Origin of the sequence: Streptomyces sp. NPDC002809, from assembly GCF_040295435.1 — a bacterium.
Lineage (GTDB): Bacteria > Actinomycetota > Actinomycetes > Streptomycetales > Streptomycetaceae > Streptomyces.
In genome coordinates, this window is record NZ_JBEOVJ010000060.1 from 1 (window position 1) to 52,124 (window position 52,124).

Consider the following 52,124-nt stretch of genomic DNA (forward strand, 5'->3'; position numbering starts at 1 on the left):
AACGCCCGGTTACATTCCGAACCCGGAAGCTAAGCCTTTCAGCGCCGATGGTACTGCAGGGGGGACCCTGTGGGAGAGTAGGACGCCGCCGAACTTCTTTTGATAGTTAAGCCCCGTGCCCTTGTGGCACGGGGCTTTTCTGTGTTTACGGGGCCTTCCCGGTACCCCTGTGTATCTGCCGGCCATCGCTGAGGGTAAGGTCAGGGGGCATCATCGGCACGTTCATTCACAGGAGGCCCCCGGGTGGAGGTCCAGGAGACTCGCGTTCAGACGGACCGGGTCCTCACCATCCCCAACATCCTCAGCATGGCTCGCCTCGTTGGCGTACCCGTCTTCCTGTGGCTGATTCTCCGTCCCGAGTTCGGCGGGCCTCAGAGCGATGGCTGGGCGCTGCTGGTACTCATGTTCAGCGGCGTGAGTGACTACCTCGACGGCAAGCTCGCGCGCCGATGGAACCAGATCAGCAGCCTGGGACGGCTGCTGGACCCTGCTGCCGACCGTCTCTACATTCTTTCCACCCTTGTCGGCCTGACCTGGCGGGAGATCCTTCCGCTCTGGCTCACCGCCGCGCTTCTCGCCCGTGAACTGATGCTTCTCGTGATGGTGGGAATCCTTCGCCGTCATGGCTATCCGCCTCCTCAGGTGAACTTCCTGGGCAAGGCGGCCACGTTCAACCTGATGTACGCATTCCCCTTGTTGCTGCTCAGTGACGGAAGTGGTTGGCTGGCATCGCTGGCCACTGTTTTCGGATGGGCGTTCGCAGGATGGGGTACAACGCTCTACTGGTGGGCAGGGATCCTCTACGTGGTTCAGGTCCGCCGGCTGGTCAAGGCGGATGCAGTAGCCGATTGAGCTCGTTGATGCGGTGCCGCGCAACGTGGCCGGCCCGCGGCTGATCAGACAGATGATGCCCTGACGGGTGAAGTCGGCTAGACCGTCGTCTCTTCAAGGAGGACGTTCCGACATGAAGGCCGTCGTGATGGCAGGTGGTGAAGGCACTCGCCTTCGCCCCATGACCTCAAGCATGCCCAAGCCGCTCCTGCCCGTAGCCAATCGGCCGATCATGGAGCATGTGCTACGCCTGCTCAAGCGGCACGGGCTCAACGAGACGGTCGTGACCGTCCAGTTCCTCGCGTCGCTAGTGAAGAACTACTTCGGAGACGGCGAAGAGCTCGGGATGGAGCTCAGCTATGCAAACGAGGAGAAACCGCTCGGTACCGCCGGCAGCGTGAAGAATGCCGAAGAGGCGTTGAAGGACGACACCTTCCTCGTGATTTCCGGTGATGCGCTCACCGACTTCGACCTCACCGATCTCATCGCCTTCCACAAGGAAAAGGGCGGACTGGTCACGGTCTGCCTCACCCGCGTCCCGAATCCCCTGGAATTCGGGATCACCATCGTGGACGAAGCGGGTCAGGTCGAACGCTTCCTGGAGAAGCCGACCTGGGGCCAGGTCTTCTCTGACACCGTGAACACGGGCATCTATGTCATGGAGCCAGAGGTCTTCAACTACGTCGAGGCCGATGTCTCCGTGGACTGGTCCGGTGACGTGTTCCCGCAGCTCATGAAGGAAGGCAAGCCCATCTACGGCTACATCGCCGAGGGCTACTGGGAAGACGTCGGTACGCACGAGAGCTACGTGAAGGCCCAGGCCGACGTGCTGGAACGCAAGGTCGACGTCGAGATCGACGGTTTCGAGATCTCGCCCGGTGTATGGGTGGCCGAAGGCGCGGACGTGCACCCCGACGCGGTGCTGCGCGGGCCGTTGTACATCGGTGACTACGCCAAGGTCGAGGCCGGCGTGGAGATCCGGGAGCACACCGTCATCGGGTCGAATGTGGTCGTGAAGAGCGGCGCTTTTCTTCACAAGGCCGTGGTGCACGACAATGTGTACATCGGTGATCACAGCAATCTGCGCGGGTGCGTGATCGGCAAGAACACCGACATCATGCGCGCCGCCCGGATCGAGGACGGGGCGGTCATCGGCGACGAATGCCTCGTCGGCGAGGAATCGATCATCCAGGGAAATGTTCGCGTCTACCCCTTCAAGACCATCGAAGCCGGCGCGTTCGTCAACACCTCGGTGATCTGGGAGTCGCGCGGACAGGCACACCTCTTCGGCGCACGAGGAGTATCCGGGATCCTGAACGTCGAGATCACGCCGGAACTGGCGGTCAGGCTGGCCGGTGCGTATGCGACGACGCTGAAGAAGGGCTCCACGGTCACCACCGCACGTGACCACTCCCGTGGTGCCCGGGCACTCAAGCGCGCGGTCATCTCGGCCCTTCAGGCCAGCGCCATCGACGTCCGCGACCTCGAGAACGTTCCGCTGCCCGTGGCCCGTCAGCAAACCGCACGCGGCAGTGCCGGCGGCATCATGATCCGTACCTCGCCGGGTGTTCCCGACTCCGTCGACATCATGTTCTTCGACGAACGGGGAGCGGACCTCTCCCAGGCACGGCAGCGCAAGCTGGACCGGGTCTATGCCCGGCAGGAATACCGCAGGGCCTTCCCTGGTGAGATCGGCGACCTCTACTTCCCGTCCAGCGTCTTCGACTCGTACACAGGATCCCTGCTGCGGAACGTGGACACCGCGGGAATCTCCGACGCCGGACTCAAGGTGGTCGTCGACGCGTCCAACGGCAGCGCGGGGCTTGTGCTCCCCAGTCTGCTGGGACGGCTCGGTGTGGATGCGCTGACCATCAACCCCGGCCTCGACGAATCCCGGCCGACCGAGTCGGCCGAGACCCGCCGGTCCGGGCTGGTCCGGCTCGGGGAGATCGTCTCGTCGGCGAGGGCTGCGTTCGGTGTCCGGTTCGACCCGGTCGGTGAACGGCTTTCACTGGTCGACGAGCGAGGCCGGATCGTGGAGGACGACCGGGCCCTGCTGGTCATGCTCGACCTCGTCGCCGCGGAGCGTCGCAGCGGCAGGGTGGCGCTGCCTGTCACCACTACCCGCGTGGCCGAGCAGGTGGCCGCGTACCACGGGACCCAGGTCGAGTGGACGATGACGTCGCCCGACGACCTGACGCGGGTGGGACGCGAGGAAGGCACCATTTTCGGTGGGGACGGACGCGGCGGGTTCATCGTTCCCGAGTTCAGCAGCGTCTTCGACGGCTCCGCCGCATTCGTGCGGCTCATCGGACTGGTCGCAAGAACGCAGCTCACACTCAGCCAGATCGACGCGCGCATCCCGCGTGCGCACGTGCTGCGGCGTGATCTCGCGACCCCGTGGGCCGTCAAGGGCCTGGTGATGCGGCGTGTGGTCGAGGCGGCGGGAGACCGCAACGTGGACACGACGGACGGTGTACGTGTCGTGGAGGCGGACGGCCGCTGGGTGATGGTGCTGCCGGACCGTGCCGAAGCGGTCACGCATCTGTGGGCCGAAGGGCCCGACGACGCCTCGGCCCAGGCGCTCTTGGACGAATGGTCCGCGATCGTCGACAGCGCAGGTCAATGATGTGACCGGATTGCCGGGGCGGGTGAGCTGTGCCGCCCCGGCATCCGGACCCGGCCCGGATGCCGCGGTGCGGCCGCGGGAGTCGCGCGCCTGCATCCAGGACATCGGTGGGGCCATTCGGCGGTAGCCGCTGCGACATGCGACGATGTGCGGCATGTCGCAGCAGCCCCCCGATCGGAGTACCGCCTCGCCGCCCTCGCGCCCCGACGCGTCCATGTCGCTGCTGACCAATGTGATGGACCACAGCCTGGACGACGGATATGCCGAGGCTTCGGCGCGTCGCAAGGCCGACGGGCGCGCGGGGATGCCCCGGACCCTCAAGGCGAAGCTCGGCTTCGCGGCGTGTCTGGTGCTGGCAGCGCTTGTCGTGACGCTCGGTGCCGCTCAGGCGCGGGTTGCCGCGCCGGTTCTGGCCAAGGAGCGCGAAGAGCTCATCGACCGGATCGACGCGGAGACGTCTGCGGCCGACACGCTTGAAGCTCAGGTGGAGGAGATCCGCGACGACGTGGGCAGGCGCCAGCGCAAGGCGCTGGAGAAGCACGGCGGTGACCAGGCCGAACTGGTGGCCCTGCTGTCCGGGGCGACGCCTGTGCACGGTCCCGGGGTGAAGCTCGTCGTCGACGACGCGAAGGACACCGAGCAGGGCGGAGGCGGACCGCGGGAGAGCAGCGGGTTCTCCGACACCGGCAGGGTCCGCGACCGGGACATGCAGAGGGTCGTGAACGGCCTGTGGCAGTCCGGCGCCGAGGCGATCGCCATCAACGGACAGCGTCTGACCGCCCTGTCGGCGATCCGCGCCGCGGGCGACGCCATACTGGTCGACAACAAACCGCTCGTGCCGCCGTACACGGTGCTCGCGGTGGGGGACGGGAAGAAGCTGGGCGCCGACTTCCAGGACAGTGCCGATGGCCAGTACCTGCAGGCGCTCAAGGACACGTTCGACATCCGGACCAGCATCTCCGTCCAGGAGAATGTGAGCCTCCCGGCGGCCCCGAGCCTGATCGTACGGACAGCAGAGCCTTATAAGGCCGCAGACACCGGCAGTGGTGCGGCAGAAACAGGGAAGGGCACATCGTGATCGCCGTACTGGGCCTCGTCGTGGGAGTCGTGGTCGGACTGTTGGTCCGGCCCGAAGTTCCGGCGGTGGTCGAGCCCTACCTTCCGATCGCGGTCGTGGCGGCTCTCGACGCCGTCTTCGGCGGTCTGCGGGCCATGCTCGACGGCATCTTCGTCGACAAGGTCTTCGTGGTCTCGTTCCTCTCGAACGTGGTCGTGGCCGCGCTGATCGTCTTCCTGGGCGACAAACTGGGCGTCGGAGCGCAGCTCTCCACCGGCGTGGTCGTCGTTCTCGGTATCCGCATCTTCTCCAACGCCGCCGCGATCCGCCGGCACGTCTTCCGGGCCTGACGCCGATGAGCAACGACGCATTCAACGGCGACCGCGAAGAACCCGGCGAGCAGGCCGAGGAGACTCCCGGGGAACTGACCGGGCGCCAGCGGCTGATGGCCGGAATCTGGCCGCCCCGGATCACCCGCGCCCAACTCATCGTCGCAGTGCTGTTGTTCGTCCTCGGCCTGGGGCTTGCCATCCAGGTGCGGTCGAACAGCGACAACAGCGCGTTGCGCGGCGCCCGCCAGGAGGACCTCGTCCGCATCCTCGACGAGGTGGACGACCGCACGCAGCGGCTGGAGGACGAGAAGCAGCGCCTCGTCGACCAGCGCACGGAGCTGGAGAACAGTTCCGACCAGGCGGAGGAGGCGCGGAAGCAGACAGTGGAGAAGGAGCGCCAACTCGGCATCCTCGCGGGTACCGTGGCGGTGCACGGCCCCGGCATCACCCTCGCGGTGAACGACCCCGGGGACGCAGTGCAGGCCGACATGCTGCTGGATGCCCTTCAGGAGCTCCGGGCGGCCGGTGCCGAGGCGATCGAGGTCAACGGCGTGCGCGTGGTGGCCAATACGTACTTCTCCGGTGACGGGGGAGCCGTCAAGGTCGACGGCCGCAAGATCTCCGCTCCCTATGTCTTCAAGGTCATCGGCAAGCCGCAGGACCTGGAACCGGCGCTGAACATCCCCGGCGGTGTGGTGCAGACATTGGAGAAGGAGCAGGCCACGGTGCACGTGGCGCAGTCCGACGACATCGTCGTCGACGCCTTGCGACCGGCTGAGCGGCCTGACTACTCTCGGTCGTCGGGCCAGTGAACCCGGGACGCGTGGGTGTCGGGGGACATGAGCAGGAGGTTGCGGGGGGTCGGCGCATCGTAATGGTGGTGCGTGGTGGAAACTGTCGAGTGGATACGGACGTTGTGAAGATGTCCGGGTCGGCAGGTGTGTTCATTCAGGGTTCGTCCTGCCCCACGGGCGGGTCTGTTTCGGTCAAGGGGAATCGCCCGTGAAGTTGTTTGGGAAGTTGTTCGGCAAGAGCGCTCGCGATGAAGCCGCACGCCATCGCGCACCGCGCCATGGTCAGAGTGAGGAGCAGGGCGGCGAGCGCCCCCTCTTCCGTGACCAGGTGGCAGGTCCGGGAGGTGACAATTCGGGTGGTTCCGGCGCGTCGTCCGTTGACCCTGCCGGTCCCGGCCGCATAGGTTTCGGAGAACCCTCAACCTCAAGTACGGGTGGAGGGTTCACCCCGAGGCAGGAGGCTTCGTCCATGCCGGTCTGTACGAGGTGCGGGCACCGCAACGCCGAGGCCAGCCGTTTCTGCTCCAACTGTGGGGCGCCGCTCAGGGGCGGGATTCCGGAGCGGGCGTCGGAGACGACGTCGACCATCTCCATCTCGGGCCTGGAGGCCTACGAGGCGGAGGCGACCGGGCAGACGTCCGTGCCGTCGCTCTCGCCCGAGGCCCAGGCCGCCGTGGACGCGCTGCCGCTCGGCTCGGCGCTCCTGGTGGTGCGACGGGGGCCCAACTCGGGCAGTCGCTTCCTCCTGGACAGCGAGCTGACCACGGCCGGCCGCCACCCGCAGGGTGACATCTTCCTCGACGACGTGACGGTGTCGCGGCGTCACGTGGAGTTCCGTCGGAGCCCCGACGGCAGCTTCACCGTGGGGGATGTGGGCAGCCTCAACGGCACCTATGTCAATCGTGAGCGCATCGACTCCGTCGCGCTGTCCAATGGCGACGAAGTGCAGATCGGCAAGTACCGGCTGGTCTTCTACGCGAGCCAGCGCGGCATCTGACCGTCCCCCCGACTCCGTCGGGGGGACCCGAGGAAGGTCCATGCTGAGAACACCGACGGGCGGTGCCGGACACGGCACCGCCACCGCCGACGACCGTCCGATGAGCATCGGCACGGTGCTCCTGCAATTGCGGGACGAGTTCCCCGAAGTCACCATCTCCAAGATCCGCTTCCTGGAGGCCGAGGGGCTCGTCGAGCCACAGCGGACACCTTCCGGATACCGGAAGTTCCGTTCCGGCGACGTTGAGCGGCTGGCTCAGGTGCTGCGGATGCAGCGGGACCACTATCTTCCGCTGAAGGTCATCCGGGAGCACCTGGACGCCCTCGCGCGGGGTGAGCAGGTCGCTCTGCCCGCCCCGGGCGGCGAGCCCGAGCTGACCGACGGCGGCTGGACCGGTGGGCCGGGGCGGGCCACCGCGGCCCGCATCGGCCGCGCCGAGCTCCTCGCCGCCGCCGAGGTGACCGAGAGTGACCTGGACGCTTGGGAGTCGTACGGTCTCGTCGCGCCGTCGGCGCAGGGAGGCTATGACGCCGAGACGGTCACCATCGCCAGGCTTGTGGCGGATCTGGGGCGATTCGGTCTGGAACCTCGTCATCTGCGCGCGATGCGAGCAGCCGCGGACCGGGAGGCCGGGCTGATCGAGCAAGTCGTCGCGCCGCTGCGCCGGCACCGGAATCCGCAGACCAGAGCGCATGCCGAGGCCACCGCGAAGGAGCTCGCCGAGCTCTCCGTACGGCTGCACTCGGCCCTCGTACAGACCGCTCTGCAGATCCGTCTTCACTGATCCCGGCGGGGCCCGACTACCCAAACCTGCCGAGCACGTCCTAGGGTTGCTGTGTGAACGAGCTCGACGTTGTGGGTGTCCGGGTGGAAATGCCCTCCAATCAACCGATCGTGCTCCTGCGTGAAGTGGGAGGCGATCGGTACCTCCCCATTTGGATCGGTCCTGGTGAGGCGACCGCGATCGCCTTCGCTCAGCAGGGCATGGCTCCGGCCAGGCCGCTGACCCATGATCTCTTCAAGGATGTGCTCGAGGCCGTCGGCCAGGAGCTCACCGAGGTCCGGATCACGGATCTGCGAGAAGGGGTCTTCTACGCGGAGCTGGTCTTCGCCAGCGGAGTCGAGGTGAGCGCGCGGCCTTCCGACGCGATAGCGCTCGCCCTGCGCACCGGTACGCCGATCTACGGCAGTGACGGGGTGCTCGACGATGCGGGAATCGCGATTCCCGACGAGCAGGAGGACGAGGTGGAGAAGTTCCGCGAGTTCCTCGACCAGATCTCGCCGGAGGACTTCGGTACGAACAGTCAGTGACGTCCCAAGGGGCGCGCCAGCGCATCCGACAAGCCTTTCCCGATCGTGAGTCACGGGAAACCACCCTCAGGGTGATTATCACTCGGCGTGCCGAGTGTGGCGATCGTTGACGCACCCCGGGTGACTGCCTACCTTCGAGTGGGCAGGTCAAGGACGGAGGTCGGCGTGAGAAGCAGCGGCGACGGTACGGCAGCAGGTGGGCCGTATCCGCAGCAGGGGAGTACAGCCGGCCACACCATCAGGCAACCGGCTGCGCCGGACGCGATGGCGGGGGACGGCGTGACATCGGCCAACGAGATCGGCTATCGGGGCCCGACGGCGTGCGCAGCCGCGGGTATCACCTACAGGCAGCTCGACTACTGGGCCCGCACGGGGCTGGTGGAACCGAGCGTCCGCCCGGCCTACGGGTCGGGCACACAGCGGCTCTACAGCTTCCGGGACGTCGTCCTGTTGAAGATCGTGAAACGATTCCTCGATACCGGGGTGGCGCTTCAGAACATCCGCACCACCGTGCAGCACCTGCGGGCCCGGGGCTTCCAGGATCTCGAGCGCATGACGCTGATGAGTGACGGAGCGACCGTCTACGAGTGCTCCTCGCCCACCGAGGTCGTCGAGCTGCTCCAAGGGGGCCAGGGAATCTTCGGCATCGCCGTCGGGGTGGTGTGGCGGGACGTGGACGCCGCGCTGTCCCAGTTGCACGGGGAGCGCGTGGACACCGGCGAGACACTGATCGGCAACAACCCCACCGACGAACTCGCCCGTCGGCGCAACCGGGCGGGCTGACCGGGTGGCAGCGCGGCCGCACCCCGGAATTCCGGGGTGTGCCCGCCGTCGTCACAGGGCGGCTGTCAGTGCCGTAGGGCACCATCGGTTGATGTGAGAGCCGCGCCCACCATCCTGCATCTGGACATGGATGCCTTCTACGCGTCCGCGGAGCAGGCGGCGAAGCCGAGCCTGCGCGGCAAGCCGGTCGTGGTGGGCGGACTGGGCCCCCGCGGAGTCGTCGCCACCGCCTCGTACGAGGCGCGGCGTTTCGGGGTGCACTCGGCGATGCCGATGGCGCAGGCCAGGAGGCTGGCGCCGAACGCGGCCTATCTCGTGCCGCGCTTCACGCTCTACCGGACGGTGAGCGACCAGGTCATGGAGCTGCTGGGGCGCCTCTCGCCCCTGGTCGAGCCCCTCAGCCTCGATGAGGCCTTCGTCGACCTGGAGGCGGGCGGCACGGCGGACGACGCGGCCTCGGCCCTGGAGATCGGCGAGCAGCTGCGCGGGGCGATCGAGGCGGTCACGGGGCTCAGCGGCTCCGTCGGGCTCGCAGGCTCCAAAATGCTGGCGAAGATCGCCTCCGAAGAGGCGAAACCCGACGGGATCCTGCTGATAGAGCCCGGCACGGAGCGGGAACTCCTCGCGCCCATGACGGTGCGTACCCTGCCCGGAGTCGGCCCCGCCACCGCAGACCATCTGCGCCGCGCCGGCATGACCACGGTCAACGACCTCGCCGAGGCGGGCGAGGCGGAACTCGTACGGCTGCTGGGCAAGGCGCACGGCAGCTCTCTGCACCGCATGGCGTTCGGATACGACGACCGGCCCGTGGTCGCCGAGCGGGACGCGAAGTCGGTGTCGGTCGAGGACACCTTCGACACCGATCTGCATGACCGCGTCCGGGTCAGGACCGAGGTGGAGCGGCTGGCCGACCGGTGTGTCCGGCGGCTGAGGGGTGCCGGACGGTCAGGGCGCACGGTGGTGCTGAAAGTGCGGCGCTACGACTTCTCGACCCTCACCCGCTCCGAGACGCTCCGTGGGCCCACCGACGACCCCACGGTCGTCAGAGAGGCCGCGGCTCGGCTCCTGGAGTCCGTGGACACCACCGGCGGCGTGCGGCTGCTGGGCGTCGGCGTCACAGGCCTCGCCGACTTCACCCAGGAGGACCTGTTCGCCCAGGCGGCGGACGAGCGGACGGCGGCCGAGCTCCCCGACACCACCGAAGCGGGCGCGGACGAGGGGGAGCCGACGGGTGAGGAGCCCGCGCAGGAGAGTGCTGAGCAGCTTGCGGCGCGGCGCTGGCCGGCCGGACACGACGTACACCACGACACCCACGGGCACGGCTGGGTACAGGGCAGCGGGGTCGGGCGGGTGACGGTGCGATTCGAGGAACCGGAATCGGCGCCCGGCCGGGTCCGTACGTTCCGTATCGACGATCCGGAGCTGCAGCCGGCCGATCCGCTGCCGCTCGTACGGAACCCGGTGGACTACTCGTCCTGGCCCGCCAGCCTGCCGAAGTCGCGGTCGGGGGCGCTCTCGCCCGGCGCCGAGTCCAGACCGTAGTGCCGGTAGAGCTGAAGCTCCTGTTCCGGCGAGAGGTGACGGCCGACGCCGAAGTCGGGTGCGTCCTTGATCAGGGCGCGGTCGAAGGGGATGCGCAGCGTGTCCTCGACGAATTCGCTGGGCTCCAACGGGACGAAGGCATCCCGGCTGAACAGTCCGGTGCGCACGGCCGCCCACTCGGGCACACCGGTGGCGTCGTCGAGGTACACCTCGTCCACGGTTCCGATCTTGGTGCCCTTGCGGTCGAACGCCTTGCGGCCGATCAGGCTGCGCGGATCGATGTCGGTCTGCACGTGGCCTCCCATTGGTCGCAGCTACTCCACAGGCACTACAGAAGTGCACATCCGTGGCATCGGCCACTCGAGATTTCCACCGCATACCCCGCTGGTAGGCTGGCAATGGCTGCTGACCCTGTGCGGGAGAGTCCTCCGGAGGCAATCCGGAGGCGCCGAAGGAGCAAATCCTCCCCGGAATCTCTCAGGCCCCCGTACCGCACGGACGAGGTCACTCTGGAAAGCAGGGCGGGTTCCCGCACGGCCACGGCCGGACAGGAACTCTCCCTCACCGACGGTGAAAGCCGGTGCGCCCTGCGGGCACCGGTGAAGCTCTCAGGTTGAGATGACAGAGGGGGAGGCCGTTCGGGCACCCCGCGCCGTGGTGCCCCTCGCAGGTCGTGACAGACCAGGAGGCCTCCATCATGACCCCCCGTCGCACTTCGCTCTCCCAGCTCGAACAGGGGATCCCCTTCGAGCAGCGCCACATCGGTCCCGATTCCGAGGCACAGGCGAAGATGCTCGCCCAGGTCGGTTACGGCTCGCTCGACGAGCTGACCGCCGCCGCGGTGCCCGATGTGATCAGGAGCGCCGAGGCCCTGAAGCTGCCGGCCGCCCGGACTGAGGCCGAGGTCCTCGCCGAGCTGCGCCTCCTCGCCGACCGCAACCAGGTCCTGGCCCCGATGATCGGGCTCGGCTACTACGGCACGTTCACCCCGCCGGTGATCCTCCGCAACGTCATGGAGAACCCCGCCTGGTACACGGCCTACACGCCCTACCAGCCCGAGATCTCCCAGGGCCGCCTCGAAGCCCTCCTGAACTTCCAGACGATGGTCGCCGAGCTCACCGGGCTGCCCACCTCCGGCGCCTCGCTGCTCGACGAGGGCACCGCCGCGGCCGAGGCCATGGCACTCGCCCGGCGCGTCGGCAAGGTGAAGAAGGGCGTCTTCCTGGTCGACGCCGACACCCTGCCGCAGACCGTCGCCGTCATCGAGACCCGCGCCGAGCCGACCGGGGTCGAGGTCGTCGTCGCCGACCTCACCGACGGCATCCCGGCCGAGATCGCCGAGCGCGGCGTCTTCGGCGTGCTGCTGCAGTACCCGGGCGCCTCCGGAGCCGTACGGGACATCAAGCCCGTCATCGAGCAGGCCCACGGGCTCGGCGCGATCGTCACCGTGGCCGCGGACCTGCTGGCGCTCACCCTGCTCACGTCGCCCGGCGACCTGGGCGCGGACATCGCGGTCGGCACCACGCAGCGCTTCGGTGTGCCGATGGGCTTCGGCGGTCCGCACGCCGGCTTCATGGCCGTACGCGAGAAGTTCGCCCGCAGCCTCCCGGGCCGCCTCGTGGGTGTCTCCGTGGACGCGGACGGGAACAAGGCGTACCGGCTGGCCCTGCAGACCCGCGAGCAGCACATCCGCCGCGAGAAGGCCACCAGCAACATCTGCACCGCTCAGGTGCTGCTCGCCGTGATGGCCGGCATGTACGCCGTCTACCACGGCCCCGACGGGCTGCGGACGATCGCACGGCGCACCCACCGCTACGCGGCCATCCTGGCCGAGGGCCTGCGGGCCGCCGGTGTCGACGTGGTGACCGGTACCTACTTCGACACGCTCACCGTCCGGGTCCCGGGCAAGGCCGCCACGGTGGTCGCCGACGCCCGTGACCGCGGGGTCAACCTGCGGCTCGTCGACGGCGACCTGGTCTCGCTCGCGTGCGACGAGACCACGACCCGCGCGCAGGTCGCTGCCGTCTGGGCCGCCTTCGGCGCCGAGGGCGACATCGAGGCGCTGGACGCCACGACCGCCGAAGCGCTGCCCGAGGGGCTGCTGCGCACCGACGCCTTCCTGACCCACCCGGTCTTCCACCAGCACCGTTCCGAGACCGCGATGCTGCGCTACCTGCGCAAGCTCGCCGACCGCGACTACGCGCTGGACCGCGGCATGATCCCGCTCGGCTCCTGCACCATGAAGCTGAACGCGACCGCCGAGATGGAGTCGATCACCTGGCCCGAGTTCGGCGCGCTGCACCCGTTCGCACCGGCCGAGCAGGCCGAGGGCTTCCTGACGCTCATCCGTGAGCTCGAGGAGCGCCTCGCCGAGGTCACCGGCTACGACGCGGTCTCCATCCAGCCGAACGCCGGGTCGCAGGGCGAGTTCGCGGGGCTGCTGGCCGTGCGTGCGTACCACCGGGCCAACGGCGACGAGGGCCGGACCGTCTGTCTGATCCCTTCCTCCGCCCACGGGACCAACGCGGCGAGCGCCGTGATGGCCGGCATGAAGGTCGTCGTGGTGAAGACCGCCGACGACGGCGAGGTCGACATCGACGACCTCCGTGCCAAGATCGCGCAGCACCGCGACGAGCTCGCCGTGCTCATGATCACCTACCCGTCCACTCACGGTGTCTTCGAGGAGCACGTCGCCGACATCTGCGCCGAGGTGCACGACGCCGGCGGTCAGGTGTACGTCGACGGGGCCAACCTCAACGCCCTGGTCGGCCTCGCCAAGCCGGGCCACTTCGGCGGCGACGTCTCGCACCTGAACCTGCACAAGACCTTCTGCATCCCGCACGGTGGCGGCGGTCCCGGCGTCGGTCCCGTCGGTGTGCGTGCGCACCTGGCCCCGTACCTGCCGAACCACCCGCTGCAGCCCGCCGCCGGTCCGGAGACCGGTGTCGGACCGATCTCGGCTGCCCCGTGGGGCTCGGCCGGAATTCTTCCGATCTCCTGGTCCTACGTACGCCTGATGGGCGGCGAGGGCCTGAAGCGTGCGACGCAGGTCGCCGTACTCGCGGCCAACTACATCGCCAAGCGGCTGGAGCCGCACTACCCGATCCTGTACAACGGCCCGGCCGGACTGGTCGCGCACGAGTGCATCGTGGACCTGCGCCCCATCTCCAAGGCGACCGGCGTCAGCATCGACGATGTCGCCAAGCGCCTCATCGACTACGGCTTCCACTCGCCGACCATGTCTTTCCCGGTCGCGGGCACGCTGATGATCGAGCCGACCGAGAGCGAGGACCTCGCGGAGCTGGACCGGTTCTGCGACACGATGATCGCCATCCGCGGCGAGATCGAGAAGGTTGCCTCGGGCGAGTGGAGCGCGGAGGACAATCCGCTGGCCAACGCCCCGCACACCGCGGCCGCGCTGGGCGGGGAGTGGGAGCACGGCTACAGCCGTGAGGTGGCAGTCTTCCCGGCCGGGGTGTCCGCCGCCGACAAGTACTGGCCGCCGGTGCGGCGGATCGACGGTGCGTTTGGTGACCGCAACCTCGTCTGCTCCTGCCCGCCCCTGGAGGAGTACGACAACTGATTCCGCAACGCCGGAACACGGGGGCGTGACGCGGACATGCGTGGGGGCCGGTGCGGAGACATCTCCGGGCCGGCCCCTTTTCGTACCGGCCGCTCAGGCCGCCTTCACCACCCGGCCCGTTTCCAGCGGTCGGTGCGGGGCGATGATCTGCCCGTCCGGGAGCAGCTCACCGGTGTCCTCGAAGAGCAGGACGCCGTTGCACAGCAGGCTCCAGCCCTGTTCCGGATGGTGCGCCACCAGACGGGCGGCCTCCCGGTCGGCTGAGTCGGCTGTCGGGCAGGCTGGCTGGTGCTGACACATGGCTGGGTTCTTTCGCTGCGTTGAGTTGAGTGTCCTGCGGCTTGAAGAGGTGTTCATGGCCGCCCCCCGTATCGATCGGTCCGGTCCCAGTGTTGCCCTACGGGCGTCAATCCGCAGGGATTTCGCAGCAGCACATCTTCTCCTCCCATGACGCATCACCCGCCCGGACGGTTCAACGCAACTGCACTGTCACTTCGGGTGGTTCGGGGTGGCCGGATGGGGCTAGTCCGGATGGGCGCGTGTGCCCCCACCTGATGGCACTGTGCCCCGCCACCGGGTCGGGTGGCGGGGCACAGTGCCAGTCAAGTGGGGGGAGCCGGCGTTCAGGCGGGAGAACCGAGCAGGGGGCCGGGGCCGGGTGCGATACGGGTGGTGATCACGGGGAGCAGATCAGCGACCCGGTGCGGACGGTGTGCCGCGATACCCGGTGGGGCGGGAGCCAGCGGAACCAGGAGATCGGCCGGGGCCGGTGAGCCGCCGGAGGCGTCGGCCCCGGTGTCCCCGTGCAGCCACAGCGCCATCATGTAGAGCTCGGGGATGGAGAGCAGCCTCGGCTGGTAGGGCGTCGCCGCCGCTTCCGCGTGGCGCAGGGCGAGTTCGGTCGAGGCGATGTACGGGCCTTCGAAGAAGTGCGAGAAGGCCCAGCCGTCCGGGGTGAGCATCGTGTCCGCCGCGGCGACGGCTCGCTCCGTGCTGCGGATCAGGAAGCGCCACGCGGCGAGCCGGGTGGTGGGCGCGAGCCCGCCCGGACCGATTCGGTCCAGCACATGGACGGGGAGCGGCTGTTCGGGGCTCAGCGGTCCCTGGGCGGACCGCAGGGCGGGGGTGCGGGCCTCGCGGACCGCGGTCGGTGAACCGAGCGCCGCGAGAACGCTGCGCAGAGCGGGCGCGGGAGCCGGGGGTACATGCAGCGGCATAGTGGTCGCCTCTCACTTCGGAGACACGGTGGAGCGTGGGCGGGTGCAGACGGCGCTGTCGGCGTGCGGGGCCAGAGGAGGCCGGTGACTGGGCCGGTGCGTCAACTCTCTGCCTCGTCCGCGGAGTTTATACGACACGTGTTCACGCGGTGTTTCCACTAGCCGCCACGGCTATTGCCGGCAAGGCGGTATCCGGACTCAATTATGCGGAGATTATGTTGATTCGTTGCGAGCGGCGCAGCCACCGCCTCAGGTTTTTCCCGTGCGGCGGTAGGCTGAAACGTGTCGGCGCTTTCCCCGGGCGTCGAACGGGGAATCTGCGCGCTGCGTCATGCCGAGTGAATGTGCCCCCGGCCTCGGTCATCAGATTAGCGGGTGCGCGGCGTCCGTGGTGCGTTATCGATCTCCCCGTCTGGGCATTATCGATCGTGACGCGAGCGGCCTGGGCCGCGGGCTGCCCACTCGAGGAGGGACACTTCGATGGGGGAGAAGGTTGTTGCGGGCGCCTTGGACCTGTCCGACCGGCAGAAGTACCGGAGGAAGCTCCACCAGTGCCTGGAGGGGCTGGGGAGGCTCCTGGCGGAGCGGAGGTTCGACCGGCCGCGCAACCTCATGGGCATGGAGATCGAGCTGAATCTGGCCGGCGCCGACGGTATGCCGAAGATGTTGAATGGGCAGGTTCTGGAGCGCATCGCGAGCCGCGATTTCCAGACGGAACTGGGGATGTTCAATCTCGAAGTGAACATAGTTCCCCACAATCTTTCAGGCCGTGTTCTCGATCGGCTGGCCGAGGAACTGAGGACCGGTCTCGGATATGCCGACCGGAAGGCCGCCGAGGTCGACGCCGGGATCATGATGATCGGAATACTTCCCACCCTCGGACGCGAGGACATGGTCCGGTCCAATCTCTCGGACGTGGACCGTTACGCGCTGCTGAACGATCAAATGGTGGCGGCGCGCGGTGAGGATTTCTCCCTTGATATCGAAGGTGTGGAGCGACTGGTCTGCACCTCCGGGTCGATCACGCCCGAGGCCGCCTGCACCTCGGTGCAGCTGCACCTGCAGGTGACTCCGGAACGCTTCGCGGACGTGTGGAACGCAGCCCAGGCCGTCGCGGCGGTCCAGGTGGCCATGGGAGCCAATTCCCCCTTTCTCTTCGGCCGCGAGCTGTGGCGGGAGTCGCGGCCGCCCCTCTTCCAGCAGGCCACGGACACCAGGCCGCCCGAACTCCAGAACCAGGGGGTGCGGCCGAGGACCTGGTTCGGTGAGCGCTGGGTCGATTCGGCGTACGAGCTCTTCGAGGAGAACCTCCGCTTCTTTCCCCCGCTGCTGCCCATCTGCGACGAGGAGGACCCGCTGCGGGTCCTCGACGAGGGCGGGGTGCCGCAGCTCCAGGAGCTCGTCCTGCACAACGGCACGGTCTACCGGTGGAACCGCCCGGTGTACGGGCTCGCGGACGGCGTCCCGCATCTGCGGGTGGAGAACCGGGTGCTGCCCGCGGGACCGACCGTCGCCGACGTGATCGCCAACACCGCGCTCTACTACGGACTCGTACGGGCTCTTGCGGAGGAGCCCCGTCCGGTGTGGACGAGGATGCCCTTCACCGCCGCGGCCGAGAACTTCGACACCGCCTGCCGCCGGGGCATCGAGGCCGAGCTGCTCTGGCCCCGTCCGGGCCGTTCCGGCGGACTGACCCGGGTCCCGGCCGTCAAGCTCGTGCGGGACGAACTGCTGCCTCTGGCCGCCGCGGGGCTCGACGCCTGGAACATCGCGCCCGCGGACCGGGACCGCTACCTGGGAATCATCGAGGAGCGCTGCAGGCGGCGGGTGAACGGGGCGTCCTGGCAGGCGGACACCTACCACCGGGCCCGGGAGGCCGGGCTGGGGCGGGCCGAGGCCCTTGCCGCCATGACCCGGCGCTACGCCGAACTGATGCAGGACGGCGAGCCCGTGCACACCTGGCCCGTGGACCTTCCCGCACGGTGAGACGGGCCGGCGCGACCGGTTGCTTTGGCCGCCGATCCGGACACTCGCTGCCCCCGGGCGGACCTCGTCCCCGCCGGCTGCGGGAGAGGTCCGCCCGGCTCGTCGACCTGGCCGTGCGCGCTACTCTCCGGCTGCGCCACCGCTCTGTCCCGCGGTCATGACGGCCTGCAGGATCACCGCCTGGATCTCCGCCGGGTCGCTGACCTGATATCCGCCGCCGCCGGTCACCTTCGCTATCTCGTTCACCTCTTCGCGGTCGGCGTCGGGGCCGACGGCGATGGCGAGCAGCGGTACCGGGCGCTCCGGGTCGGTGATCCTCTTGAGCTCGGCGATCAGCGCGGTGCGGGAGATGGACTGCTCATCCTGGTTCGAGCCGTCCGTGAGGATCACGACAGCGTTGAACTTGCCCTTCACGTAGGTGCGCTGTGCCTCCTTGAAGGCGGCCAGCGCGGTGTCGTACAGACCTGTCGCGCCGTCGGGCACGGGCTGCAGCGCGGCGAACGCCGCGGCGAGCTTCTCGCGGTGCGTGCCGCCGCCCTTGGCCGGGTCGCCGAGCCGGCCGGTGGTCACCAGCCGGCGGTAGTCCTTGTCGCCGTCGAGCCGGGTGGCGAACTCCCAGAGCCCGATCTCGTCGTTGGGGGTGAACTGGTTGAGCGCCTGGATCAGGGAGGCCTTGGTGACGTCCATCCGGGACTGGTTGCGGCCCGGCACGATCGTGGCCATCGACCCCGAGGCGTCGACGACGGTGGTGAGCCGCGCGCTCTGCACCGTGATGGTCCACATGCCGAGAGTCTCCTGCAGCGTCTCGTCCGAGGGCGCTGTCCCGGGCGATGTGGCGTACGGCTGGGGCGACTTGCCGCCGGCCGAGGCGACGAGGCTGTCGTCCGCCGTGCCGTCGACCGTGCGGAATCCGTGCTCCTTCAGCGTGCGCTGGGCGGCTTCCTCGGACAGCAGCGTCATGAACCGTAGCGCCGCCCGGCTCTGGTCGGTGGTCTGCTCCTCCTCGTTGACCAGGGTGAACGGGTAGTTGAGGAGCGGGGCGCCGTCCTTGGGGTAGAAGAGGTCGAGCTTGCCGCCGTCCGCGGACTCGGCGTTGTGGGCGAACGCGGCCTGCTCGGAGAGCAGCACCGCCTGGTTGCGTGCCGGGTTGCCCTGCTCCGCGCCGGAACTGTCCTGGGGCAGGGTCTCGACGACCTGGGTGTCGCCGTCCGACATCCGCTGGGCGAGCAGCTTGGCGGTGGCCGCGGCTCTGGTGTCGCTGTCTCCGCCGAGCTTGTCGGAGGAGATGCCGATGCTCGTCAGCGCGAGCAGACCCGTGGCGCTGCGAGCGGGGTCGGCCGAGCCGAGGCGCACCTTGTCGGATTCCATGGCCGCGGCTGTCAGTTCGGCCCAGGAGTACTTCTTCTCCGGCCAGCCGAGAGTCTTGGCGGCGGAGGGCACCATGGCGAGTGTGACGGGCGAGGACGCGACGGAATCGCCAGGGGTGATCGGGATGGCGTCCCCGTTCCCCTTCGCCCGGTTCAGCCAGAGATCGGAGTCGGGGAGCCACATCTGGTAGTCCGGTGCACGGGTGCCGCGCGCGAGCGCGTCCGCGACCTTGTACGAGTCGCGGGCCACCACGTCCACGTCCACACAGTGGCCGTCGGATCTCAGATCGTCCTCGCGTGCCTTGTCGGCGACGGCACGCACGGCGGGAGCGATGTCCGGTGAGGCCATGATGGACAGGTGTACGGCGGTTTCCTCGCAGGACTTCGAGAACGACAGCAAGCCGCCCTGTGCCGCGACCGCCGTTCCCGCGGCCACGGCGAGAACGAGCATGGTGGCTATGGCCACGGTGCGACGGCGGCGCGGTGGACGGTCCCCGCTTCCGTCCGTGGCGTAGTCGTCGGGCAAGCTGTGACGTCCCATGTCGGTGGTGCCCCTCCTTGAGGATGAACAAGGAAAAGGGGGACCACACCATCGGCAATGGTGCTCGTCCCCCGGCCTGTCGCGCATGATCTTCGTACCTTCATTCGAGACCCTAGCGGGGCGGAGAAGGGCATGGGACGTGAATGCACAACTGAGGGCAGGTGTACAGGTGGAGGTGGGGCGAGTGGCTGATTCTTTTCCTCAAGAGGCCGTCTCACGACGGATTCTGCGGTCCGAGACGGTGTTGGTGCTGGCTCTCTCGCTGGGCGCCAGCGGGGTGTCTGCCCTGATCAGTTTTGTCGGATCCCTGACGAAACCAGGGGGTTTGAAGGATCAGGCGGCCACTCTCAACAGTTCCTATGCGCCGGGACGCCCATGGCTGGATCTCGCCTGGCAGCTCTTCGGGATCACGACGGCGCTGGTGCCTGTCGCCCTGGTGGCGCACCTGCTGATCAGGGAGGGCGCGGGGCTGCGGGCCATCGGCTTCGACCGGACCGCGCCGAGGTCGGATCTCGGGCGCGGGGTCGTGGTGGCGGCGGGTATCGGCAGTGCGGGTCTGGCCTTCTATCTGGTCGCCCGGGCAGCCGGTTTCAACCTCACGGTCGTCCCCGAGTCACTGCCTGACGTGTGGTGGAAGTTCCCGGTGCTGATCCTGTCGGCGATCCAGAACTCCGTGGTGGAGGAAGTGATCGTCGTCGGATATCTGCTGCGCAGGCTGGGGCAGTTGGGGTGGACCCCGATGGCCGCACTGGTGGCCAGTTCGGTCCTGCGCGGCTCGTACCACCTGTACCAGGGGGTCGGCGGCTTCGTCGGCAACATGGTGATGGGCGTCGTCTTCGTGCTGCTGTACCGCCGCTGGCAGCGGGTGGGGCCGCTGGTCGCCGCGCACGCCCTGCTCGACATCGGCGCGTTCGTCGGTTACGCACTGCTCGCCGGGAAGGTGGGCTGGCTGCCGACGCCCTGAGCGGGGGAGGCGTGTGTGCCGGGAGGGGGTGTGCGGACGGGCCGCACACCCCCTCCCGGCGTCGTCACAGGGTGACGAGCAGTTCGCCGTCCACGACCGTCACCGCACGGCCGGTCAGCAGGGTGCGGTCGCCACGCAGGGACGTGCGGACCAGTCCGGACCGCGCGGACGCCTGCAGGCCGGTCAGCTCGTCGCGGCCGAGCCTGGCCGACCAGAACGGCGCGAGTGCGGTGTGGGCACTGCCCGTCACCGGATCCTCGTCGATGCCCACGGCGGGGAAGAAGCCGCGGGAGACGAAGTCGTAGCCGCATCCGGACGAGGCGGCGGCCGCTGTCGCGATGACGCCGCGCCGCGAGTGGGCGGTCAGTGCCGCGAAGTCCGGCGAGAGCCCCCGTACGGCCGCCTCGTCGGTCAGTTCCACGAGCAGGTCGCCGACGTGCGGGCCGGTGCCGTGCACGGACACGGGCTCCGCGCCCAGGGCGGCGGCCAGTCCCTGCGACGGGGTCTCCGGGGTCAGTGGCGCGGTGGGGAAGTCGAGCGAGATGGATCCGTCCGGGGCCGTGGTCGAGGTCAGTACCCCGCACCGCGCGGCGAACCGCACCGTTCCGCTCGCGACCGACGCGGTGTGCAGGACGTGGGCCGTGGCGAGCGTGGCATGTCCGCACATGTCGACCTCGGTGGCCGGGGTGAACCAGCGCAGCGCCCAGTCCGCGGCGCCGCCCGGTGGCAGCGGGTGGGCGAACGCGGTCTCGGAGAGGTTCAGCTCCGTGGCGATCTGCTGAAGCCGGCTGTCATCGGGGAACCCCTCCGGGCCCAGGAGGAGGACACCCGCGGGGTTGCCGGAGAAGGGGCGGTCGGTGAACGCGTCGACGATTCGAATCCTCATGGTCCGACGGTAGGGGTGCGGCAAAGCCGCAGGCCAAGGCCAATTCCGGGTCGGCGGCTCGGAAATCCGGCGAAGGGGTTTGCCAAGCGACTGATACCGATATATCGTTGAGGCATCGCGATAGTGCAGCGATACACCAACGATCATTACGAGAAGGAGTACGGTCATGCGTTCACATGGACATGAGCACGGACACGGTCACGGGCGTGGGCGAGGCCCCTACGGGCCCGGTCAGGCGGAGCGGGGCGACTTCGAGGGGCGACGGGCGGCCTTCGGCCAGTTCGGTCCGCCCTTCGGTGGCGGCCCCTTCGGCGGCGGTCCCTTCGGTGGCGGACGAGGCCGGGGTGGCGGTCGGGGACGGGCGCGCCGCGGTGACGTGCGTGCGTCGATCCTCGCGCTGCTGAAGGACCGGCCGATGCACGGTTACGAGATGATTCAGGAGATCGGCGAGCGCAGCGGCGGGGCCTGGCGGCCCAGCCCGGGCTCGGTCTATCCGACCCTTCAGCTGCTGGAGGACGAGGGCCTGATCGTCAGTGAGAGCGAGGGTGGCAAGAAGCTCTTCACTCTCACCGACACCGGCCGCGCCGAGGCGGAGTCGGGACCCGACGCGCCCTGGGAGGAAGCCGGCCGCGGCGTCGACTGGGAGAGCGTGAACGAGATCCGGCAGGCCGGCTTCGGCTTGATGGAGGCGTTCGGGCAGGTCTGGAAGACCGGGTCGGCCGATCAGCGCGAGAAGGCGCTGGCGGTTGTCAACGACGCCCGCAAGAAGCTCTACCTCATCCTCGCCGACGAGAACTGAGCCGACGGTGGAAGAAGTGGGCGAAGGTGTGCCGAAGGGCCCCGCGGCAGTGCTGCGGGGCCCTTCGGCGTGTCACGGGTGGGCTGCCGGGCCCTTCGGTGTGTCACCGGCGCGCGGTCGCCGTTCTGTGGGTGGTCAGGCGACGATCAGTCCGTCCAGTTTGCGCAGCGACTCGATGAGGGCCGCCGTGGCGGAGTCCTTCAGCTTGCCGGCCATCAGGGAGACCGCTGCGCCGGTGAACTCGCCGTCGATGCGGATCGTGGTGGCTTCCCCGTCCGGCGTCAGCACGTAGCTCATCTTCAGGTTGACGCCCATCGGCCCCTTTCCCGTGGTCGTGAGCAGGCGCCCGTTCTCCAGCTCCGACACCGTCCACGTCACCTCGGCGGGGAACCCCATGAGCTTCATGTTCTCCTCATAGGTGCCCGCGAGTTCGAGCGTGTCCGGGCCCCCTTTGGGGAAGCTTGTGTGGGTGGCGTTCCACTCCCCGTACGTGCTGAAGTCGGTCAGCTGGGCCCAGACCTTCCCGGCGGGTGCTTCGATGCGCGCCTCTGCACTGACTTCGGCCATGCGACCACCCCTTCTAGACGGGTTACGGTGTCGCGGAACGTAGCCGCAGCGGCGACAACATTCAATACTGATGAAGCGTCAGATCTCCTGGGCCGGTCCGGTCCGCCAGATCAGGGCCGCGTCGAACCGGTCGCAGGCGCGGGGGTGCGGTCCGTCGTCGTGGCAGTGGAACGCTGCCCAGAAGAGATCCGCGCGCAGGGCGTCGGGCGGTGCGTGGACCCGGTAGACGTAGTCGTACCCGTCGAGCGCCGGCAGCGAGACGAGCCAGCTCACCTCCGGCACCCCCTCCCGCCGCCGTAACCGTGCTCCGGCCTGTGAGACGTCCGCGGGGAGGCTTTCGGTTGCTCGGGGGGCGCGAAGCAAGGCGGCGCGCGCCGATAGCGGGAAATAGTTCCTGGCGTGGCGCGATCTCATCCGCAAGGAGGAGGCCTCGCTTCTCTGTGCCCAACTCGGGTGGGATGCGGCAATGGGACTCTCCGGGGACGCTCGGGCCTGTCTCGGATGATGGGGTGGAAGGGTGCAGAACCGGACGCCGCGGATCCCTCAGCAGCCCGCACCGAACCATCGTGCTGAGTTCGACGCCGGCCTCACTGCGGAGCTGGCCGCCGTGGTGACGGCCGCCCGCAGGCGCGCCCTGCGGGACGGGGACCGGCAGATCGACACGGCTCATCTGCTGCACTCCCTCATCGAGTCGGACCCCGAGGTCCGCACCGCCTTCGACGGCGGCCCGCAGTTGGCCAAGGTGCTCGGATACCTCGTCCAGCGAAGCATCGGATACGGGCTCCGTTGGCAGGGGACGGTCGAGGACTCGGGTGCGCTCCCGGTGGTGGAGGGTGCGGGTGCACTCCCGGTGGCGGACGCGGGTGCCGAGGGCTGGTCGCCCTCAGCGGCGTCCGCGATGGTGGGTGCGTACCGTCGTGCGAGGTCGCTCGGCCGCGAAAGAGCCGGCGGTGTCGACCTGCTCGTGGCGCTGACCGCGGACCGGAGGTGCCGGGCCGTCGAGGTGCTGGAACGGGCGGGCGTCGACGCGGCGCTGGTCGAGGACCGGATCGTGGAGGCGTCTTCCCAGGGGTGACTTCCGGATACGGTCCGGTCGCTGCGCGAGCGCGTCGGGAGCCGGGCGGAACAGGGCGGCGACGCGGTCGGCGGGGGCGTCCCGGAGAGGGGCGAGGCCGAGCAGTTGATGGCCGACGGCGACGCCCGCCATCGTGGTGACGATCAGTGCGGCGCGCAGATCCGCCTCCCGTCGCCCCCGTTGTTTTGTCGTCTCCGTCGCCCCTGTCGGCCCCTGTCGCCTCCGTCTGCCGCCAGCGCGCCGCCGATGCCGTGATCTGTCGGTCGAGTGCCTCGCGGGCGTGATCCGCTGCCGCCGGGTCGGTGGGCGTCGAGCGCAGCATCGCCGGAGTGCCGTTGGGCAGTCCGCCGAGTTTGACGCTCAGGGGGGGGCGGCAGGTGGTCGAGCAGCGCCCCGCCGTCCCCTGATGCCGGGGGGTGCGGGGGGCCGGGGGGCGGGGGCGACCACGCCACTCCCCGGACTGCTGATCGTCGACGTCGGCGACGGTCCGATCGCGCGCGTACGCGACTACGTGGACGCCCTGGCTGTCGCCGGTGCGGCCGCGGCCGCGGAGGCGGCCGGGGAGCCCTACGTGCAGAGAGCCGCCCGGTCCGGGGCGGACGGTGCGGGTCGGTCGGACGGTGCGGGTCGGCGTCCGGTCGTTTGTGTCAGGGGCGCCAATGACATCGGAGTGTTACCCACGTCAGGCGTCACAGGGGTGACGCTCCTGACGTCAGCTGTCATGATGTGCCGATGCACGCGTCTCAGGGGAGAAGCGCCGGCCTGGGACTCGCCCTCGCCTCGGCCTTCGCATTCGGTGGTTCCGGAGTGGCGGCCAAGCCGCTCATCGAGGCGGGGCTCGACCCGCTCCACGTGGTGTGGCTCCGGGTGGCGGGCGCCGCGCTCGTCATGCTGCCGGTGGCGTGGCGCCACCGGGACCTGGTCCGCAGCCGTCCCGTGCTGCTGCTGGGATTCGGGCTCCTTGCCGTCGCCGGCGTCCAGGCCTGCTACTTCGCGGCCATCTCCCGGATCCCGGTGGGCGTGGCGCTGCTCGTCGAGTACCTGGCGCCGGCGCTCGTCCTCGGCTGGGTGCGCTTCGTCCAGCGTCGGCCGGTGACCAGGGCGGCCGCTGTCGGCGTCGTCCTCGCGGTGGGTGGTCTGGCCTGTGTGGTCGAGGTGTGGGCCGGACTGGGCTTCGATGCTGTCGGGCTGCTGCTCGCCCTCGGTGCCGCCTGCTGTCAGGTCGGCTACTTCGTCCTCTCCGATCAGGGCAGCGCCGAATCGGCCGAGGGCGCCGAGCCCCCGCATCCGGTCGGTGTCATCGCCTACGGCCTGCTGATCGGGGCCGCCGTGCTCACTGTCGTGGCGCGGCCGTGGGGCATGGACTGGTCGGTGCTCGGCGGCGACACCGCCATGAACGGCGCGGAAGTGCCCGCCTGGCTGCTCCTCGTCTGGATCGTGCTGCTCGCCACCGTCATCGCGTACGTGACCGGCGTCATCTCGGTGCGGCTGCTCTCGCCCGCGGTGGCGGGCGTCGTCGCCTGTCTGGAAGCCGTCATCGCCACCGTGCTTGCGTGGGTGCTGCTCGGGGAGCATCTGGCCGCCCCGCAGCTCATCGGCGGTGCGCTCGTGCTGACCGGTGCCTTCATCGCTCAGTCGTCAACGCCCAAGGCGCCCTCCGGCCCCGTTGCCTCAGGGGCGAACGAGGGGCGGACGGCGGTCGAGGCGGAGTTGCCTGCGAGTCGCGCCGCCTCCTGAGGGCCGTCCCGTAATCCGGGTTGATCAGCGCGCGGCGTCGGATGCGGTGCATTGCAAGGCGGAGGGGTGTCCGCATGCTGGATGTATCCGGGCGTTCCGACAACGCGGCGAGGTGCCGTAGCTGTCGTCGTGCGACCGCCAGGGACTACGGGACAGCCCTTAGGATGGCGATCATGCATCTGACCGTACTTCCGCCGCCTGCCGCCTAGCGCGGGCAGCCACACCTGACGAAGACCGGGCTCGGGCAGTCCCCGAGCGGTTCGTCGCTGCCCGCGTGCGGAGCCGAGCGACCACCTTCCTGTCCTCCTCTGGAGAAGTCACGTGTCGAATCCTGCTTCCGGCCTGCCCGTCGGGCGGAGCCTTTGCTATCTGATCATCGCCGGAGTGGCCTGGGGCACGGCAGGTGCCGCAGCCTCACTGCTCTTCGAATCCAGCGATCTCGGCCCCCTCGGCCTGTCGTTCTGGCGCTGCGCGGGCGGCCTCGTGCTCCTGCTCGCCGCGCTCGCGCTGCGGCCCGGCCGCGCAGCCGCCGTCATCGAGTCCCGCCGCCGGCGCCTGCTGCGCATTCTCGGTACCGGCATCGGTCTCGCCGTGTTCCAGACCGCGTACTTCGCGGCCGTCCAGGCCACCGGCCTGGCGGTCGGCACCGTGGTGACGCTCGGTGCGGGCCCGGTCCTCATCGCCGTGGGAGCCCGGCTGACGATGGGGGAGCGGCTCGGGCTCGGCGGACTCGCCGCGGTCGCCGGAGCGCTGACCGGTCTCGCCGTACTGGTGCTCGGAGGCGACACGGGGACGGTGCGGCCCGCTGGGGTCGCGCTGGCCCTGCTCTCCGCGGCCGGCTACGCCGCGATCACCCTGCTCACCCGTTGGCTCGGCCGTGACGGCGGTGGCGCGGACCCGCTCGCCACCAGCGCCTGGGCGTTCGGAGTCGCGGGGGCCGTCCTGCTGCCGATGGCGGCCGGTGAGGGGCTTGTCGCGCACACGGAGCACCCGGCGCAGGTGGTGACGCTGCTCGTGTACGTCGCGGCGATCCCGACCGCTCTCGCCTACGCGCTCTACTTCGCGGGCGCCGCGGCGGTGCGGGCTGCCACCGTGTCGGTGATCATGCTGCTCGAACCGGTCAGCGCCGCGGTCATCGCTGTCGTCGTGCTGCACGAGCGGCTCACTCCGGCGACGGTCGCCGGGACGCTGCTGCTGCTCACGGCGGTGGTGGGGCTGGCCGCCGCGGAGACGCGCGGCGCCGCGCTCGCCCGCCGGGAGGCGGCCGTCTCCGTGTGACCGGCAGGGGCGGCGGGGCGGTGGCCGTCGCACGGCCCCGCCGTCCCGGGCCGGTTCAGAGCGTCTTCAGGTACTCCGGGACGGCGATCGAGGGGTCGAGGTCATCCGCGGGGACCGGTGTGGTGTAGCCGGGGGCGAGGGGGACGACGCCCGCCCAGTGGGGCAGTGCGAGGTCGCGTTCGTCGTCGTTCGGGCCACCGGTGCGGATCTTGGCGGAGACCTCCCGCAGGTCCAGCCGGATCACGGCGGTGGCCGCAAGCTCCTTGTCGTCGGCAGGCCGTGAGTCCTTGGAGCGTCCGGGCACGACCTGCTCCACGATCGCGTCGAGGGCGACGCGTCGCTCCTCGGGGTCGGTCACCGTCCGTGCCACGCCGTGAACGACCACGGATCGGTAGTTGAGCGAGTGGTGGAACGCGGAACGTGCCAGCACCAGCCCGTCGACATGCGTCACTGTCAGACACACGGCCAGTCCCTCGTCGCTTCCGCCCGCCGCACGCAGTGGGCGGGAGCCGGTCGAGCCGTGTACGTAGAGCCGCTCGCCGACCCGGCCGAAGAGCGTGGGAAGGACGACGGGCGCGCCGTCCCGTACGAAGCCGAGGTGGCAGACGTACGCCTCGTCGAGTATCGAGTGGACCTGTTCCCGGTCGTACGAAGCCCGTTCGCGGGAGCGGGTCGGAACCGTGCGCCCGGTCGGGTCGTAGGCGGTTGCGGTTGCGGCTTCGGGGTCCGGGGCCGTGGTCTGCTGGGGTTCGGTCTCCGGCATTGCCTACTCCATTGCACTAGTGCATACTGTTCTTTGTGCTAGGAGAGTATCGGATCAGTGGGCGGCGTGCGTCGGAAATTGCCGCGAGTGTGGAGCGGGCGGTCGGTTCGGGTGAGCTGGCACCCGGACAAGTCCTGCCTCCCATGCGGGAGTTGGCGAGTCAGCTGAGTGTGAATCCCAATACGGTGGCGGCCGCCTATCGCACCCTGCGGGAGCGGGGTGTGATCGAGACGGCGGGGCGCAGGGGCAGCAGGGTCCGGCCGCGGCCGGCGAGCACCGCGCGCGGGTCGGTGCGGGTGGAGGCGCCGCCAGGTGTGCGGGACCTGGGGGACGGGAACCCCGACCCGGCGCTGCTGCCCGCGCTGGGTGAAGCCTTCGCCGCGGTCACCGAGGCGTACGCAAAGGCGCCGGGGATGTACGCGCAGGTGTCCGTGGACCCCGAGTTCGCCGCGCTGGCCCGCGCCGGGTTCGACGCGGACGGTGTTCCGGCCGGGCCGGTGATCGCCACCTCGGGTTCGTTGGACGCGATCGAAAGGGTGCTGGTCGCACATCTCAGGCCCGGCGACGCGGTCGCGGTCGAGGACCCCGGCTGGGGAGGTCTGCTGGATCTCGTCCCGGCATTGGGCATGCGTCCGGTCCCCGTCGCCGTCGACGACGACGGGCCGCTGCCGGACGCCCTCGACGCCGCGCTCGGGGCGGGTGCGCGTGCGGTCGTCATCACCGACCGGGCGCAGAATCCGACCGGAGCCGCGGTCGGGGCCGGGCGTGCGGCCGAACTGAGGGCGGTGCTAGCCGGTTACCGGGGCGTACTGCTGATCGAGGACGACCACGGGCACGCCATCGTCGACCTGCCGCTGCACCCCCTGGCCGGCGCCACGGACCGCTGGGCGTTCGTGCGGTCCGTCGCCAAGGCGTACGGGCCGGATCTGCGGGTCGCCGTGCTGACCGGGGACGCCGTCACCGCCGACCGGGTCTCGGGCCGGCAGCGGCTTGGGCCCGGCTGGGTCAGCCGGCTGCTGCAACGGGCAGTGGTGCACCTGTGGACGACGGGCGCCGTCGACTCCCGAGAGGTGGCGCGGGCGTACGCGCGGCGCCGGGATGCACTTGTCCGGGCACTGGCGGACCGGGGTGTCGAGGCGCACGGACGGAGCGGGATGAACGTATGGGTTCCGGTGAGCGACGAGACGGGGGCCGTGGCGAGGCTGCTGCACGCGGGCTGGGCGGTGGCGCCCGGAGCCCGCTTCCGGATGACCGCTCCTCAGGGGATCCGGATCACGGTGTCGACGCTCACCGACGCCGACATCGGGCCGCTCGCCGACGCGGTGGCGGCAGCGGCGGGACCCGCGAACCCGTTGAGCTACGGATGAGCTACGGCATCTCCTTGAGCCGCCGTCCAGGTGTGGGCTCCGGCGGCGTGGGCACTTCGGCGGCGCGGGGCCTGCTCTGGGTCAGCGCGGCCCCGGCCAGGACGACGAGGGCGCCGACCGGGGTGTTCCAGCTCAACTGCTCGCCGAGCACGGCGACTCCGGCGGCGGTCGCGATCACGGGGATGAAATAGGTGACCATCTGCGCGGTCGTCGGGCCGACCTCGGTGACCAGTCCGTACTGGAGCAGTACGGCGAGACCCGTTCCGAGGGCCCCCAGGGCGACGACGGCCAGGGTGGGCCACAGGGGGAATCCGTCGGGTGCCGACGTGAACAGAGGTGTCACCAGGGCGATCTGCACCGTACCGAGGAAGAGCTGGCTGCCGGTGAGGGAGAGGACCGACGAACCATTGCCCGCAAGGGTCCGGCGGACGTAGATCCAGCCGATCGGATAGCTGAGGGAGGCCAGGAGTGCCATCGCGGTACCGCTGAAGTCCAGGCCTGAGAAGCCCTGCCAGGCGCCCAGCACGGTGAGCACGCCGAGGAAGCCGAGCCCCAGTCCGGCGACGCGGCGGCGGGTCGGGCGGTCCTCGGAGAGCGCGACGAGGGACAGCGCCATGCCCCACAGGGGTGAGGTCGCGTTGCAGATGCCGGCCAGGGTCGACGGGATGGTCAGTTCCGCGTAGGCGAACAGGGAGAACGGCAGGGCGTTGAGGAGGAAGGCTGCGACGGCCAGATGGCCCCAGGTGCGGGCGGTCCGCGGCAGTCGTTCCCGCTTGACCGCCATGGCCACGGCCAGGACCGCGGTCCCCGACAACAGCCGGCCGAGCGTGACCTGGAACGGTGCGTAAGCGTCGGTTCCGACCTTGATCAGCAGGAAGCTGAAGCCCCAGATGAGCGAGAGCGCCGCGAAGCGCAGCCGCCAGTCCAGCGCCGGGCGGCCGGAGCGGCCGGCGGGACCGGCGGGATCGGCCAGAGGGGACGTCGGGGCGGTGTGCCTGCTTCCCGGGGGCGCGGTGGTCATGGACGTCTGCTCGGTCCCCGGTGCGGGGGTGGTCTCGGCAGCCGGGCTTCTCGGTGCGGGTGGTGCGCTCATGAGGTCAACGATGACCAATGCGATCTCGTAGCACAAGTGAGACTTTGTGTCGTGGTCCGCGTAGCATTGCTTACATGTTGAACCTGGAGCGCCTGCGAACCCTGGATGCCCTGGCCCGGCTCGGTTCGGTCAGCGGCGCCGCGGAGGGGCTGCACGTCACCACGTCCGCCGTCTCTCAGCAGATGGCCAAGCTGGAGCGGGAAGTGGGCCAGCAGCTACTGGCCAGGAACGGCCGCGGGATCCGGCTCACCGACGCGGGCCAGCTGCTCGCCGACCATGCCGCCCGGATCCTCTCGCAGGTCGAACTCGCCCAGTCCGACATCGAAGCCCAACGGGGCGAGGTGGTCGGCGAGATCCGGCTGGGCGCGTTCCCCACCGCGGCTCGCGGACTCTTCCCGGCCACGCTCCTCGCCCTGCGCGCCGACCATCCCGAACTCAGGGTGCGTACACAGGAGCTGGAGCCCGAAGACGGAATCCGGGCGGTACTCAGAGGCGACCTCGATCTCGCCGTGGTGCTGGACTGGAGCAACAAGCGGCTGCCGGTGCCGGGCGGTCTGGCCCGGGCGCAACTTCTCGACGACGCACCGGACATCGCCATGCCGGCCGGTCATCCGCTCGCGGATCGGGACAAGGTCGATCTGGAGGACTTCGCCGACGACGACTGGGTGTCCTGGCCCGAGGGTGAATTCTGCTACGACTGGCTGATGTTCACCCTCCGTTCCAAGGGGATCGAACCCCGCATCGCCCACCTCGCCGGCGAGCACCACACCCAACTCGCCCTGATCGCTGCGGGGATGGGTGTCTGTGTGGCGCCACGGCTGGGCCGCGGGCCGGTGCCCGACGGGGTGCGGCTGGTGCCGGTGCGGCAGAAGATGCGGCGGCACGTCCATGCGGTGTGGCGGGCGGACGCGGACCGGCGTCCGTCGATCAGGGCGGCGGTCGCGGCGCTCCGGGAGTCGGGGCGGGAGCTGGATGATCCGTTGTGCGACACCCCGTGACTTCTCCTCGGCCCCGATGGGATTGGGCTCCGTGGCCGGAGACGTCGTCTCCCTCGGCGGAGTGCTTTGCCTGCCCGTGGCGCGACTTGGGGCCGTGCAGGCGGTGAAAACCCGCTGGCCCCGGTCGTCTCCTTGCGGAGACACTATGAGTATGGAGTTCCTCTGCTATCACCGTGACCGGCCCGGATCCTTGCCGCTGCGCGACGAGCTACTGGAAGAGCACTGGTCCTACATGGACCGGTACGCGAAGGAGATGATCGCCCGGGGCCCGACCCTCGTCGGCGGGGTACCCACCGGCAGCTTGCACATCGTCGACCTCCCGGACACCGCCGCCGCGCGTGCGTTCGCCTTCGACGAGCCCGGCTACCAGGCCGGCGTGTACCGGGACGTGCTGCTGCGACGGTGGCGCAACGTCCTGGGGCGCACCATGTGGGACTTCCCCGGTGGCGAGACGAGCGGCAAGCGGTACCTGGTGCTCGGCCTCGGTTCGGGGCAGGCCGCCGACCTCCCGTTGCCACCCGACCGGGACGAGCTGATCGCCTACGGACCGCTGTTGTCCGACGACGGCGCCACCTGGCTGGGCACGGCGGCGTTGGTCAGAGCGCCGGACCCGGAGACGGCACGCTCCGTCCTGACCTCGGACCGGTACGACGGCATCGAGGTGCACAACTGGCAGTTCGGCGGGCGGTCGTGATGACCCGAGGCCATCGGACCGGCGTGGCCGCCGAAGCTCGTCGAACGGCTCGGCATCCTGGTGCCTCACCCGGGATCCTGGATGCGCCGGCCTGACGCACACCGGTGGGGTGGGTGGCGGCCTCGACAGGGGGGCCACCTACCCGCGGTTCGGGCGGCTGGCCGCCGAGCGTGAGCTGCATGCCCTGTGCGGATGGCATCGAGGCCGCGGGGCCGGGGCTTCGCCCGGTGCTCTCCGCCAAGACGATCGGCCGGGCTCGTTTGCCCAGCAGCACGATCGGATCGTGAAGTACCCCACCGTCCCAAGCCTGGCCGCCGCCGCGGCCGAGCGGGTTCTGTGCCGGTTCACCCGGGGACGGTGAAGCACCCGACGTACCGGGCGATCGAGGAACTGGGCCGGGGGGAAGGCGCGCCGGGCGGCCGCCGGTAGGCGGCGGCCGCGGCAGCCGATGCCGTGCTGCCGCGGCCGTCGAGGCGAGGCGAGGCGAGGGCGTGGATCAGTGCGGGGTTGTGGCGCCCGCGCCCGACTGCCGTTCGATCTCGGCGGCCGGGAACGGCGTCTGCTTGCTCTCGGTGAGCAGGCGGCGGAAGAAGGAGTCCACGACGACGGTAGGGCGTGCATGCCGGTCGATGATGGCCGTGATCTCGGGCGGGATGCCGCCGGGTCGGCGGCCCGCGATCCAGTCGTGCAGGAAGACTTCGCGATCGGTGTCACCGCGCACGCCGTCGAGCAGGTGGTGTCGGAGCAGGTGGCTCGCGGTGTAGCACTGGTCGTACGCGAGGTGGTCCGAGAGGAAGCCGGACTCCTCCGCCGAAAGTTCGAAGCGGGAGCTCAGGGCAAGTCCGAAGTCGGCGAAGTAGAGCCGGCGGCCATCGGTCAGGATGTTGGCGAAGTGAGCGTCGAAGTGGACGAGTCCGCGAGAACGCATGAAGGCGGTTCCGCTCGTCAGGGCTTCCTCCACCCAGCGGAAGGGCGAGCCGCCCCCGCCTTCCGGAGCGGCGGTCCTGCGGTGGTCGGCCAGCCATCCGGCGAGTGTGTGCGGCACGTGCTCCAGGAAGACCACCAGGCTGCACGAGGACTGGCCGATGGCCTCCAGGCGGTCACGAACGGCGGGTGATCCCTCCCAGTGCGCGACGGCTGCATCCAGGCCCCCGAACTCGTCGGTGAATCCTTCGGGAGGGGAGTCGGGCAGCACCCGCCAGTGGTACATCAGCGGGAATCCCGCGTACTCGTCGCCCAGAACCCAGTTCGTTGTCATGGTGTGCACGGCGAGCTCCCGCCAGGCACCGAACCCGGCCGAGCCGATCCCGTACTGGTAGAACATCGGCAGATGGAAGACGTTCGCCGTCGACCGCGCGTTCTCCGAACCCAATTCGGTGTCCGTCAACGGGATCCGCTTGACGAAGACGCGCGTCCCGTTGATCTCCAGCTCTGCCGACCTGCCGCCGATGCCCGACCCGAGCGGGGCAGCGGCTGCCACGACCTCCCCGAGCCGGTGGTCGCTCAGCAAGGAGAGCTGAGTGCTCACGGCCCCGTAACCGGCCAGGCGCGCGGCGCGAACGGAGTCCTGGTCCAGCATCGACGGCTCCTCGGTGCCCGAACCAGGGCTTCGGCAGTCCCACGTACGGGCACCGACCTTACGCCGAGGAGGCCGGCCACTCTCGTGAACGAGCCTTTCCCGGAGCAGGATCGGAACTGACCGGCGGAGGAGGTCCGGATCGTGGACTCACCGCCACAACTCGTTCTCGCATCGGGTACGCGAGGTGCTCCAGCCCCATCCAGGATCTCCCATCGGAGCCCGGGAGGGCCCGGGCGCACCCGGAAGAGACCGGCCTGGTCGCACCCCCAGGGCGAGAGGCGCCGGTGGACGGCCAAGTCGGCTTCGGGCCCCCTCGGGGACGCGCGGGAGCCGGGCCGTCCTTCGGCCCCCGTGGGCTGAGGTGGACCGGTCAGCCAGGGGTCGGGTGCCGGCCGGCCGATCCGCCTGAGGTCAGGTGCCGCCGGGCCGATCCGTCTGGGGGTCAGGTGCCGGCCGGACCGGTCAGTTTGCCGAAGTCCCAGGACGTGACGGCGTCGGGGGTGAGTCGCATCCAGGCATGCCGGCCGTCGTGCGGCATCACCTCCATGTCGAAGTACTTCGCGGCGAACAGGCGCTCGGGAACGATGAGTTCGGGGACGGGCTCACCGGTGCGCGGAGCCTCGCCGACAAAGACTGCCTCGCCCGAGAGCTCGATGCCGCGCAACTCCCCGTACTCCACCCCGTCGTCGACGACCACGGAGATCCTCGGGTCGTGGTCCAGCTGCGACCAGCGCAGACTCCTGGTGATGGAGTAGAGCCACAGTGACGTTCCGTCCCAGCAGAACCAGAGCGCGCCGACGTGCGGGCGGCCGTCCGCGCCGACAGTGGCGACCCGGCAGGTGCGCTGTCCGGCGAGGTAGGTGTCGCGTTCCTCGTCCGTCATCATGATCCGGCGGCCCCGCCGCTGACTGACGGCCATGGGAAGCCCCTTCCTGTTCGCTGACGATGTGTCAGGAATCGATGTGTCAGGAATCATGGGGCCTCTTCCCTCATCGCGCAATGGACGTTAGCCTCGCGCGCCCGATCCGCCACCGAGAGGGGCAGCCGTGCCGACCAGGGAACAGCTAGCCGAGCAGACCGATCCGGCAACCACCGTCCTGCTGACGGTGGAGTGCCAGCAAGGTGTGGTGGGGCCAGGCAGCGCGCTGCCCGAACTGGCGAAGGAGGCCAGGTCGTCCGGGGCCCTGCACAACGTCGGGCGGTTGGTTTCCGCCGCCCACGCGGCAGGCGTGCAGGTACTGCACGCGGTGGCCGAACGCCGCCCGGACGGCCGTGGCGCCAACAGCAACGCCCGCCTTTTCCGTGCCGCGGGGCGGCTTCCCGTACAGCAGCATTCAGGCACCACGGCGGTACGGATCGCCGAGCCCATCGAGGTGGCGGACGAGGACCTCATCGTCCGCCGGCTGCACGGGCTGTCGCCGATAGCGGGTACGGACGTGGACGCCCTGCTCCGCAACCTCGGCTGTCGCACCCTCGTCGTCACCGGCGTATCGGCGAACGTGGCCATCCCCAACGCGGTCTTCGACGCGGTGAACCTCGGGTACACCGCGGTGGTGCCGTCCGATGCCATTGCGGGGGTGCCGGCCGACTACACCCCCGCGATGATCCGCAACACTCTGGCCCTGGTCGCCACCGTGACCACGACCGACGAACTGCTCGGCTGCTGGAAGAGCGGACGGACCGGGCCGAGGGGGTGAGGGGCGGCCCGGGGACGGTCGTGAGGCCTGCTACGACGCGAGGCTGATCGCGTCGCCCTCGACCGTGATCGCGGCGGCGGGCAGCGGCGCGGTGGCCGGACCGGTGGTGACCGCGCCCGTCGCCACGTCGAACTTGCTGCCGTGACATGGGCAGTTGATGGCGCCGTCCGAGACGCTGGACACCGCGCAGCCCGCGTGGGTGCACTTCGACGAGAACGCCTTGAACTCACCGGGCGCGGGCTGTGTCACGACGACCCCTTGCTCCGCGAAGACCTTGCCGCCGCCCTCAGGAATGTCGGCCGTCCTCGCGAGGACCGGGCCGCCGCGGTCCCCGCCGTCATCGGCCTGCTCGACGACACCGGAACCGGCCGGCTCGTCCGAGCTGCCGCACGCGGCCAGTACGGCGGCCACGGAGACGGCACCGGCCGCTGTGACGACGGTGCGGCGTCCGATGCGGACCTCGTGGTCCTGCGATGCGCTCATGCTGGTATTTCCTTCCACGGTGTTCTCGGCTCCGACGCTTCGTCCAGAGGTACGCGCAGCCGGTGATCTGTGTTCAACGCCCCAGGGACTTCCGCAGGAAATCCCGTTCCAGCAGGAGCAGACCGCTGGCGGTCTGCTCCTGGCCGACCAGATGCCCGGCCCCCGACAGCGGCAGCACCGTGTGCGGCCTGCCTGCCGCGAGCAGCGCTGCGGAGAGCCGCAGCGTGTGCGCCACGGTCACATTGTCATCGGCAAGACCGTGCACGAGCATGAGCGGGCGTGTCAGCGTCCCCGCTTCGTCCAGGAGCGAATTGCGGGTGTAGTTCTCGGGCTGCACGTCCGGGTGGCCCAGGAAGCGCTCCTCCCAATGGGTGTCGTAGAGCCGTCGGTCGGCGGGGGCCGCGCCCGCCACCGCCGCGTGGAAGACCTCCGGGTGCCGCAGGACGGCTGCCGCCGCCAGATACCCGCTGAACGACCAGCCGCGCATCGCCACCCGGGTCGGATCGAGCGCGGGGTGGCGGTCCGCCGCCGCGTGCAGGGCGTCGATCTGGTCCTCCAGGACGGCCGTGAGGCGGTCGCCGTGCACCGACTTCTCCCATGCCTCGCCACGCCCCGGAGTGCCCCGGCCGTCGGTGACCAGCACCGCGAAACCCTGCTCGGCGAACCACTGGGCGACCGCGACCCACCAGGTCCGCACCTCCAGGACGACCTGCATGCCGTGGCCGGCGTAGGGGCTGAGCAGCACCGGGAGCGGAGCGTCGCCCGGCCGGTGCCAGGAGGGCAGGTAGAGCCTGCTGCGCAGTTCCCGCTTGCCCAGGCTCAGGGACCGAGGCCGCGGCCTGACGAGCGGTTCCTCGGCCAGAACGGCGATGCTGCCCGTCGGAGCTCCGGTGCGCAGCACCGTCACCGTATGGCCGCCCGGTGTCCTGCTGTCGAGGACCACCGTCGGGCCGCCGACCGCGGCGGTGTGCACGCCGGGTTCGCCGCTGACCCGTACGGGACCCCGGCCGGGGTCGCCGGAGTCGTACGACCAGACGTGGATCTCGGTCGGCTCCTCGCCCGCCGCGAAGAACACCCGCCCGCCGGCCGCGCCGATCACCTCGCGGACCTCCAGGCCCGGCGGTGTCGTGGTGCCGCCGATGTCCAGCCCCTGGGTGTCGCCGCCCGGTCGCGCGGGGACGACGAGTGCTCCGGAGGGGAGGCGCAGCGGCGTGCCCGGACGCAGGGCGACCCAGGCGGTGTCGTGGGTCCGGTGCACGGTGCGGGTCGCACCCGAGGCGTCGTCCACCTCCAGGACGTGGACCGACCGCTGGTCCCGGGTCTGCACGGAGACGAGCGGCCCGCGGTCGTCCCAGCCCGCCGCCACGACGTACTCGAACGCCCGGTCCGTCCACACGCCTTCGGGATGTCCCTCGCCGGCCTCCCCGGGCAGGCGGACGTCGGTCCGCTCGCCGGAAAGCCGCACCAGATGCATCGACACCTTCGCGTTCGCCGTGCCGGCGGCCGGGTACGCCACCACGCGGGGCGGCCGCTCCGGGTCCGAGGGGTCGGCGATGTACCGGCGCCGCACGCCGGCCGTGTCCACCCGGGCGACCAGGAGCGCATCGCTCCGAGGGGACCACCAGTAGCCGCGGGAGCGTCCGACCGACTCCTGCGAGACGTAGTCGGACAGCCCGTACGTGATGTGCTCGCCGACCGGTTCGGCGAGCGGCCGGTCGTCCGTCCCGTCGGCGCGTACGATCCGCAGCGCGCCCCCGGACACGTACGCGATCACGGAGCCGTCGGGTGAGGGGCGCGGATCGACGACCGGTCCGGCCGTGGCGACCCGGCGCGGGGTGCCGCCGTCGGTGCGGAGCACCCAGAGGATGCCCTGGATTGCGAAGGCGACCAGACGTGCATCGGCGTCGGTGGCGTAGGACACCACGCCGGACGAGGTCACGCGGGCCCGCTCGCGTCGGTCCAGTTCCTCGGGCGGCACCTCGCCAGGGGCGTCGTCCGCGAAGCCGGGGCCGAGGGGATCGGCCAGCAGCCGCTCCGCACCGTTCTCGTACAGCCAGAGCCTGCTCACCGGGTCCGTGCCCGAGGTGCTCCGCACGAACAGCACCCGCTCGCCGTCGGGGGAGACGGTGAACTGCCGCGGCACGCCCAGCGAGAAGCGCCGGGTGCGGGCGAACTGGAGGGGGAAGCGTTCCACGGCGGCCGCGTGGGCGTGGGTGTCGGCGGGTGCGTCGAAGGGGGGAGTCATGGCGACACCATGACAGGTGGAAATCCGCTCGATCCATCCCGGTCCACCCCCATATGATGCCGGGTTCTGCTCCGGCGGGACGGGATCGGTGCAGCGAATACTGGGAACGTCTGTGCTATGAACAGGTGTGGCATTCAAGATCGAACGAACTGACGCACGCACGTGGCCGGATGAGCAGCTCAAGGAGCTCTTCAGCGAGGGCTTCCCGGAGTTCATCACCGCTGACCGGCTGGTGAAGGAGTACATAGGCAGGGTCGGTGAGTGGTTCGCCGATCTGGACCTGACGCTGGTCGACGAGCGGGAGACGCCGGTCGCTTCGGGCTGGGGTGTACCGATCCACTGGGACGGCCTGACCGAGACGCTCCCCACCGGGTACACGCAGGCCCTTGTCCGTGCGGTCGAAGGCCGCGAGCAGGGGACCGAAGCCAACACCCTGGTCATCTGCGGGGCTGTCGTCACCCCGTCGCTCAAGGGGCGCGGTCTTGCGGGAGAGACCCTCACCGCTCTGCGTCGGACTGCCGAGGAAGCCGGCTTGGTCCACGTCGTCGCACCGGTACGCCCGACGACGAAGGCCCGGTATCCGCTGACGCCCATCGAGGCCTTCATGCGGTGGACCCGAGAGGACGGGATGGCCCTCGACCCGTGGATACGGACCCATCAGCGCCTCGGCGCCGAGATCGTCTCGGCGGCTCCCGCCTCCCAGACGATGACCGGCACGGTTGCCGAGTGGGAACACTGGACGGGCATGGCCTTCCCCGACTCTGGCGACTACGTGATCCCGGGAGGGCTGAGCCTGCTTCAGGTGGACCGATCCGACGATCATGGTGTGTATCGCGAGCCCAACATCTGGATGCGGCACAGCTGAACGAGGCGGCACGCGCGCCGGAGCGCTGCTCGCCGCCGGTGACGTGTCGGGCCGGACGGTGTTCATGTTCTCGTGTCCGGCGCACAGTTCGGAGCCCCGCACCCACACGCGACCGGGCGTGTGCGATGCGGGGCTCCGTGACTCAGGGACTCAGGGGCCGGTCGCCCAACGGGCAGTGACTCGGCGATCAGTGACCCAACAGGCAGTGACCCAACGGGCAGTGACCCAACGGGTAGTTGACCAACGGGCAGTTGCCCAACGGGCAGTGACCCGGCGATCCGTCCCGGTGGTCAGTGCGTCGCGGCGGCGGAGGACTTCGCCGCGGCGGCGCTCTCCTCCGCGAGCCGCTCCATGCCGCTCTGCGTCTTGAGCGGCTTCTCCTTGATGAACAGCACCGCGACCAGGGCGAGGAACGCGAAGGGGGCGCCGATCAGGAAGACGTCCGCGGTCGCGACGCCGTACGCGTGCTCGACCACCTGCCGGGCCGGTTCGGGGAGGGTGCTGAGGTCGGGAACACCGTGCCCGGCGCCCCCGTTGCCCGCCGCCCCGCCGAAGCCCTTCTCCATCTCCTGGGCCACCCGGTGTCCGAGTACCGCACCCAGGGCGCTCGTGCCGATCGCACCGCCGAGGCTGCGGAAGAACGAGAGCACCGAGGTCGCCGCGCCGAGCTCCGAAGCGGGTACGTCGTTCTGGGCGGCCAGCACCAGGTTCTGCATGAGCATGCCGACGCCGACGCCGAGCACGACCATGTAGACGCTGAGCACGCCGAACGAGGAGTCGGCACCGATCGTGGACAGCAGGCCCATGCCCGCGGTCATGATGATGCCGCCCGCGATCAGGAAGCCCTTCCACTTGCCCCGGGAGGAGATGATCTGCCCGGCGACGGTCGTGGAGACCATCAGGCCGAGGATCATCGGGAGGCTCATCAGGCCCGCGACGGTCGGCGTCTTGCCGAGTGAGATCTGGAAGTACTGCGAGAGGAACACCGTGCCGCCGAACATGGCGACGCCGACCAGGAGGCTCGCGACCGTCGTCAGGGCCACGGTGCGGTTGCGGAAGATGGCCAGGGGGATGATCGGCTCCTGGACCTTGGACTCGACCAGGACCGCGGTGGCCAGCAGGACCACTCCGCCGGTGACGAGTGCGGCGGTCTGCCACGACGCCCAGTCGAACTGGTTGCCCGCCAGGGTCACCCACAGCAGGAGTGCGCTGACCCCGCTCATGATGAGGACGGCGCCGAGATAGTCGATCTTCACCGCTCTGCGGATCGTGGGCAGCTTCAGGGTCAGCTGGAGCAGCACGATGGCGAGCAGTGCGAACGGCACACCGATGAAGAAGCACCAGCGCCAGCCGAGCCAGGAGGTGTCGACGAGCACGCCGCCGATGAGCGGGCCCGCGACGGTGCCGACGGCGAAGACGGCACCGAAGATGCCGGAGTAGCGGCCGAGTTCACGCGGCGGGATGATCGCCGCCATGACGACCTGGGCGAGTGCGGTGAGCCCGCCCGCGCCGATGCCCTGCACGACGCGGCTCACGATGAGCAGCCCGACGCTGTGCGAGAAGCCGGCGACGAGTGAGCCGACGACGAACATCGACAGCGAGAGCTGGATGAGCAGCTTCTTGTCGTACAGGTCGGACAGCTTGCCCCAGATCGGGACGGTCGCCGTCATGGCGAGGAGCTCGGACGTGACGACCCAGGTGTAGGCGGACTGGGTGCCGTTCAGGTCGGCGATGATTCTGGGCAGGGCGTTGGAGACCACGGTGGAGGCCAGGATGGCCACGAACATTCCGGCCATCAGGCCGGACATGGCCTGGAGTATCTGGCGGCGCGTCATGCCGGGTGCGGCCCCCTGGGGCGCACCGGCGATACCGGCTTCGGGTGTGACGGCAGCGGTCATCGGCTGACGTTCCTCATTCTCTGGTGACTGGCACTACGTGATGGGGTGCTGATCGGTACTGCGTGACCGGCTCTGCGTGGTTGGTGCTGCGTGACCGGTTCTGCGCGGGCCGGGTCGGTGTGAGGGCGAAGGTTCCGGTGGGGCACCGGACGGCCCTCGGGCCTTCGGGTTTCGGATCGGTGGTCCTCGGGTTCTGGGGTCCTCAAGCCTTCAGGCCTTCAAACCTGAAGGCCCCTCAGGTCCTCAGGCCTGCGGCCAGCGAGGCGAACGCCTCGCGGTAGAGGCTCTGGAACGTACGGGTGCGGCCGGAAGCCACCCAGACCTCCACGGTGGCGCGCACGGCGGCGATCGCCACATGTGCGAGCAGCCGGGGCTGGAGATCGGTCTCGGGGTCCTGCCCCAGACGCTCGGCCAGGACGGTGACCAGGGCGCGCTCGTCGGCGCCCTGGGCAGCCAGGAATCCCGGCAGCAGCGAAGGGCTCGCCCTGAGCACCGCCATCTGCAGTTCCCAGCGTTCGTGGTCCTCCTCGATCTGGGCGAGTTCCTGGGCGAGCGCCTCGCTGAGGGCTTCGAGTGCCGTGAGGTGTTCCGGGGCGTTCAGCACGGCCCTGCGGGTCCGTTCGGCGTTCTCGTGACCGGGACGGGTGATCGCGTCGTCCAGGCACGGGAAGTAGTTGAAGAACGTACGCACGGAGACCCCGACCGCGTCCGTGACCGCTTCCACGGTCACGTTCTCGATCCCGCGGTCCGCGGCCATGCGCAGCGCCATGTCGGCAAGGGCGTCGCGCGTCGCGCGCTTCTTGCGTTCGCGCAGCCCGAGGGATGTGTCGTCGGCACTCATGAAGGTGCATGCTATGCAATTTTGCACTCTGGGCAAAATTCTGCCGAAGCTGCGGGTCGGAGGCGGTTCGCCGGCCGTCGGTGACGTGTCCGGTCAAAAGAGACGGTGCGCATCTCTTCACTGGGCTCGGGGGGCGCTGTTACATTCCGGAAAACAAGAATTCATTTCAGTCTGTGACTGGAGGCACCCATGACGGCTGTCCAAGACGCTCCCCACGTGCAGGCGCCGGTTCGTCGCGAGTTGCCGCCGTCGATGGTCGAGCGGGTGACGCTGATCATGGACGTCTTCGAGGGCCGTACGGCCCGGCTCTCGCTGGAGGAAGTGGCCCGGTCCACGCATCTGCCCAGGTCCACGGCGCACCGGATTCTCGACCAGCTGGTACGGCTGCGGTGGCTCGAACACACCGGCCTCGGCTACGGACTCGGGCGTCGCGCCCTCGGCTTCGGCGGCGGGGACGGTGCGCACAGCGGGATCCGTGAGGCCGCCGCCGCCCGGCTGCACCAGCTGCAGATCCAGACCGGCCTGGTCGTCCATCTGGCCGTCCTGGACGGGGCGGAGGTGCACTACCTCGACAAGGTCGGCGGCCGCTTCGCCGCGGCCGTCCCCTCCCGGGTGGGCGGCCGGGCGCCCGCCCATTCGACCGCGCTCGGCAAGGCGATGCTGGCCTGGCTCGAACCGGAGGATGTCGAGACCAGGGCTGCCGAGTCCATCGGCCGTCTGACGCAGCGCACCATCGCCGACGTCGGCACTCTGCACCAGGAACTCAACCGCATCCGGCGACGCCACGGCCTCGCCTTCGAGCGCGGCGAGTGCTTCCCGGACATCGCCTGCGTCGCGGCCGCCATCCGCGGCCCCGAGGGTCCGGTCGCCGCGATCTCCCTGGTGGGGGACGCCTGGTCCCCGCTGGAGAAGGTGGCGCCGCTGGTCGTGGACGCGGCGCGGCAGGTGTCGCGCGAGCTGTTCCCCGAGCCGGAGACGCCGGTCAGAGCGGCCCGCCGGGCGGCCGCCGCACCCGAGGAGACATGGTCCCCGCAGGCCATGGACCGGCTGCTCGCCGCGGGGCAGTACGGGGACTGGCAGTAGATCAGGTGCAGGTGAGGGGCCGGCCCTGTATACGACCGGGGCCTGCCGCCCTCACCCCCAGTGGTCGCCCCAGCTCCACGGGTCGGTGGGCGCCGCGGGGCTTTCGACGCCGAAGCCGCCGCGGAAGAAGAGCATCGGCTGCCGGTCGGCCACGGTCTCCAGGGCGAGGACCCGGCCCACCACCACGTCGTGGTCGCCCGCACCGTGCACGTCGTACACATCGGCGTGCACCCGGGTCAGGACGCCGGGCAGCGACGGCGTTCCCCAGCGGGAGACCTCCCAGTCGAGCCCCTCGTACTTCCGGCCCCTGCTCGAACCGAAGCGGCCGCACAGGTCCGTCTGGTCCTCGGCCAGGATGTTCACGGCGAAGCGCCCCGCCTCCCTGATCTTCGGCCAGGTCCGTCCCCGGTGGTCGGCGCAGAACAGCACCAGGGCCGGTTCGAGCGACACCGACGCGAACGACTGGCAGGCGAAGCCGGCGGGAAGGCCGTCCCGGCCGATCCCCGTCACCACCGTGACCCCGGACGCGAAGGTCCCCATGGTGCGCCGCATCCGCAGAGGGGTCGGCTCGGTCTCCTCGCATGCCTCGGGCGCGGACAGGGACTCTGCGGTCATCGGGTTCACCTCATGGGGGACGGTGCGGTGGTGTGCCCGGGACCGGGCAGGGGGCCGAAAGTAGGACACCGCCCTGAGCGCCGGGAGCCTGTTCCCGATGAGTGGAACGGCCCGGGGCCGCGGACCGTCGCGGGCCGCCCGTACCTCGCCGGCCGTACGCATCCCGCTGACCGAGACGTCCGCCGCGTGGCCCGGCAGGCCGTGGCTACCGTCCAGGAACCGTTCACACGGCACCTGTGGCCGCCGGGGCCGCGACCGCCCGGGCCGGCCCGTCGGGCCACCAGGCCCACCGAACACCGAGGTCAACCGAGGCAGGGATGATGACGGAGCTGAGTCACGACTCCACACTGCGCGAACTCGCCACAGATCAAGGCGTGTTGCGCTACCACGAGGCCGGGGACGGCCCGCCCCTGCTTCTGCTGCACGGATCCGGCCCCGGGGTCACCGGCTGGCGCAACTACCGGCACAACCTCGGCGCGTTCGCCGGGCACTTCCGCTGCCTGGTCCTGGAGTTCCCCGGCTTCGGCGTCAGCGACCCGGTCGACGGCCACCCCATGGCGACGGCGGCCTCGTCCGTGACCCGGTTCCTGGACGGGCTCGGGCTCCAGCAGGTCGACGTCATCGGCAACTCGATGGGCGGCATCGTCGGCACCCAGTTCGCGCTCGCCCACCCCGACCGGGTGCGCCGCCTCGTGACGATCGGCGGCATCGGCCGGAACCTGTTCAGCCCGGGGCCGGGCGAAGGCATCAAGCTGCTCTCCGAGTTCACCGACGCACCGTCCCGCGAGGGCCTGGTCCGCTGGCTGAACTCCATGGTGTTCGACCGGTCCCTGGTGACCGAGGAGCTCATCGAGGAGCGGTGGGCCCAGGCCACCGACCCGGACACGCTCGCCAGCGCCCGCCGGATGTACGGCAGCAAGGCGTTCGCCGCCCGGTCCGCCGCCGCTGCCGTGTCCGACGAGGCACCGTACTGGGCCATGCTCCACCGGCTCCGCGCGAAGACCCTGCTCACCTGGGGCCGCGACGACAGGGTCAGCCCCGTCGACATGTCGATCGTGCCGATGCGCACCATCCCGGATGCCGAACTGCACGTCTTCCCGGACTGCGGGCACTGGGTGATGATCGAACAGAAGGCCGCCTGGGAGAGCGCCGTTCTCGCCTTCCTCACCCGCAAGGACGCGGCGTGAGCGCCGCGGCCCAGGGAGCCTGGGACGAGGAGTTCGACTTCGTCGTGGTCGGCAGCGGCGGAGGCGGCATGGCCGCCGCACTGACCGCGGCCGACAGCGGCCTGAGCACCGTCGTGGTCGAGAAGGGCCGGAAGTACGGCGGTTCGACCGGCATCTCCGGCGGCGGGATCTGGATCCCCAACAATCCGACCCTGCGGGCCAGGGGACACGACGACAGCCGTGAGTCCGTACGCCGCTACCTCGACCTGCTCACCGAGAACCGGGTGCCGGGGGCCCGCCTCGACGCGTACGTCGACCAGGGACCGGCCGCGATGGAACTGCTCGGGAAGAGCCGGTGGATGCGGTTCTTCTGGGTCAAGGGCTACGCCGACTACCACCCCGAGTACGACGGGGGACGCCCGCTCGGCCGGTCCATCGAGGCGCTGCCCTTCGACACCCGCAAGCTCGGCGAGGACGAGAAGTACCAGCGGCCCAACAGCCTCAAGGGCCCGCTCGGACTGTGGATCACCTCGAAGGACTACCGGGACCTCGCCATGGTCAAGCGGACCTGGCGCGGACGCCGGGCCTCCCTGACCGCCGCATGGCGGGTCTCCTCCAACATGATCCGGCGCCGCCACATGGCGACCGGCGGCCGGGCGCTGGTCGCGCGGATGCGCATGGCGCTGAAGGACGCGGGCATTCCCGTACGGCTTCGGAGCCCGATGACCGAACTCGTCACGGACGCGAGCGGCAGGGTCACCGGCATCGTCGTCGAGAGGGAGGGCGAGTCCGTGCGCATCGGCGCCAGGCGCGGTGTGCTCCTCGCCACCGGCGGGTTCGACCACAACCAGGAGATGCGCAAGAAGTACCTGCCCGAAGGCAGCCGGGACGACCACAGCGCCGGAGTCGCCGAGAACGTCGGTGACGGCATCGTCGCCGGGCAGGCTCTCGGCGCCGCCCTCGACTTCATGGACGACGCCTGGTGGATGCCTTCCGTGCACCATCCGGCCGGTGCCACCATCCCGCTGGTCTCCGAGCGGTGCATCCCGCCGTCGGTGATCGTCTCCGACGACGGGAAGCGCTTCACCAACGAGTCGTCGCCGTACGTGAACTTCGTCCACGACCAGATCGAGGGCGGGCACACCACCGCCTGGTTCGTCATGGACGCCAAGGCCCGCGCCCGCTACCCGTTCGCGCAGATCCTGCCCGGCATGCCGTTCCCCAAGGCGTTCTACGAGAACGGCACCGTGCACCGGGCCGACAGCATCGCGGCACTCGCCCGGAAGATCGACGTGCCCGCGGACGCGCTCACCGACACCGTCGAACGGTTCAACGGCTTCGCCCGGACCGGCCGGGACACCGACTTCGGGCGGGGCGACAGCGCCTACGACCGCTACTACGGCGATCCGACGATGAAGAACCCCAACCTCGACGAGCTCGACAAGGCCCCCTATTACGCGATCCGCATCGAGGTCGGCGACCTCGGGACCAAGGGCGGTCTCGTCTGTGACGAGCACAGCCAGGTGCTGCGCGAGGACGGCTCGGTCATCGCGGGGCTGTACGCCACCGGCAACACCTCGGCTGCCGTGATGGGCAACGAGTACGCGGGACCCGGCGCCACCATCGGCCCGTCCATCGTGTTCGGCTACGTCGCGGCCCGGCACGCGGCCGGCGGAGGGACACCATGAGCCCGGCGCCGCTGACGGTACGCGTCGTCAAGGTGATCCGGGAGACCGCCGACGCGCACTCGCTGGTCCTGGAACCGGTGGACGGGGACCGGGCCCGGTTCACCTACAGCCCCGGTCAGTTCCTCACCGTCCGCGTGCCCTCCGAGCGTCCGGGCGGAGCCGCCCGCTGCTACTCGCTGTGCAGCTCCCCGGCGCGCGACGAGCTCCTGAAGGTGACCGTCAAGCGTACGGCCGGAGGGTACGCCTCCCACTGGATCTGCGACCACGTCACCGAGGGCGACACCCTGGAGGTGCTGCGGCCCGCGGGCACCTTCACCCCGGACACGCTCGACGGCGACTTCCTGCTGTTCGCCGCCGGAAGCGGCATCACCCCGGTGATGTCGATCCTCGTCTCCGCCCTGCACGAGGGCACCGGCGCGATCACCCTCCTCTACGCCAACCGCGACGAGCAGTCCGTCATCTTCCGCGACGAACTGGCCGGCCTGGCGCGGGAGTACGGCGGCCGGCTCACCGTCCTGCACTGGCTGGAGTCCGTCCAGGGCAGGCCCACCGCATCCGGCCTGCGAGCTCTCGCCGGCCCCTACGCCGGGCGCCCGGCGTTCGTATGCGGGCCCGGCCCCTTCATGGACCTGGCGACCGGAGCACTCACCGGGCTCGGCGTACCGCAGGACCGGATCACGGTGGAGCGCTTCACCTCACTGACCGGCGACCCGTTCGCGGAACGCGAGCCCGTCCCCGAGCCGGAAACCGCCGGGCCCGTCAGCACGGCCGAGGTGGAGCTGGACGGGGTGCGCCACACCGTCGACTGGCCCCGCGGTACGCCCCTGCTCGACGTGCTGCTCGCCGCCGGACTGGACGCGCCGTACTCCTGCCGGGAGGGCAGCTGCAGCGCCTGCGCCTGCGTGCTCACCGAGGGCGAGGTGGCCATGGAACGCAACGAGGTCCTCGACGCGGCCGACCTCGCCGACGGCCTGATCCTCGCCTGCCAGGCGCGCCCGCTCAGCGACCGTCTCAAGGCCTCCTACGACGGCTGAGCCGCCCCTCCCGTACCCGTTCTCCGTTCCCACTCGACCCGGATGAGGTTCGAACCGTGACCAAGGCGACCGCCGCGATCGTCGGATCCGGCAATATCGGCACCGACCTGATGTACAAACTCCTGCGCTCGCCGGACATCGAGCCGCGCTGGATGATCGGCATCGACGAGCAGAGCCCCGGCCTGGGGCGCGCCGCCGACCACGGCCTGCACGCGAGCGCCGACGGCGTCGACGCCCTGCTGGCCGGCGACGAGCGTCCGGACCTGGTCTTCGAGGCCACGTCCGCGTACGTCCACCGGGCCAACGCCCCCAAGTACGCCGGACTCGGCATCCAGGCAATCGACCTGACGCCTGCCGCGATCGGCCCGGCGGTCGTGCCCGCCGTCAACCTCGGCGACCACCTCGACGCACCGAACGTCTCCCTGATCACCTGCGGCGGCCAGGCCACCATCCCGATCGTGCACGCCGTCTCCCGGGTCACCGAGGTCGCGTACGCGGAGATCGTCGCCAGCGTCGCCTCGCCGTCCGCCGGGCCCGGAACCCGCGCCAACATCGACGAGTTCACGCTCACCACCAGCCGGGGCATCGAGACGATCGGCGGCGCCGCCAAGGGCAAGGCCATCATCATCCTCAACCCGGCCGAGCCGCCGATGCTGATGCAGGACACCGTCTTCTGCGCGATCCCCGCCGACGCGGACCGGGACGCCGTCACCGCGTCCATCCACGAGACCGTGGCCGAGGTCGCCGCGTACGTCCCCGGCTACCGGCTGCGCACCGAGCCGCAGTTCGACCGGCCGACCGCGGTCAGCGGCGGGCTCGCCCGCGTCGCGGTCTTCGTCGAGGTGGAGGGCGCGGGCGACTTCCTGCCGCCGTACTCCGGAAACCTCGACATCATGACCGCCGCCGCCACCAGGGTCGGCGAGGGCTTCGCCCAGCGGATCACCGCCCGTCGCGCCGGTGCCTGACCGCCGCTCACCGAGGAGTACACGAGCCATGCCCTACAGCTCCGACCTGGACATCCGGGTCACCGACTCGTCCCTCAGGGACGGATCGCATGCCAAGCAGCACCAGTTCACCGTCGACCACGTCACCTCCATCGTCGCCGCGCTCGACGACGCGGGCGTCCCCGTCATCGAGGTCACGCACGGCGACGGCCTCGGCGGGTCCTCCTTCAACTACGGCTTCAGCCACACCCCCGAGCAGGAGCTCATCAAGGCCGCGGTGAAGACCGCCCGCCGGGCGAAGATCGCCTTCCTGATGCTGCCCGGCCTCGGTCTCCAGGACGACATCCGCGAGGCCGCCGGCAACGGCGCCGCGATCTGCCGGATCGCCACCCACTGCACCGAGGCCGACATCTCCGTCCAGCACTTCGGTCTAGCCCGCGAACTGGGCCTGGAGACCGTCGGGTTCCTCATGATGTCGCACAGTCAGCCGCCGGAGGTGCTGGCCCGGCAGGCCCGCATCATGGCCGACGCCGGCTGCCAGTGCGTGTACGTCGTCGACTCCGCAGGCGCCCTCATCATGGAGCAGACCAGCGACCGGATCGGCGCCCTCGTCGCCGAGCTCGGCGACGACGCCCAGGTCGGTTTCCACGGGCACGAGAACCTCGGCCTCGGCGTCGCCAACTCGGTCCTCGCCGTCCGCGCCGGGGCCAAGCAGATCGACGGGTCCACCCGCCGCTTCGGCGCGGGCGCCGGCAACACCCCCGTCGAGGGGTTCGCCGCCGTCGCCGAGAAGCTGGGGATCCGTACCGGCATCGACGTACTGAAGATCATCGACGCGGCCGAGGACGTCGTGCGGCCCGTCATGGACGGCGAATGCCTGCTCGACCGGCTGTCGCTGACGATGGGCTACGCCGGTGTCTACTCCAGCTTCCTGAAGCACGCCGCCCGCCAGGCCGCCACCTACCAGGTCTCCGGCGCCGAGATCCTCATGGAGGCGGGCCGTCGCAAGCTCGTCGGCGGCCAGGAGGACCAGCTCATCGAGATCGCGGTCGCCCTCGCGGCGAAGCACCGCTCCGGGACCGCCCAGCACTCTTCGGGGAAGTGAGAACAGCCATGCCCAATCCCGTACTCGAAGCAGTCGAGGCACGCGCCGACGAGATCCGCGCGCTCGGACCCGCCAACGAGGCGCTCGGCCGGCTCGACGACCAGGCGGCGAAGATCCTGCGCGACGTCGGGGCGATGCGCATGCTCCAGCCGAAGACGTACGGCGGCCTCGAACTGCACCCGCGCGAGTTCGCCGAGACCGTCATGAGGATCGCCGCACTGGACGGGGCCAGCGGCTGGGTCACCGGCGTCGTCGGTGTCCACCCGTGGGAGATGGCGATGGCCGACCCCCGGGTCCAGGAGGAGATCTGGGGCGAGGACTCCGACACCTGGATCGCCTCCCCGTACGCCCCGATGGGCCTGCTCAGGCCCGTCGACGGCGGATACGTCTTCAACGGCCACTGGCAGTTCTCCTCCGGCACCGACCACTGCCGCTGGATCTTCCTCGGCGGCTTCCTCGCCGACGCCGACGGCAACCGGATCAACCCCCCGCAGTCCGTGCACGTCATCCTGCCCCGCGCCGACTACGAGATCGTCGAGGACTCCTGGGACGTCGTCGGGCTGCGCGGCACGGGCAGCAAGGACGTCATCGTCAAGGACGCGTTCGTACCCGACTACCGCGTCATCGAGTACAACAAGGTCGTGGACGGGTCCCTGGCCGCGGAGTCCGGGCTGACCAACCCGGCCTACCGGCTGCCCTTCTCGGCCGCGTTCCCGCTCGGCATCACCGCCGCCGTGATCGGCATCTGCGAGGGCGCTCTCGCCCACCATCTCGACTACCAGCGCGGCCGGGTGCAGATCACCGGCCAGGCCGTGAAGGACGACCCGTACGTCCTGTACGCCATCAGCGACGCGGCTGCCGAGATCGCGGCCTCCCGGTCGGCGCTCCTGGACAACATCTGCCGGATCCACGACGCGGTTGCCGCCGGCGAGGAGATCAGCTTCGAGCGCCGGGCCGTCGGCCGGCGCACCCAGGCCGCCGCCGCCTGGCGGGCCGTCCGCGCGGTCGACGAGGTCGTCGCCCGCTCCGGCGGCAACGCGATGCGGCTGGACAACCCGATCCAGCGCTTCTGGCGTGACGCGCACGTGGGTCTCACGCACGCCATCCATGTGCCGGGATCCGTCTTCCACGCCTCGGCCCTCACCGAGATCGGCATCGATCCGCCGCAGGGCCCGATGCGCTCGATGATCTGACGTCACGACCGACCGCAGACCGCAGACCGGTTCAGAGAGGAACACCCATGACACAGATCCGCGGACTCGGCTATCTCCGGGTCCAGTCCACCGACATCGGGCGCTGGCGCGAACTCACCGTGGACGCCCTCGGCTTCGCCGAGGGCTCCGGGCCGGAACCCGACGGCCTGTACCTGCGCATGGACGAGCGCCGCTCCCGGCTCGTCGTCCTGCCCGGCGACACCGACCGGGTGCTGTCGATCGGCTGGGAGGTGCGGGACCAGTTCGCGCTCGCCGCCGTCGGCCGCGCCGTCGAGGCGTCCGGTACGGGAGTGAAGCCGCTCAGCCGCGAGGAGGCGGATGACCGGGGCGTCGAGCAGGGCATCACCTTCGAGGACCCGGCCGGTGTGTCCGTCGAGGTGTTCTTCGCCCCGATCCTCGACCACAGTCCCGTGGTGACCAAGCTCGGCCAGCGGTTCGTCACCGGCGGCCAGGGGATGGGACACATCGTCCTGCCCACCACCAGCCCCGACGAGACGATCGCCTTCTACACCGAAGTCCTCGGATTCATGCCCCGCGGCTCGATGCGGCTCGGCGGCGGCTCTCCCCGCCGGGTGCGTTTCATGGGGGTCAACGAACGCCACCACAGCCTTGCCGTCTGCCCCGCCCCGCACGGGGAGGCGCCCGGCCTCGTGCACCTGATGGTCGAGGTGGACAGCCTGGACGCGGTCGGCCGCGCCCTCGACAACGTGGCCGAGCAGGGCTTCTCGCTCTCCTCGACGCTGGGCCGGCACACCAACGACAAGATGGTGTCGTTCTACGTGCGTGCGCCCGGCGGCTGGGACCTCGAATACGGCTACGACGGGATGCGCGTCGACGAGGCGCACTACACCGCCGAGGAGATCACCGCCGACAGCTACTGGGGCCACGACTGGTCGGGATCCGAACCCCTCGCCGCCTTCACCCCGCCCGGGACAGCCACATGAGAGCGTCCCGGCCGGTGACACCGGTGCCTGCCGGGACCGTCGACCACTACGACGGAGAGACCGACGTGCTGGTCGTCGGCTTCGGATGCGCCGGCGCCGCCGCAGCGTACGAAGCCGCCGCCGCGGGCGCCGACGTCCTCGTCCTCGAACGGGCCGGAGGCCCCGGCGGGTCCTCCGCGCTCTCCGGCGGAGAGCTGTACCTCGGCGGCGGGACCCCGGTGCAGCACGCCTGCGGATTCGAGGACAGCGCGGACGACATGTTCGCCTACCTCGATGCCGCGCTCGGGCCGCACACCGACCAGGAGAAGCTGCGCCTGTACTGCGAGGGCAGCACCGAGCACTTCCGGTGGTTCGTGGACCGCGGGCTGACCTTCGAGCCGACCCTGTGGGACGCGCCGACCTGGATGCCGACCACCAAGGACGGGCTGATGTGGCTGGGCGAGAACGCCTGGCCGTACAACGAGATCGCCCGCCCGGCCCCGCGCGGCCACCGCTGCGCGACCGACGCGTTCGGCGGCTGGCTGGTGATGGAGAAACTCGTGGCCGCCGCCGAGGAGGCCGGGGCCGCCGTACACGCCGACACCCTGGCCACCGCACTGATCGTCGACGACAGCGGCCGGGTCGTCGGGGTCACCGCACGCCGGCACGGCCAGGACCTCGCCTTCCGGGCGCGCAGGGGCGTGGTGCTGACCACCGGCGGGTTCGCCGACAACGAGGAGATGCTGGCCGACCATGCCCCGCACCTCATCGGCCACGGCAAGGTCAGCGACGGACTGGACGACGGCAGCGGCATCAGGATGGCCGCCGCGATCGGCGCCGCCACCCGGCGGATGGGCGTGGTGGAACTGGCGCTGACCGCGCTGCCCGCGATGGTCACCCGGGGCATGCTGGTCAACGCCCACGGCCGGCGCTTCATCAACGAGGACGTCTATCCCGGTCTCTTCAGTGTGGCCGCCGTGCTGACCCAGCCCGCCCCCTACTGGGTGATCATCGACGAGGAGGGATACGAGTCGATCCCCGAGCAGGAACGCTGGGGTGTCGTTCCCCGGTTCGTCACGGAGACCCTGGCGGAGCTGGAGACCGAACTCGGGATGCCTCAGGGCGCCCTGGAGTCCACCGTCGGCACGTACAACACGCACGCGGCGAGCGGTCAGGACCCGTACTTCCACAAGGACCCCCGCTGGCTCAGGCCGTTGGCGGGGCCGTTCGCGGCCGTCGACCCGCGGGCCGGATTCCACCGGGGCGGCCGGCCGGGTGCCGCGGCGGGCACAGGGGCGGCCGGGTTCACTCTCGGGGGCCTGCACACGACCGTGGACGGCGCGGTCCTCGACGTGTCCGGCGATCCGGTCCCCGGTCTGTTCGCCGCGGGGCGGGCCGCCGCCGGCATCCACGGCGAGGGGTACGTCAGCGGCACGTCGCTCGGCGACGGGACGTTCTTCGAGTGATCACCTGGGCAAACCTTCGCGCCTCATCCGCACCCTGGCTGCTCCTACCAGGAGTGTTCTTCATCTATGTGTACGTGAACAGCGCCG

At 70.2% G+C, this 52,124-nt stretch carries 47 protein-coding genes, 1 rRNA gene and 1 riboswitch; of the genes, 32 read left to right on the forward strand and 16 right to left on the reverse strand.

The features are described 5' to 3' along the window. The 11 genes from rrf to ABT025_RS28190 all read left to right on the forward strand — a co-directional run. A 5S ribosomal RNA gene (gene rrf, locus ABT025_RS28140) occupies positions 1-94 on the forward strand; the annotation flags it as partial. A 149-nt stretch (positions 95-243) separates the two neighbouring features. Then, positions 244-852 carry a cardiolipin synthase ClsA gene (gene clsA / locus ABT025_RS28145; RefSeq protein WP_266776362.1) on the forward strand — a complete coding sequence of 203 codons (609 nt, stop codon included), beginning with the start codon at positions 244-246 and terminating at the stop codon, positions 850-852. Between the two features lie 112 nt (positions 853-964). Beyond that, entirely contained in the window at positions 965-3,460 is a 2,496-nt protein-coding gene (locus tag ABT025_RS28150; RefSeq protein WP_351000234.1) for a sugar phosphate nucleotidyltransferase, read from the forward strand. Positions 3,461-3,614: 154 nt separating this feature from the next. Next, on the forward strand, positions 3,615-4,538 hold the full coding sequence (locus ABT025_RS28155) for a DUF881 domain-containing protein (protein ID WP_351000240.1): 924 nt from the start codon (positions 3,615-3,617) through the stop codon (positions 4,536-4,538). Next, positions 4,535-4,867, forward strand: a complete 333-nt coding sequence (locus ABT025_RS28160) for a small basic family protein (protein ID WP_003970459.1) — start codon at positions 4,535-4,537, stop codon at positions 4,865-4,867. Before ABT025_RS28155 ends, ABT025_RS28160 begins: the two co-directional genes overlap by 4 nt. A gap of 5 nt (positions 4,868-4,872) precedes the next feature. Next, entirely contained in the window at positions 4,873-5,661 is a 789-nt protein-coding gene (locus ABT025_RS28165; protein WP_502972043.1) for a DUF881 domain-containing protein, read from the forward strand. Between the two features lie 190 nt (positions 5,662-5,851). Then, positions 5,852-6,640 (forward strand): FHA domain-containing protein, encoded by a 789-nt coding sequence (locus tag ABT025_RS28170; RefSeq protein ID WP_351000243.1) that lies wholly within the window; start codon positions 5,852-5,854, stop codon positions 6,638-6,640. Between the two features lie 40 nt (positions 6,641-6,680). Beyond that, positions 6,681-7,424 carry a transcriptional regulator FtsR gene (gene ftsR, locus ABT025_RS28175; protein WP_351000246.1) on the forward strand — a complete coding sequence of 248 codons (744 nt, stop codon included), beginning with the start codon at positions 6,681-6,683 and terminating at the stop codon, positions 7,422-7,424. A 53-nt stretch (positions 7,425-7,477) separates the two neighbouring features. After that, the gene (locus ABT025_RS28180) at positions 7,478-7,951 is read left to right on the forward strand and encodes a bifunctional nuclease family protein (protein WP_006123076.1); all 474 of its coding nucleotides are present in this window, start codon (positions 7,478-7,480) and stop codon (positions 7,949-7,951) included. A gap of 165 nt (positions 7,952-8,116) precedes the next feature. Beyond that, positions 8,117-8,734, forward strand: coding sequence for a MerR family transcriptional regulator (locus tag ABT025_RS28185; RefSeq protein ID WP_351000249.1), 618 nt, complete (start codon positions 8,117-8,119; stop codon positions 8,732-8,734). A 93-nt stretch (positions 8,735-8,827) separates the two neighbouring features. Next, entirely contained in the window at positions 8,828-10,276 is a 1,449-nt protein-coding gene (locus ABT025_RS28190; protein WP_351000257.1) for a DNA polymerase IV, read from the forward strand. On the opposite strand, the gene ABT025_RS28195 is transcribed toward ABT025_RS28190, so the two are convergent. Then, positions 10,201-10,581 carry a PRC-barrel domain-containing protein gene (locus ABT025_RS28195; RefSeq protein WP_351000260.1) on the reverse strand — a complete coding sequence of 127 codons (381 nt, stop codon included), beginning with the start codon at positions 10,579-10,581 and terminating at the stop codon, positions 10,201-10,203. The two genes, ABT025_RS28190 and ABT025_RS28195, sit on opposite strands and share 76 nt — an antisense overlap. A 101-nt stretch (positions 10,582-10,682) precedes the next feature. Then, a riboswitch (glycine riboswitch) is annotated at positions 10,683-10,779 on the forward strand. Positions 10,780-10,973: 194 nt separating this feature from the next. Here ABT025_RS28195 and gcvP point away from each other — a divergent pair. Beyond that, positions 10,974-13,859 carry an aminomethyl-transferring glycine dehydrogenase gene (gene gcvP, locus ABT025_RS28200; protein ID WP_351000263.1) on the forward strand — a complete coding sequence of 962 codons (2,886 nt, stop codon included), beginning with the start codon at positions 10,974-10,976 and terminating at the stop codon, positions 13,857-13,859. A 93-nt stretch (positions 13,860-13,952) separates the two neighbouring features. On the opposite strand, the gene ABT025_RS28205 is transcribed toward gcvP, so the two are convergent. Both ABT025_RS28205 and ABT025_RS28210 read right to left on the reverse strand, forming a co-directional pair. Beyond that, on the reverse strand, positions 13,953-14,159 hold the full coding sequence (locus ABT025_RS28205; RefSeq protein ID WP_351000265.1) for a DUF5999 family protein: 207 nt from the start codon (positions 14,157-14,159) through the stop codon (positions 13,953-13,955). Between the two features lie 323 nt (positions 14,160-14,482). Beyond that, the gene (locus ABT025_RS28210; protein ID WP_351000268.1) at positions 14,483-15,076 is read right to left on the reverse strand and encodes a hypothetical protein; all 594 of its coding nucleotides are present in this window, start codon (positions 15,074-15,076) and stop codon (positions 14,483-14,485) included. Positions 15,077-15,556: 480 nt separating this feature from the next. Here ABT025_RS28210 and ABT025_RS28215 point away from each other — a divergent pair, with 480 nt between their 5' ends. Then, positions 15,557-17,062, forward strand: coding sequence for a glutamate-cysteine ligase family protein (locus ABT025_RS28215; protein WP_351000270.1), 1,506 nt, complete (start codon positions 15,557-15,559; stop codon positions 17,060-17,062). A gap of 120 nt (positions 17,063-17,182) precedes the next feature. Here ABT025_RS28215 and ABT025_RS28220 read toward each other — a convergent pair whose 3' ends face one another. Beyond that, complete coding sequence (locus ABT025_RS28220) at positions 17,183-18,970, reverse strand: substrate-binding and VWA domain-containing protein (RefSeq protein ID WP_351000273.1); 1,788 nt, start codon at positions 18,968-18,970, stop codon at positions 17,183-17,185. A 184-nt stretch (positions 18,971-19,154) separates the two neighbouring features. Here ABT025_RS28220 and ABT025_RS28225 point away from each other — a divergent pair, with 184 nt between their 5' ends. After that, a complete protein-coding gene (locus tag ABT025_RS28225) occupies positions 19,155-19,934 on the forward strand; it encodes a CPBP family intramembrane glutamic endopeptidase (RefSeq protein ID WP_351000276.1) in 780 nt (259 codons plus the stop codon). A 64-nt stretch (positions 19,935-19,998) separates the two neighbouring features. Here ABT025_RS28225 and ABT025_RS28230 read toward each other — a convergent pair whose 3' ends face one another. Next, entirely contained in the window at positions 19,999-20,820 is an 822-nt protein-coding gene (locus tag ABT025_RS28230; RefSeq protein ID WP_351000279.1) for a PhzF family phenazine biosynthesis protein, read from the reverse strand. 166 nt (positions 20,821-20,986) lie between these two features. Here ABT025_RS28230 and ABT025_RS28235 point away from each other — a divergent pair, with 166 nt between their 5' ends. Beyond that, complete coding sequence (locus ABT025_RS28235; RefSeq protein WP_351000282.1) at positions 20,987-21,619, forward strand: PadR family transcriptional regulator; 633 nt, start codon at positions 20,987-20,989, stop codon at positions 21,617-21,619. A 135-nt stretch (positions 21,620-21,754) separates the two neighbouring features. On the opposite strand, the gene ABT025_RS28240 is transcribed toward ABT025_RS28235, so the two are convergent. Continuing rightward, positions 21,755-22,186: a type II toxin-antitoxin system Rv0910 family toxin gene (locus ABT025_RS28240; protein ID WP_351000285.1), complete on the reverse strand. Its 432-nt coding sequence runs from the start codon at positions 22,184-22,186 to the stop codon at positions 21,755-21,757. Positions 22,187-22,264: 78 nt separating this feature from the next. Further along, positions 22,265-22,459 (reverse strand): hypothetical protein, encoded by a 195-nt coding sequence (locus ABT025_RS28245; RefSeq protein ID WP_351000288.1) that lies wholly within the window; start codon positions 22,457-22,459, stop codon positions 22,265-22,267. A gap of 244 nt (positions 22,460-22,703) precedes the next feature. Here ABT025_RS28245 and ABT025_RS28250 point away from each other — a divergent pair, with 244 nt between their 5' ends. The 3 genes from ABT025_RS28250 to ABT025_RS28260 all read left to right on the forward strand — a co-directional run bounded on the left by ABT025_RS28250 (position 22,704) and on the right by ABT025_RS28260 (position 26,276). Continuing rightward, positions 22,704-23,261, forward strand: coding sequence for a Clp protease N-terminal domain-containing protein (locus tag ABT025_RS28250; RefSeq protein WP_351000291.1), 558 nt, complete (start codon positions 22,704-22,706; stop codon positions 23,259-23,261). A gap of 732 nt (positions 23,262-23,993) precedes the next feature. Beyond that, entirely contained in the window at positions 23,994-24,998 is a 1,005-nt protein-coding gene (locus tag ABT025_RS28255) for an EamA family transporter (protein WP_351000294.1), read from the forward strand. Positions 24,999-25,319: 321 nt separating this feature from the next. Beyond that, entirely contained in the window at positions 25,320-26,276 is a 957-nt protein-coding gene (locus ABT025_RS28260) for a DMT family transporter (protein WP_351000296.1), read from the forward strand. A gap of 55 nt (positions 26,277-26,331) precedes the next feature. Here the strand turns inward: ABT025_RS28260 and ABT025_RS28265 are convergent, their stop codons facing one another. Beyond that, on the reverse strand, positions 26,332-27,039 hold the full coding sequence (locus ABT025_RS28265) for a pyridoxamine 5'-phosphate oxidase family protein (RefSeq protein ID WP_351000299.1): 708 nt from the start codon (positions 27,037-27,039) through the stop codon (positions 26,332-26,334). 35 nt (positions 27,040-27,074) lie between these two features. Here ABT025_RS28265 and ABT025_RS28270 point away from each other — a divergent pair, with 35 nt between their 5' ends. Further along, entirely contained in the window at positions 27,075-28,406 is a 1,332-nt protein-coding gene (locus ABT025_RS28270) for an aminotransferase class I/II-fold pyridoxal phosphate-dependent enzyme (RefSeq protein WP_351000301.1), read from the forward strand. A gap of 1 nt (position 28,407) precedes the next feature. Here ABT025_RS28270 and ABT025_RS28275 read toward each other — a convergent pair whose 3' ends face one another. Further along, the gene (locus tag ABT025_RS28275; protein WP_502972045.1) at positions 28,408-29,535 is read right to left on the reverse strand and encodes a DMT family transporter; all 1,128 of its coding nucleotides are present in this window, start codon (positions 29,533-29,535) and stop codon (positions 28,408-28,410) included. Positions 29,536-29,573: 38 nt separating this feature from the next. Between ABT025_RS28275 and ABT025_RS28280 the strand changes: the two genes are divergently transcribed. Next, positions 29,574-30,497, forward strand: coding sequence for a LysR family transcriptional regulator (locus ABT025_RS28280; RefSeq protein ID WP_351000307.1), 924 nt, complete (start codon positions 29,574-29,576; stop codon positions 30,495-30,497). Between the two features lie 151 nt (positions 30,498-30,648). Then, entirely contained in the window at positions 30,649-31,191 is a 543-nt protein-coding gene (locus tag ABT025_RS28285) for a YciI family protein (protein WP_351000361.1), read from the forward strand. 496 nt (positions 31,192-31,687) lie between these two features. Here the strand turns inward: ABT025_RS28285 and ABT025_RS28290 are convergent, their stop codons facing one another. Beyond that, entirely contained in the window at positions 31,688-32,770 is a 1,083-nt protein-coding gene (locus ABT025_RS28290) for a protein kinase family protein (protein WP_351000309.1), read from the reverse strand. 442 nt (positions 32,771-33,212) lie between these two features. Continuing rightward, entirely contained in the window at positions 33,213-33,689 is a 477-nt protein-coding gene (locus ABT025_RS28295; RefSeq protein ID WP_351000312.1) for a pyridoxamine 5'-phosphate oxidase family protein, read from the reverse strand. Between the two features lie 127 nt (positions 33,690-33,816). Between ABT025_RS28295 and ABT025_RS28300 the strand changes: the two genes are divergently transcribed. Then, a complete protein-coding gene (locus tag ABT025_RS28300) occupies positions 33,817-34,467 on the forward strand; it encodes a cysteine hydrolase family protein (protein ID WP_351000315.1) in 651 nt (216 codons plus the stop codon). Between the two features lie 30 nt (positions 34,468-34,497). On the opposite strand, the gene ABT025_RS28305 is transcribed toward ABT025_RS28300, so the two are convergent. Beyond that, positions 34,498-34,950, reverse strand: a complete 453-nt coding sequence (locus ABT025_RS28305; RefSeq protein ID WP_351000318.1) for a Rieske (2Fe-2S) protein — start codon at positions 34,948-34,950, stop codon at positions 34,498-34,500. Positions 34,951-35,023: 73 nt separating this feature from the next. Further along, positions 35,024-37,195, reverse strand: coding sequence for a S9 family peptidase (locus ABT025_RS28310; RefSeq protein ID WP_351000321.1), 2,172 nt, complete (start codon positions 37,193-37,195; stop codon positions 35,024-35,026). Between the two features lie 127 nt (positions 37,196-37,322). Here ABT025_RS28310 and ABT025_RS28315 point away from each other — a divergent pair, with 127 nt between their 5' ends. After that, the gene (locus ABT025_RS28315) at positions 37,323-38,060 is read left to right on the forward strand and encodes a hypothetical protein (RefSeq protein WP_351000324.1); all 738 of its coding nucleotides are present in this window, start codon (positions 37,323-37,325) and stop codon (positions 38,058-38,060) included. A gap of 290 nt (positions 38,061-38,350) precedes the next feature. On the opposite strand, the gene ABT025_RS28320 is transcribed toward ABT025_RS28315, so the two are convergent. Both ABT025_RS28320 and ABT025_RS28325 read right to left on the reverse strand, forming a co-directional pair. Continuing rightward, the gene (locus ABT025_RS28320) at positions 38,351-39,895 is read right to left on the reverse strand and encodes an MDR family MFS transporter (protein WP_502972046.1); all 1,545 of its coding nucleotides are present in this window, start codon (positions 39,893-39,895) and stop codon (positions 38,351-38,353) included. A 298-nt stretch (positions 39,896-40,193) separates the two neighbouring features. Further along, on the reverse strand, positions 40,194-40,799 hold the full coding sequence (locus tag ABT025_RS28325) for an acyl-CoA-like ligand-binding transcription factor (protein ID WP_351000330.1): 606 nt from the start codon (positions 40,797-40,799) through the stop codon (positions 40,194-40,196). Between the two features lie 252 nt (positions 40,800-41,051). Between ABT025_RS28325 and ABT025_RS28330 the strand changes: the two genes are divergently transcribed. Next, positions 41,052-41,882: an IclR family transcriptional regulator gene (locus ABT025_RS28330; protein WP_351000364.1), complete on the forward strand. Its 831-nt coding sequence runs from the start codon at positions 41,052-41,054 to the stop codon at positions 41,880-41,882. A 51-nt stretch (positions 41,883-41,933) separates the two neighbouring features. Here ABT025_RS28330 and ABT025_RS28335 read toward each other — a convergent pair whose 3' ends face one another. After that, the gene (locus ABT025_RS28335) at positions 41,934-42,497 is read right to left on the reverse strand and encodes a flavin reductase family protein (protein WP_351000332.1); all 564 of its coding nucleotides are present in this window, start codon (positions 42,495-42,497) and stop codon (positions 41,934-41,936) included. Between the two features lie 320 nt (positions 42,498-42,817). Here ABT025_RS28335 and ABT025_RS28340 point away from each other — a divergent pair, with 320 nt between their 5' ends. The 8 genes from ABT025_RS28340 to ABT025_RS28375 are packed head-to-tail and all read left to right on the forward strand — an operon-like array spanning position 42,818 to position 52,037. Continuing rightward, entirely contained in the window at positions 42,818-43,684 is an 867-nt protein-coding gene (locus ABT025_RS28340; RefSeq protein ID WP_351000335.1) for an alpha/beta fold hydrolase, read from the forward strand. Continuing rightward, entirely contained in the window at positions 43,681-45,351 is a 1,671-nt protein-coding gene (locus ABT025_RS28345) for an FAD-binding protein (RefSeq protein ID WP_351000338.1), read from the forward strand. Before ABT025_RS28340 ends, ABT025_RS28345 begins: the two co-directional genes overlap by 4 nt. Beyond that, the gene (locus tag ABT025_RS28350) at positions 45,348-46,385 is read left to right on the forward strand and encodes a 2Fe-2S iron-sulfur cluster-binding protein (RefSeq protein ID WP_351000341.1); all 1,038 of its coding nucleotides are present in this window, start codon (positions 45,348-45,350) and stop codon (positions 46,383-46,385) included. Before ABT025_RS28345 ends, ABT025_RS28350 begins: the two co-directional genes overlap by 4 nt. 56 nt (positions 46,386-46,441) lie before the next feature. After that, positions 46,442-47,350: an acetaldehyde dehydrogenase (acetylating) gene (locus ABT025_RS28355; RefSeq protein ID WP_351000344.1), complete on the forward strand. Its 909-nt coding sequence runs from the start codon at positions 46,442-46,444 to the stop codon at positions 47,348-47,350. A gap of 28 nt (positions 47,351-47,378) precedes the next feature. Further along, positions 47,379-48,434: a 4-hydroxy-2-oxovalerate aldolase gene (gene dmpG / locus ABT025_RS28360; protein ID WP_351000347.1), complete on the forward strand. Its 1,056-nt coding sequence runs from the start codon at positions 47,379-47,381 to the stop codon at positions 48,432-48,434. 8 nt (positions 48,435-48,442) lie between these two features. After that, positions 48,443-49,627, forward strand: coding sequence for an acyl-CoA dehydrogenase family protein (locus tag ABT025_RS28365; protein ID WP_351000350.1), 1,185 nt, complete (start codon positions 48,443-48,445; stop codon positions 49,625-49,627). Between the two features lie 47 nt (positions 49,628-49,674). Further along, positions 49,675-50,592, forward strand: coding sequence for a VOC family protein (locus tag ABT025_RS28370; RefSeq protein ID WP_351000353.1), 918 nt, complete (start codon positions 49,675-49,677; stop codon positions 50,590-50,592). A 14-nt stretch (positions 50,593-50,606) separates the two neighbouring features. Then, a complete protein-coding gene (locus ABT025_RS28375) occupies positions 50,607-52,037 on the forward strand; it encodes an FAD-dependent oxidoreductase (RefSeq protein ID WP_351000356.1) in 1,431 nt (476 codons plus the stop codon). The last annotated feature ends 87 nt before the right edge of the window (positions 52,038-52,124 follow it).

Bases quoted from the DNA above. Each gene is read 5' to 3' on its own strand.
- ABT025_RS28150 (WP_351000234.1), top strand. From the start codon at position 965: ATGAAGGCCGTCGTGATGGCAGGTGGTGAAGGCACTCGCCTTCGCCCC.
- ABT025_RS28155 (WP_351000240.1), top strand. From the start codon at position 3,615: ATGTCGCAGCAGCCCCCCGATCGGAGTACCGCCTCGCCGCCCTCGCGC.
- ABT025_RS28165 (WP_502972043.1), top strand. From the start codon at position 4,873: ATGAGCAACGACGCATTCAACGGCGACCGCGAAGAACCCGGCGAGCAG.
- ftsR (WP_351000246.1), top strand. From the start codon at position 6,681: ATGCTGAGAACACCGACGGGCGGTGCCGGACACGGCACCGCCACCGCC.
- ABT025_RS28195 (WP_351000260.1), bottom strand. From the start codon at position 10,581: ATGGGAGGCCACGTGCAGACCGACATCGATCCGCGCAGCCTGATCGGC.
- gcvP (WP_351000263.1), top strand. From the start codon at position 10,974: ATGACCCCCCGTCGCACTTCGCTCTCCCAGCTCGAACAGGGGATCCCC.
- ABT025_RS28205 (WP_351000265.1), bottom strand. From the start codon at position 14,159: ATGTGTCAGCACCAGCCAGCCTGCCCGACAGCCGACTCAGCCGACCGG.
- ABT025_RS28210 (WP_351000268.1), bottom strand. From the start codon at position 15,076: ATGCCGCTGCATGTACCCCCGGCTCCCGCGCCCGCTCTGCGCAGCGTT.
- ABT025_RS28215 (WP_351000270.1), top strand. From the start codon at position 15,557: ATGGGGGAGAAGGTTGTTGCGGGCGCCTTGGACCTGTCCGACCGGCAG.
- ABT025_RS28220 (WP_351000273.1), bottom strand. From the start codon at position 18,970: ATGGGACGTCACAGCTTGCCCGACGACTACGCCACGGACGGAAGCGGG.
- ABT025_RS28230 (WP_351000279.1), bottom strand. From the start codon at position 20,820: ATGAGGATTCGAATCGTCGACGCGTTCACCGACCGCCCCTTCTCCGGC.
- ABT025_RS28235 (WP_351000282.1), top strand. From the start codon at position 20,987: ATGCGTTCACATGGACATGAGCACGGACACGGTCACGGGCGTGGGCGA.
- ABT025_RS28240 (WP_351000285.1), bottom strand. From the start codon at position 22,186: ATGGCCGAAGTCAGTGCAGAGGCGCGCATCGAAGCACCCGCCGGGAAG.
- ABT025_RS28255 (WP_351000294.1), top strand. From the start codon at position 23,994: ATGCACGCGTCTCAGGGGAGAAGCGCCGGCCTGGGACTCGCCCTCGCC.
- ABT025_RS28265 (WP_351000299.1), bottom strand. From the start codon at position 27,039: ATGCCGGAGACCGAACCCCAGCAGACCACGGCCCCGGACCCCGAAGCC.
- ABT025_RS28280 (WP_351000307.1), top strand. From the start codon at position 29,574: ATGTTGAACCTGGAGCGCCTGCGAACCCTGGATGCCCTGGCCCGGCTC.
- ABT025_RS28285 (WP_351000361.1), top strand. From the start codon at position 30,649: ATGGAGTTCCTCTGCTATCACCGTGACCGGCCCGGATCCTTGCCGCTG.
- ABT025_RS28290 (WP_351000309.1), bottom strand. From the start codon at position 32,770: ATGCTGGACCAGGACTCCGTTCGCGCCGCGCGCCTGGCCGGTTACGGG.
- ABT025_RS28295 (WP_351000312.1), bottom strand. From the start codon at position 33,689: ATGGCCGTCAGTCAGCGGCGGGGCCGCCGGATCATGATGACGGACGAG.
- ABT025_RS28305 (WP_351000318.1), bottom strand. From the start codon at position 34,950: ATGAGCGCATCGCAGGACCACGAGGTCCGCATCGGACGCCGCACCGTC.
- ABT025_RS28310 (WP_351000321.1), bottom strand. From the start codon at position 37,195: ATGACTCCCCCCTTCGACGCACCCGCCGACACCCACGCCCACGCGGCC.
- ABT025_RS28320 (WP_502972046.1), bottom strand. From the start codon at position 39,895: ATGACGCGCCGCCAGATACTCCAGGCCATGTCCGGCCTGATGGCCGGA.
- ABT025_RS28325 (WP_351000330.1), bottom strand. From the start codon at position 40,799: ATGAGTGCCGACGACACATCCCTCGGGCTGCGCGAACGCAAGAAGCGC.
- ABT025_RS28330 (WP_351000364.1), top strand. From the start codon at position 41,052: ATGGTCGAGCGGGTGACGCTGATCATGGACGTCTTCGAGGGCCGTACG.
- ABT025_RS28335 (WP_351000332.1), bottom strand. From the start codon at position 42,497: ATGACCGCAGAGTCCCTGTCCGCGCCCGAGGCATGCGAGGAGACCGAG.
- ABT025_RS28340 (WP_351000335.1), top strand. From the start codon at position 42,818: ATGACGGAGCTGAGTCACGACTCCACACTGCGCGAACTCGCCACAGAT.
- ABT025_RS28350 (WP_351000341.1), top strand. From the start codon at position 45,348: ATGAGCCCGGCGCCGCTGACGGTACGCGTCGTCAAGGTGATCCGGGAG.
- dmpG (WP_351000347.1), top strand. From the start codon at position 47,379: ATGCCCTACAGCTCCGACCTGGACATCCGGGTCACCGACTCGTCCCTC.
- ABT025_RS28365 (WP_351000350.1), top strand. From the start codon at position 48,443: ATGCCCAATCCCGTACTCGAAGCAGTCGAGGCACGCGCCGACGAGATC.
- ABT025_RS28370 (WP_351000353.1), top strand. From the start codon at position 49,675: ATGACACAGATCCGCGGACTCGGCTATCTCCGGGTCCAGTCCACCGAC.